44 protein-coding genes, 1 tRNA gene and 3 pseudogenes (1 of these 48 running past the window's edge) are annotated in these 57,671 nt (G+C 53.2%); 27 read left to right on the forward strand and 21 right to left on the reverse strand.

Annotated elements, in window-relative coordinates; translation table 11 throughout:
* From MELB17_RS07930 to rdgC, 10 genes and pseudogenes are all read left to right on the forward strand, one after another.
* Positions 1 to 443 (forward strand): annotated as a pseudogene (locus tag MELB17_RS07930) (DUF349 domain-containing protein); the annotation flags it as partial.
* Positions 444 to 632: 189 nt separating this feature from the next.
* Positions 633 to 2,813: a carboxy terminal-processing peptidase gene (locus MELB17_RS07935; RefSeq protein ID WP_007349664.1), complete on the forward strand. Its 2,181-nt coding sequence runs from the start codon at positions 633 to 635 to the stop codon at positions 2,811 to 2,813.
* Between the two features lie 121 nt (positions 2,814 to 2,934).
* The gene (locus MELB17_RS07940; RefSeq protein ID WP_007349665.1) at positions 2,935 to 4,275 is read left to right on the forward strand and encodes a TRZ/ATZ family hydrolase; all 1,341 of its coding nucleotides are present in this window, start codon (positions 2,935 to 2,937) and stop codon (positions 4,273 to 4,275) included.
* A 61-nt stretch (positions 4,276 to 4,336) separates the two neighbouring features.
* Positions 4,337 to 5,101, forward strand: coding sequence for a bifunctional 2-polyprenyl-6-hydroxyphenol methylase/3-demethylubiquinol 3-O-methyltransferase UbiG (gene ubiG, locus MELB17_RS07945; RefSeq protein WP_007349666.1), 765 nt, complete (start codon positions 4,337 to 4,339; stop codon positions 5,099 to 5,101).
* A complete protein-coding gene (locus MELB17_RS07950) occupies positions 5,091 to 5,756 on the forward strand; it encodes an HAD-IA family hydrolase (RefSeq protein ID WP_007349667.1) in 666 nt (221 codons plus the stop codon). The genes ubiG and MELB17_RS07950 overlap by 11 nt, the downstream gene beginning before the upstream one ends.
* Before the next feature lie 80 nt (positions 5,757 to 5,836).
* Positions 5,837 to 6,586, forward strand: a complete 750-nt coding sequence (locus tag MELB17_RS07955) for a YciK family oxidoreductase (RefSeq protein ID WP_007349668.1) — start codon at positions 5,837 to 5,839, stop codon at positions 6,584 to 6,586.
* Positions 6,586 to 6,819, forward strand: a complete 234-nt coding sequence (locus MELB17_RS07960) for a glutaredoxin family protein (RefSeq protein ID WP_007349669.1) — start codon at positions 6,586 to 6,588, stop codon at positions 6,817 to 6,819. Before MELB17_RS07955 ends, MELB17_RS07960 begins: the two co-directional genes overlap by 1 nt.
* 12 nt (positions 6,820 to 6,831) lie before the next feature.
* Positions 6,832 to 7,611, forward strand: a complete 780-nt coding sequence (gene yaaA / locus MELB17_RS07965; RefSeq protein ID WP_007349670.1) for a peroxide stress protein YaaA — start codon at positions 6,832 to 6,834, stop codon at positions 7,609 to 7,611.
* A gap of 103 nt (positions 7,612 to 7,714) precedes the next feature.
* Entirely contained in the window at positions 7,715 to 7,915 is a 201-nt protein-coding gene (locus MELB17_RS07970) for a DUF2788 domain-containing protein (RefSeq protein ID WP_007349671.1), read from the forward strand.
* Positions 7,916 to 8,013: 98 nt separating this feature from the next.
* Complete coding sequence (gene rdgC / locus MELB17_RS07975) at positions 8,014 to 8,967, forward strand: recombination-associated protein RdgC (RefSeq protein ID WP_007349672.1); 954 nt, start codon at positions 8,014 to 8,016, stop codon at positions 8,965 to 8,967.
* A 28-nt stretch (positions 8,968 to 8,995) separates the two neighbouring features.
* Here rdgC and MELB17_RS07980 read toward each other — a convergent pair whose 3' ends face one another.
* Positions 8,996 to 11,740: a GNAT family N-acetyltransferase gene (locus tag MELB17_RS07980; RefSeq protein ID WP_007349673.1), complete on the reverse strand. Its 2,745-nt coding sequence runs from the start codon at positions 11,738 to 11,740 to the stop codon at positions 8,996 to 8,998.
* Between the two features lie 184 nt (positions 11,741 to 11,924).
* On the opposite strand from MELB17_RS07980, the gene MELB17_RS07985 reads away from it, so the two are divergent.
* Entirely contained in the window at positions 11,925 to 12,851 is a 927-nt protein-coding gene (locus tag MELB17_RS07985; RefSeq protein ID WP_007349674.1) for a histone deacetylase family protein, read from the forward strand.
* Positions 12,852 to 12,914: 63 nt separating this feature from the next.
* On the opposite strand, the gene MELB17_RS07990 is transcribed toward MELB17_RS07985, so the two are convergent.
* Positions 12,915 to 13,832: a flagellar protein MotY gene (locus MELB17_RS07990; RefSeq protein ID WP_007349675.1), complete on the reverse strand. Its 918-nt coding sequence runs from the start codon at positions 13,830 to 13,832 to the stop codon at positions 12,915 to 12,917.
* A 267-nt stretch (positions 13,833 to 14,099) separates the two neighbouring features.
* Between MELB17_RS07990 and pyrC the strand changes: the two genes are divergently transcribed.
* Together pyrC and rnt are read left to right on the forward strand one after the other, a co-directional pair.
* Positions 14,100 to 15,131 (forward strand): dihydroorotase, encoded by a 1,032-nt coding sequence (gene pyrC, locus MELB17_RS07995; protein ID WP_007349676.1) that lies wholly within the window; start codon positions 14,100 to 14,102, stop codon positions 15,129 to 15,131.
* 47 nt (positions 15,132 to 15,178) lie between these two features.
* Positions 15,179 to 15,823, forward strand: coding sequence for a ribonuclease T (gene rnt / locus MELB17_RS08000; protein ID WP_007349677.1), 645 nt, complete (start codon positions 15,179 to 15,181; stop codon positions 15,821 to 15,823).
* A 98-nt stretch (positions 15,824 to 15,921) separates the two neighbouring features.
* On the opposite strand, the gene MELB17_RS08005 is transcribed toward rnt, so the two are convergent.
* Positions 15,922 to 17,907, reverse strand: a complete 1,986-nt coding sequence (locus MELB17_RS08005) for an SDR family oxidoreductase (protein ID WP_007349678.1) — start codon at positions 17,905 to 17,907, stop codon at positions 15,922 to 15,924.
* 173 nt (positions 17,908 to 18,080) lie between these two features.
* On the opposite strand from MELB17_RS08005, the gene MELB17_RS08010 reads away from it, so the two are divergent.
* Entirely contained in the window at positions 18,081 to 18,380 is a 300-nt protein-coding gene (locus MELB17_RS08010) for a hypothetical protein (RefSeq protein ID WP_007349679.1), read from the forward strand.
* Position 18,381: 1 nt separating this feature from the next.
* Positions 18,382 to 21,330 carry an insulinase family protein gene (locus MELB17_RS08015; RefSeq protein ID WP_007349680.1) on the forward strand — a complete coding sequence of 983 codons (2,949 nt, stop codon included), beginning with the start codon at positions 18,382 to 18,384 and terminating at the stop codon, positions 21,328 to 21,330.
* Between the two features lie 29 nt (positions 21,331 to 21,359).
* Here MELB17_RS08015 and MELB17_RS08020 read toward each other — a convergent pair whose 3' ends face one another.
* Entirely contained in the window at positions 21,360 to 22,001 is a 642-nt protein-coding gene (locus MELB17_RS08020) for a TIGR04282 family arsenosugar biosynthesis glycosyltransferase (protein WP_007349681.1), read from the reverse strand.
* On the reverse strand, positions 21,991 to 22,704 hold the full coding sequence (locus tag MELB17_RS08025; protein WP_050774914.1) for a TIGR04283 family arsenosugar biosynthesis glycosyltransferase: 714 nt from the start codon (positions 22,702 to 22,704) through the stop codon (positions 21,991 to 21,993). Before MELB17_RS08025 ends, MELB17_RS08020 begins: the two co-directional genes overlap by 11 nt.
* Before the next feature lie 98 nt (positions 22,705 to 22,802).
* Between MELB17_RS08025 and MELB17_RS08030 the strand changes: the two genes are divergently transcribed.
* The 3 genes from MELB17_RS08030 to MELB17_RS08040 all read left to right on the forward strand — a co-directional run bounded on the left by MELB17_RS08030 (position 22,803) and on the right by MELB17_RS08040 (position 23,669).
* Positions 22,803 to 22,879, forward strand: a tRNA-Arg gene (locus MELB17_RS08030).
* A 303-nt stretch (positions 22,880 to 23,182) separates the two neighbouring features.
* Positions 23,183 to 23,437 carry a hypothetical protein gene (locus MELB17_RS08035; protein ID WP_007349683.1) on the forward strand — a complete coding sequence of 85 codons (255 nt, stop codon included), beginning with the start codon at positions 23,183 to 23,185 and terminating at the stop codon, positions 23,435 to 23,437.
* A 25-nt stretch (positions 23,438 to 23,462) separates the two neighbouring features.
* Positions 23,463 to 23,669 carry a hypothetical protein gene (locus MELB17_RS08040; protein ID WP_227498839.1) on the forward strand — a complete coding sequence of 69 codons (207 nt, stop codon included), beginning with the start codon at positions 23,463 to 23,465 and terminating at the stop codon, positions 23,667 to 23,669.
* Between the two features lie 175 nt (positions 23,670 to 23,844).
* Here the strand turns inward: MELB17_RS08040 and brxL are convergent, their stop codons facing one another.
* From brxL to MELB17_RS23200, 11 genes are all read right to left on the reverse strand, one after another.
* On the reverse strand, positions 23,845 to 25,920 hold the full coding sequence (brxL, locus tag MELB17_RS08045) for a BREX system Lon protease-like protein BrxL (protein ID WP_007349685.1): 2,076 nt from the start codon (positions 25,918 to 25,920) through the stop codon (positions 23,845 to 23,847).
* A 65-nt stretch (positions 25,921 to 25,985) separates the two neighbouring features.
* Positions 25,986 to 28,484 (reverse strand): BREX-1 system phosphatase PglZ type A, encoded by a 2,499-nt coding sequence (gene pglZ, locus MELB17_RS08050; RefSeq protein WP_007349686.1) that lies wholly within the window; start codon positions 28,482 to 28,484, stop codon positions 25,986 to 25,988.
* Positions 28,481 to 29,116: a retron system putative HNH endonuclease gene (locus MELB17_RS08055; protein WP_007349687.1), complete on the reverse strand. Its 636-nt coding sequence runs from the start codon at positions 29,114 to 29,116 to the stop codon at positions 28,481 to 28,483. Before MELB17_RS08055 ends, pglZ begins: the two co-directional genes overlap by 4 nt.
* The gene (locus tag MELB17_RS08060; RefSeq protein ID WP_007349688.1) at positions 29,113 to 30,393 is read right to left on the reverse strand and encodes an AAA family ATPase; all 1,281 of its coding nucleotides are present in this window, start codon (positions 30,391 to 30,393) and stop codon (positions 29,113 to 29,115) included. The genes MELB17_RS08055 and MELB17_RS08060 overlap by 4 nt, the downstream gene beginning before the upstream one ends.
* A 10-nt stretch (positions 30,394 to 30,403) precedes the next feature.
* Positions 30,404 to 33,919, reverse strand: a complete 3,516-nt coding sequence (gene pglX / locus MELB17_RS08065) for a BREX-1 system adenine-specific DNA-methyltransferase PglX (protein WP_007349689.1) — start codon at positions 33,917 to 33,919, stop codon at positions 30,404 to 30,406.
* Positions 33,920 to 34,010: 91 nt separating this feature from the next.
* Positions 34,011 to 35,363, reverse strand: coding sequence for an ATP-binding protein (locus MELB17_RS08070; RefSeq protein WP_157133264.1), 1,353 nt, complete (start codon positions 35,361 to 35,363; stop codon positions 34,011 to 34,013).
* A 54-nt stretch (positions 35,364 to 35,417) separates the two neighbouring features.
* A complete protein-coding gene (gene brxC, locus MELB17_RS08075) occupies positions 35,418 to 39,002 on the reverse strand; it encodes a BREX system P-loop protein BrxC (RefSeq protein WP_007349691.1) in 3,585 nt (1,194 codons plus the stop codon).
* Between the two features lie 41 nt (positions 39,003 to 39,043).
* Positions 39,044 to 39,634 carry a DUF1788 domain-containing protein gene (locus tag MELB17_RS08080; RefSeq protein ID WP_036184133.1) on the reverse strand — a complete coding sequence of 197 codons (591 nt, stop codon included), beginning with the start codon at positions 39,632 to 39,634 and terminating at the stop codon, positions 39,044 to 39,046.
* Between the two features lie 17 nt (positions 39,635 to 39,651).
* Entirely contained in the window at positions 39,652 to 40,269 is a 618-nt protein-coding gene (locus MELB17_RS08085; protein ID WP_007349693.1) for a DUF1819 family protein, read from the reverse strand.
* Between the two features lie 193 nt (positions 40,270 to 40,462).
* Positions 40,463 to 43,291 (reverse strand): DEAD/DEAH box helicase, encoded by a 2,829-nt coding sequence (locus MELB17_RS08090; RefSeq protein WP_007349694.1) that lies wholly within the window; start codon positions 43,289 to 43,291, stop codon positions 40,463 to 40,465.
* Positions 43,288 to 44,949 (reverse strand): tetratricopeptide repeat protein, encoded by a 1,662-nt coding sequence (locus tag MELB17_RS23200; RefSeq protein WP_007349695.1) that lies wholly within the window; start codon positions 44,947 to 44,949, stop codon positions 43,288 to 43,290. The genes MELB17_RS08090 and MELB17_RS23200 overlap by 4 nt, the downstream gene beginning before the upstream one ends.
* Positions 44,950 to 45,361: 412 nt before the next feature.
* Between MELB17_RS23200 and MELB17_RS26090 the strand changes: the two genes are divergently transcribed.
* Both MELB17_RS26090 and MELB17_RS08105 read left to right on the forward strand, forming a co-directional pair.
* Positions 45,362 to 45,490: a FitA-like ribbon-helix-helix domain-containing protein gene (locus MELB17_RS26090; protein WP_007349696.1), complete on the forward strand. Its 129-nt coding sequence runs from the start codon at positions 45,362 to 45,364 to the stop codon at positions 45,488 to 45,490.
* A pseudogene (locus MELB17_RS08105) lies at positions 45,487 to 45,741 on the forward strand (PIN domain-containing protein); the annotation flags it as partial. The gene MELB17_RS26090 and the pseudogene MELB17_RS08105, both read left to right, overlap by 4 nt.
* 69 nt (positions 45,742 to 45,810) lie before the next feature.
* Here MELB17_RS08105 and MELB17_RS23655 read toward each other — a convergent pair.
* The 4 genes and pseudogenes from MELB17_RS23655 to MELB17_RS08120 form a co-directional block, all read right to left on the reverse strand.
* Positions 45,811 to 46,113 (reverse strand): annotated as a pseudogene (locus MELB17_RS23655) (YqaJ viral recombinase family protein); the annotation flags it as partial.
* A 487-nt stretch (positions 46,114 to 46,600) separates the two neighbouring features.
* Positions 46,601 to 47,896 carry a TRAP transporter large permease gene (locus tag MELB17_RS08110; protein WP_007349699.1) on the reverse strand — a complete coding sequence of 432 codons (1,296 nt, stop codon included), beginning with the start codon at positions 47,894 to 47,896 and terminating at the stop codon, positions 46,601 to 46,603.
* Positions 47,897 to 47,898: 2 nt separating this feature from the next.
* On the reverse strand, positions 47,899 to 48,435 hold the full coding sequence (locus tag MELB17_RS08115; RefSeq protein WP_007349700.1) for a TRAP transporter small permease: 537 nt from the start codon (positions 48,433 to 48,435) through the stop codon (positions 47,899 to 47,901).
* 93 nt (positions 48,436 to 48,528) lie between these two features.
* Positions 48,529 to 49,509: a TRAP transporter substrate-binding protein gene (locus MELB17_RS08120; RefSeq protein WP_007349701.1), complete on the reverse strand. Its 981-nt coding sequence runs from the start codon at positions 49,507 to 49,509 to the stop codon at positions 48,529 to 48,531.
* A gap of 288 nt (positions 49,510 to 49,797) precedes the next feature.
* Here MELB17_RS08120 and MELB17_RS08125 point away from each other — a divergent pair, with 288 nt between their 5' ends.
* On the forward strand, positions 49,798 to 50,565 hold the full coding sequence (locus MELB17_RS08125; RefSeq protein WP_036184146.1) for an SDR family NAD(P)-dependent oxidoreductase: 768 nt from the start codon (positions 49,798 to 49,800) through the stop codon (positions 50,563 to 50,565).
* On the opposite strand, the gene MELB17_RS08130 is transcribed toward MELB17_RS08125, so the two are convergent.
* The gene (locus tag MELB17_RS08130; protein WP_007349703.1) at positions 50,546 to 51,460 is read right to left on the reverse strand and encodes a LysR family transcriptional regulator; all 915 of its coding nucleotides are present in this window, start codon (positions 51,458 to 51,460) and stop codon (positions 50,546 to 50,548) included. The two genes, MELB17_RS08125 and MELB17_RS08130, sit on opposite strands and share 20 nt — an antisense overlap.
* Before the next feature lie 149 nt (positions 51,461 to 51,609).
* Here MELB17_RS08130 and MELB17_RS08135 point away from each other — a divergent pair, with 149 nt between their 5' ends.
* The 6 genes from MELB17_RS08135 to MELB17_RS08160 form a co-directional block, all read left to right on the forward strand.
* Positions 51,610 to 52,815, forward strand: a complete 1,206-nt coding sequence (locus MELB17_RS08135; protein WP_007349704.1) for a CaiB/BaiF CoA transferase family protein — start codon at positions 51,610 to 51,612, stop codon at positions 52,813 to 52,815.
* A 10-nt stretch (positions 52,816 to 52,825) separates the two neighbouring features.
* On the forward strand, positions 52,826 to 53,767 hold the full coding sequence (locus tag MELB17_RS08140; protein WP_007349705.1) for a hydroxymethylglutaryl-CoA lyase: 942 nt from the start codon (positions 52,826 to 52,828) through the stop codon (positions 53,765 to 53,767).
* A gap of 125 nt (positions 53,768 to 53,892) precedes the next feature.
* Positions 53,893 to 54,819, forward strand: a complete 927-nt coding sequence (locus tag MELB17_RS08145; RefSeq protein WP_007349706.1) for a LysR family transcriptional regulator — start codon at positions 53,893 to 53,895, stop codon at positions 54,817 to 54,819.
* A 125-nt stretch (positions 54,820 to 54,944) separates the two neighbouring features.
* Complete coding sequence (dctP, locus tag MELB17_RS08150; protein WP_007349707.1) at positions 54,945 to 55,979, forward strand: TRAP transporter substrate-binding protein DctP; 1,035 nt, start codon at positions 54,945 to 54,947, stop codon at positions 55,977 to 55,979.
* A gap of 80 nt (positions 55,980 to 56,059) precedes the next feature.
* Entirely contained in the window at positions 56,060 to 56,551 is a 492-nt protein-coding gene (locus MELB17_RS08155) for a TRAP transporter small permease (protein WP_007349708.1), read from the forward strand.
* A protein-coding gene (locus tag MELB17_RS08160) for a TRAP transporter large permease (protein ID WP_007349709.1) crosses the window boundary here: on the forward strand, positions 56,548 to 57,671 show its 5' portion. The gene runs 154 nt beyond the window's last position; only the first 1,124 of its 1,278 coding nucleotides appear in the window; the start codon lies at positions 56,548 to 56,550; its stop codon lies beyond the right edge, outside the window. The genes MELB17_RS08155 and MELB17_RS08160 overlap by 4 nt, the downstream gene beginning before the upstream one ends.

The raw sequence follows: 57,671 nt of genomic DNA on the forward strand, positions 1-57,671 counted from the left end.
AGGCGCTGTCTACCAGCACTCGCGACCGCTACAACGATGTGCGCCAGCGCTTGCACACGGCCAAACAGCGGCAGGAACTGGTCGCTCGCCTGCAACAATGGACCGGATGCATTCAAGCCCGCGGCCAAGCTCCTATCGATAGAACCGACGTTCCCTTGGAATGGACAAAATTTAATCAGCTCGATCAGCCTATCGATTTTCAGGAACTGGCTATTCGTACCGAAATACTCGCCGATCAGCCATCACCCGCAGCAGACCAGCGTAAGCGCTTGGAGATTCAAGTGCAGCGCCTGGCGCAAAGCATTGGTGCTGCCGAACAATCGGCCAGTCCACTCACCGATGCCGAAAAGCTGGTGGCATTATGGTGCCTGGCTCCGGCTTCCACCGCGGCCTCCAAAGAACTGGAGCAACGCATGGTGAATGCGCTTGAAAGCTTGGTTTAAGGCTCCTGCGCCAGCAGACATAATCATCCGCATACACCTTTGCGCCGTAATAGTGATGAATAGATTGTCACCTGGCGCAACGGTACATCTATAGCCAGGCGTGTAGCGCTTGCCTACAATCATTAAACGGGTCGCTGGTTGAACACCTTAACCGCGACCACCAGCATTTAACTCGGTTAGGTAGGTTCTATGTCCATTGTGGAAAGACTGTGCTCACAGCGCGTAGCCCGCAGCAAGCCCGTAAAAGCGTTGGCGCTCGCGATTTCGCTTTCCGTGTCTTTCGGGGCCGTCGCCAGCAGCGAGTCGCTCCAAAGCTATCAGCCAGTTGCGCCCACCATTGATCAAGCACGGGCTAACATACTGATTGCAAGGCAACTGCAGTTCACCCATTTTCGCGACTTGCGGGTTAGCGATGATTTGTCTGGCGACATCTTCGACACTTATCTGAAATATCTGGACGGCCAGAAGGTCTACCTGACCCAAGACGATCTGGACGGTTTCGTCGATATTCGAGATCACTTGGGTTCAGCCCTGCGCACCGGTAAGTTGCAGCCGGGATTCGATATTTACAATCTGGTGCAAAAACGGATCATCGAGCGTCTGCATTTTGCTCTGAACCTGCTGGACCAAAGCGTTGGCACCTTAGACTTCGGCAGTAACGACAGCATTTTGCTAGACCGTTCTGACAGCGACTGGGTCGCTAACAGTGCCCGGCTAGACGAACTTTGGACCAAACGCATAAAAAACGCCGTGCTGGCTCAACGCCTGAACGGTAGCGACGACGACGCCATAACAGACACTTTGCGGCAGCGTTACGAAGCCCAGCTCAAACGTGCTTACCAAGCCCGCAGCGAAGATGCGTTTCAGGCCTACATGAACGCCTTCGCCGGCATGTGGGACCCACACACATCGTATTTTTCACCACGCACCTCTGAAAACTTCAACATTAATATGAGCCTTTCGCTGGAAGGCATAGGTGCCGTGCTGCAAGGAGACAACGAATACACCAAGGTGGTGCGATTGGTTCCTGGCGGCCCGGCATTTCAGCAAGGCCAGTTACAACCCGCAGACCGGATTGTATCGGTCACCCAAGAAGGCGAAACGCCAGTCAACGTGATCGGCTGGCGTCTGGATGAAGTGGTCGATCTAATCCGCGGGCCGCGTGACTCCGTGGTCACACTGGAAGTCATTCCGTCTGGCGCGGCCGATGAAACCATTACCAAAGCCATCGCTATCAAGCGCGATCAGGTCAAGCTGGAAGAACAGAGCGCCAGCAAAAAAGTGATAGAGCTCGATCGCAACGGTGAAACCTATAAGGTCGGCGCCATTACCATTCCTACCTTTTACGCCGACTTCCAGGCCATGCAGGCCGGCGATCGCAACTACAAAAGCACCACCCGCGATGTGCGCAGTCTGCTGGAGGAGCTTGAGGCTGAAGGTGTTGAAGGATTAGTCATTGATCTGCGAAACAACGGCGGTGGTGCCCTGCACGAAGCCAACGATCTGGTGGGATTGTTTATAGACAGCGGCCCAACCGTGCAAATTCGCAACGCTAATAACGACGTGCAGATTCTGAACGATGAAGACCCAGAGGTTGCCTTCAAAGGGCCGATGGTGGTGCTGGTAAACCGAATGAGCGCATCCGCGTCTGAAATCTTTGCAGGTGCTATTCAGGATTATGGCCGCGGCCTGGTAGTGGGCTCCCAAACCTTCGGCAAAGGCACTGTACAAGCAGTTCGGCCGCTGAATCACGGCCAGCTGAAAATCACTCAGTCCAAATTCTACCGGGTTTCCGGCGGCTCAACCCAGCATAAAGGCGTTATGCCCGACATCGAAATTCCGTCGCGCATCGATAATAGCCTTATTGGGGAAGATGCGCTGGACCGCGCCCTGCCCTGGGACCAAATTGATGCTGTTGATCACACCCAGTATTTTGACTTCAGCAATATAATTGACGAGCTGCGCCTGCGCCACGATAAGCGCTTTGAAGCCAGCCCCGAGTTTAGCTTGCTACAACAGGAAATCGACTTTCTGAAGCAGCAACGCCAGCAGAACTCCGTCAGCCTGAATATGGACGAACGCCAGCAACAGCATAAACAAATCGAACGCACCCGGCTGACCATTGCCAACGCCCGCCGTGAACTGCTCGGCGAAACGCCATTCGACACAATGGAAGAACTGGACGACTGGCAGGACCTGCAGGCCGCCGACCTGAACTCCAATGATGAAGAAACGGATTTTGTTATCCGCGAAGGCGGCGAAATTATGGCGGACATGCTTGAGCTGGACCGTCGAACGGCCGCGCTGCCGGCGATGGGCTCGCCCCTGACGGCCAAAGCACAAACTGCACGGGCGTCAACCGAGCTCTGACCAGGTTCAAACCGAACGTATGCGCCTTGGCGGCTGCGATGGAATTCAACACCGCTGCCGCCAAGGCGCAAATACTATTGCCGGTGCACGGTTAACTGCGCCCCGCCCGAAAGGCTGATTCATGACGGCAGAGACCATTATCGCAGCGGATACCCGTATCAACGCCCGCTGGGTGATTCCCATCGAACCTGCAGATCAGGTTTGGCATCACCACGCGGTGATTGTGCAAGGCAGTCATATTGTTGCCGTATTGCCCCAAGCCGAGGCCGACACTCATTACCGCACTCGCGAAACCCTGAATTTGCCACATCATGTGCTGATGCCAGGGCTAATCAATTTGCACGGCCATGCCGCCATGTCGCTTTTCCGCGGCGTAGCTGACGATATACCGCTAATGACTTGGCTGAACGACCACATCTGGCCATTGGAGGGCGAATTTGTGTGCGAACAGTTTGTTGCCGATGGCACCCAGTTGGCCATGGCTGAAATGCTGCGCACCGGCACCACCACATTTTCGGATATGTATTTTTTCCCGGAAATTGCCGCCCAATGCTCCGCTGATGTTGGCATGCGTGCACAAATTTGCTTTCCGCTGTTAGACTTTCCCACCTGCTGGGGCAGTGGCCCGGAAGAATACCTGCGCAAGGGCGAGCAGTTGATCAACGCCTGGCAGGGCGATGAATTCATTATGCCCGCCATAGGCCCCCATGCGCCCTACACCGCTAATGATGACACTCTGGCTCGCGCCGTGGCTCTGCAAACAAAGACCGGCGTAAAATTACAGATCCATCTGCACGAAACCGCGCTAGAAGTGCAGAACGCCGAACAGCACTCAGGCCAGCGCCCAGTCAGCCGAATGGCGCAGCTGGGCGTGCTGGGGCCAAACACCCAGTGCGTGCACATGACCCAAGTTGATGACAGCGACCTTGAACACTTGTTGCACAGCGGCGCCCACGTTGTTCACTGCCCGGAATCCAATATGAAACTGGCCAGCGGCCAATGCCCCGTGCAGCGCCTGAGCAAGGCCGGTGTTAATGTCGCCATAGGCACCGACGGCGCTGCCAGCAATAACGACCTTGACCTGTTCAGCGAGCTGCGTAGCGCAGCGATGATGGCCAAACATCTGGCCGGTGACCCTGCCGCGCTTTCTGCCCACCAGGCACTGCGTATGGCCACCTTGCAGGGCGCAAAAGCCCTGGGCCGGGAACAGGATCTGGGCTCACTGGAAGCCGGCAAGTGCGCCGATATCATTGCCGTTGATCTTAGCGACCCGTTTTTACAGCCAGTGTACAACCCTGCTTCGCACCTGGTTTACAGCCTGCACGGTCGCGCTGTCAGCCACAGCTGGATCAACGGAGTGCCCCAGATACAAAATGGCGAACTAACACGCATTGATGTGCCCGACCTCATGCTGCGTGTGGCAGACTGGGCCGAACGCATTGGCCGTTATCAGGCCGGCTAAAAAAGCCAGCACGGCCAGCTGTATGTAACCGTATTTAAATCGCATCACCAGGCAGGCAAACATGACGACTCCTAACCCAGGCCGTAATTCAGATCACTCTTCAGATTCCAACTTGAACCACAATGTGGATCGTAACGAAATCGCCAAATTTGAGGCCCTGGCCAGCCGCTGGTGGGATCCCGGCAGCGAATTCAAACCCCTGCACGACATCAACCCGCTGCGCCTGAACTACATCGACGAACGCGTGTCTCTGCCTGGTAAAAAAGTCATCGACATTGGCTGCGGCGGCGGCTTGCTATCAGAAGGCATGGCCCGCCGTGGCGCCCACGTGACCGGTATCGATATGGGCGAAGCACCGCTAAGCGTGGCGCGCCTGCACGGGCTGGAAAGTGGTGTTCAAGTCGACTATCAGAAAATTACCGTGGAAGAAATGGCCCGAGACCCACAGCACGCAGGCCAATACGACGTTGTTACCTGTCTCGAAATGCTTGAGCACGTGCCAGATCCGGGCTCGGTCATTCGCGCTTGCGCCAGCCTGCTAAAACCCGGCGGCCATCTGTTTGTGTCCACCATCAACCGCAACCCGAAATCGTTTCTATTTGCCATTATTGGGGCCGAATACGTGTTGAGCCTGCTGCCAAAAGGCACCCACGAATGGAAAAAGTTCATTCGCCCGTCAGAAATGTCAGACCACCTGCGCAATGCCGGCCTGGATATTCGTGAACTGACCGGAATGACTTACAACCTGTTGACCAAAGTGTATAAGCTTGGCCGCAATGTCGATGTCAATTATATGATGCATGCAAAGGATAGCCGTGAAGCCTGAACTGAATCCTTCAGCGGTGCTGTTTGACCTGGACGGCACTTTGATTGACACCGCGCCGGACTTTGTCCGTGTTCTAAACCGCATGCGCACTGCCTATGGCCTTGACCAGTTGCCAGTGCCGTACATTCGCTGCATGGTGTCAAACGGCGCCCGTGGCATGGTTCGTGTAGGATTTGGGCTAGAGCCGAACGATCACGGCTACCAACAGAAACACACCGAATTTCTAGACCTTTACGAACAGGGCATGACCATAGACACCTGCCTGTTCGAAGGTATGGACAGCTTGCTGCGCAATTTGGAGCAGCGGGCTATTCCCTGGGGCATAGTGACCAACAAACCGGTGCGTTTCGCTGCGCCCGTGGTGGCCGCCCTGGGGCTGGCGGAACGCTGTGGCACCTTAATTTGCCCAGACCACGTCAGCCAGCGCAAGCCTCACCCGGAACCCATGTTTCTGGCCTGCAAAGAAGTCAATGTAGAGCCGCAAACGGCTATTTACGTAGGCGATCACCAGCGCGACATAGACGCCGGTATGAACGCCGGCATGACCACCATCGCCGTGCGTTACGGTTATATCGAAAAGCCTGAAGAGGCGGATCTATGGGGTTCTCACTATACCGTCGATAGCGTCAGCGAACTCGCAAAGCTGTTACAATAGTTCCCATTACTTACCGATACCGGCGGGCCAGTAACCTGTCGGATTTTGTTGTGCACTTTTGCCCTAAATGGAGACAGGTCATGCAGAATTACCAGGCCCCCGCCGACTTACTGAAAGATCGCATTATTATGGTCACCGGCGCCGGCAGTGGTATTGGCCGCACAGCGGCTATTGCCTACGCCGCCCACGGCGCAACGGTGATACTGGTCGGCCGCACCGTGTCTAAACTGGAATCTGTGTACGACGAAATTGAAAACGCCGGTTATCCAAAGCCCGCCATCGTTCCCATGAACTTTGATGGCGCCGCCATGAAAGACTACGAAGAACTGGCAATGACCCTGGAAGACAATTTCGGCAAACTTGATGGCCTGCTGCACAACGCCGCTATTTTGGGCGATCGTAGTCCGGTGGAACTGTCTGACCCGGAAAAGTGGGCCAAGGTGATGCAAGTCAACAGCATGGCGCCGTTCCTGCTAAGCCGTGCGATGATACCGTTGCTGCGCAAATCCGGTGATGCATCGATGATCTTTACCTCGTCTAGCGTAGGGCGTTCCGCGCGGGCTTACTGGGGTGCCTATGCAGTATCGAAATTTGCGGTAGAAGGGTTGAGCCAGCTACTGGCCGATGAGCTCGATGACGAGCGGAATAACATTCGCGTTAACACCCTGAACCCGGGTGCTACCCGCACCAACATGCGAGCCCACGCGTACCCGGCGGAAAACCCCCAGCAAAACCGGGCACCGGAAGAATTAATGCCCATCTACCTGTACCTGATGGGCCGTGACAGCGCAGGAATTAACGGCCAGCAGCTAGACGCTCAGCCAAAATAATGGAGCTGTTGTTCTACACCACAGACCAGTGCCACTTGTGTGAGCTTGCAGAGGCGCTATTGGCCAACACCCCCACGCCACAGCCAATACCCGTGAACGTGGTGGATATTGCCCAATCAGAGCAATTGGTTGCCCGCTACGGCACTCGCATACCAGTTTTACGCCGCAGCGACACCGGCAATGAACTGAGCTGGCCATTTACCCAAAACCAGCTTCTTAGCTTTTTACAATGAGGTTTGCCTGACATGCTGATGGTTATTTCCCCTGCGAAAACTCTGGATTATCAAAGCCCGCTGGCAACCGAAGACCACACCCAGCCCGACTTTCTAGAGCCCGCACGGGCGCTGATTGACCAGCTAAAAGAACTTGAACCGCACCAGGTCAGCAACCTAATGGGCATTAGCGACAAGCTGGGGCAGCTGAACGCCAAACGCTTCAGCGACTGGAGCACACCGTTCACGCCCAGCAATGCCCGCCAGGCCATTCTTGCGTTCAAGGGCGATGTTTACACCGGGCTGGATGCCGAAAGCTTTAGTAACAGCGAATTTCAGTTCGCGCAGAAGCACCTGCGCATGCTGTCCGGCCTTTACGGGGTGCTCAAACCGCTCGATCTGATGCAGCCTTACCGCCTGGAAATGGGCACAAAATTTGAAAACCAGCGCGGTAAAGACCTGTATGCGTTCTGGGGCGATACCATCACTCAAGAGGTCAATCGCCTGCTAAATGACGACGACGGCGTACTGGTTAATCTGGCGTCTAACGAATATTTCAAAGCAGTGCACAAAAAAGACCTTGAAGGACGGCTGATCACCCCCAATTTTAAAGATCAGAAAAACGGCCAATATAAAATCATCAGTTTTTATGCCAAAAAGGCCCGCGGACTGATGTGCCGCTACGCCATACAAAATGGCATTACCAAAGCCGAAGACCTGAAAAAGTTCGACCTTGATGGTTACTACTTCAGCCCCGAGCAGTCTGATGCCAACAACTGGATCTTCCTGCGCGAGGAGCAAACCAAGGCCTAACGTTACGCCTTGGTAGGTAAAGCGTGAATACTCCTTGCTTGGCGTATTTCCAGCCGGAGCACAATTTTCTATCGCTGATTTTAAACTTCTAAGGAGTCTGTTTATGAACGAAGCAGTATTCTCACAAATCTCCATGGCCGTTCTGCTGACTGGTCTTGTAATCTGGATGGGTTTTATTGTCTGGGATCTGGCCAAAAAATCCAAAGCGGGGAAATTCGGCACCTTTATGATGTTTACTATCATGGGTGCGGGCGTACTGGGTTTTGTCATCAAAACCGTGCTGGTTGAAGTCATCCAGATATAACAGCGCTATCTACTACAGTTGAACCTTTTACAGTTCAGCGTCTGCTTTTTATTTTCTACCCGTGCACGATCTGTTTTTGACTCAAGGATGCTTCCAGTATGTGGTTTCGCAATGCCCGTGTTTTTCGTTTTACCAAACCCTTCGATATCACCACGGATGAACTGGAAGAAAAGCTCCAGGCAGACACGTTCAAGCCCTGCGGGCCTCAAGAAACCACACGCCAAGGTTGGGTAGCGCCACTAGGCAAACACGGCGAGACACTGGTGCACAGCGCCAACGGCTATCATCTGATTGCACTGCGCCGGGAAGACAAGATTTTGCCCAGCTCCGTGATTAAGGAACTGATGGAAGAGCGCGCCGAAGCCATTGAGATCGATCAGGGCCGCAAAGTACGCCGCAAGGAAAAAGACGAGCTGAAAGAGCAGGTCATGCTGGAAATGCTGCCCCAGGCGTTTTCCAAAAACCGTCGCAGTTTTGCCTATCTGGCACCGAAAGATGGCGTGATGGTGGTGGATGCAGGCTCGGCCAAACAGGCCGAAGAAATCGCATCGGCGCTGCGCAAAAGCATCGGCTCATTGCCCGTGCGGCCACCCGCCGTGGAACAGGCGCCCATCTTCACCTTTACTGGCTGGCTGGACGAATCCATTGATTTACCGGCACAAATTGAGCTGGGCGATGAATGCGAACTAAAAGACCCAGCGGAAGACGGCGGCGTTGTGCGCTGCAAAGGTATGAACTTGCAGGCGGATGAAATTCAAAACCACCTTCAGGCCGGCATGCAAGTCACTAAGCTGGCTATTACCTGGGACGACAACGTGTCCTTCGTGCTCGACGAAGAGCTGGGCATTCGCCGCCTGAAGTTCGGCGAAACCCTTCAGGAACAGCTGGAAAACGTTGACGCTGACGACGCCCTGGCAAAATTCGACGCCAGTTTTAGTTTGATGACCCTGGAACTCGCAAAGCTGATTCCAGGGCTGCTCGAAGCCCTGGGCGGCGAAGATCGTTCGGCTTTAATCGATGGTGAAAACCGCCCTGCCCCGGTCAGCGAGTAACCCCACAGCGGACGGCGTGATTTGAAGATCAGTGGCCGCCCTTGTTTAACCTTTCTCTCTGCCAGTCTTTTTCAGGTTCGTTCAATACCAGGCTCAGGTCCATCACTTCCTCATCCTGATTGAACTTGATGTGGAAGCCCAGATGCTCGGCCAGGTTCAGCATGGGCCGGTTGTCTGGCAGTACATCCCCCACCATTTCCGCAGTGCCACGGGCCCGGCAGTAGTCGATCATTTTCCCCATCAGGGTCTTGCCCAAACCTTCGCCCTTCATTTTGTCGTGCACCATCACCGCAAACTCACAGCGCAAATTATCGGCGTCTGTCCAGGTGCGCACGGTGCCCAGGGTTTCCTCGCCTTCGCCGTCTTCGCGGGGCGCGTTGGCAATGAACACCATCTCGCGGTCGTAATCGATCTGCACCATCTGCGCCACGTCTTCGCGGGAAAAATGCTTGCGATACTGGAAGAACCGATAGCGAATAGATTCTGGTGACTGAAGTTCGTGAAACGCCCGGTGGGCAGGCTCGTCTTCTGCAAGTACCGGCCGAATAATCACACGGCGGCCGGATCTTGGCAGCACTATCCACTCCTCAAACTCCCGCGGATAAGGCTGAATGATCGGTTTACCTGGTTTGTCAGACAGGTTGATTGCCACATTAACGGCCACCGCGCCTTCGTCGTTAAACAACAGCGGCGAAATTTCCAGCCCCTGAATCTCCGGAATGTCGATCACAATTTGCGACAGAGTCACCAGGGTTTCCGACACAGCGCGAATATCGTGCTCCGGTTTCAGACTGTGCTCTTTCAAAAGCTTATACATATAGGTGCGCCGCAAAAGCTCGCGCGCCAGCACCATATTCAACGGCGGAAATGCAATCTGCCGGTCGGTCATGACGTTGATCTGGGCGCCAGCAGCACCGCACACGACCAAGGGCCCGAACAGCGCATCACGGGTGATGCCCACGCTGAACTCAATCCCGCCCACATGCTGATAGGAGAACTGCACCGCAAAACCCAGGAAACCGCTTTCCGGGAAATGCTTGCCGTATTCCTCCAACAGGCTTTGACAGCCCTCAATAATGGCGGCCTCGCTGTTGAGTTTGGGCATGGTGCAGTTGTAGCGTTTCTGATTGGGACTGTAGGACTGAAACGGATGGCAGGCCTGCTCGTGCACCAGCGTAATATCCATGGGCCGGCGTTCTACCGAAAATGCCCCCAGTACCTCATCCACATCGTCACAAAATATCGTGTCTATGGCGCGAATGTTGTAATCACTCAGCACGCCACGCGCTTCTTCATTGGTTAAATAATGACGCCCGGCATGCAACGCGTTTACGATCACCCGGCGGGTCTTGCTGTGGTCTGACAAATGATCGGTAAACGACTCCGGGGTTTCTGTCAGCAGGCGCTGCACCCGCTGATGACGTACGTGCTGCATGAACGCCATCACCGCTTTTTCCGGGTTAAAAAACGACGGCACGCCGGCGCGATAGAACTCCTCGCGGGAATCCATCACCGTGCTCTGGCCCAGCCAGCAGGTAAACACGTTCAGCCGTGTGCCCTTTATGCCCTGGATCACCGAGTTGGCAATCTCGCGGCTGTCGCCGGTCAGGCTTGGCGCGTACATCACTAACACGTTCGCAAGCTCCGGTTCTTTCGACAGAATCTTCAGTACTTTGGCGTAAAGTTCCGGCGACGCGTTGTATCCCAAGTCAATAGGATTGCGACGCGTCCAATACGGTGGCAACAGCTCTGCCAGCGCCTCAATGGCCGATTCCGATAACGTGGCGAGCTCTCCACCCAGATACGCCAAACGGTCTACTGCCAGCACGCCTGGCCCAACACCGTTGGCTATCATAACCAGCGATTCGCGGCGCAGGGGCTTCATGCGCGTCAGTGTTTCCAGGGCATCAAACATCTGTCCCAGGCCGTCTACCCGCAGCACACCGGCGCGTTTGAGCATGGCCTCGTAGATAGGGTCGCTGTGTTTGATGCCGGCCGGCAGTTCGTGAACGAACCATTCTGATTCCGGCACCCGGCCAGACTTCAAGGCAATAACCGGTTTTGTGCGCGACGCCACCCGCACCGATGACATGAAACGGCGCGGGTTCGGCACGTTCTCAAGGTGCAGTAAAATGGCGCGAGTGCGCGTGTCTTGGGCCAGGTAATCAATAAGATCGTCATGGTCGATGTCCATGCCATCGCCCAGAGTCAAAAAATACGAAAAGCCGACACCGCGGGCAAAGGCCCAATCCAGCACCGCGCTGGCAATGGTGCCCGACTGGCCAACAAACGCCACCCGGCCCGGAATAGCCCCCATGTGGGCGTAGGTGGCGTTCAACTTACGTGCCGGCACCATCAGCCCGATGGTGTTGGGCCCTAGCACCCGAATTCCGCTTTCACGAGCGGCGTCCCGTACCGAATACATCAATGGCCGGCCGGTTTTGCTGTGGCTGCGCGACATACCACCGGTCATCACAATGGCGGTACGCGCACCGGCCTTGCCCAAGCGCCGAATCATTTTCGGTACGGTTTTCGGCGGCGTACAAATAATCGCCAGTTCTGGTACGAACGGCATGTCGGCAACGCTTTTAGCGCAGGCCACGCCGTGCACGTTGTCGTAATCGCTCGGGTTCAGAACCAGCAGCTTGCCAGGGTAATCGCCGCCCAGCAGGTTGCGCAGAACCATACCGCCCAGGTTGTCAGCCCGTTCAGAAGCACCCACCACCACTATAGACTCAGGATTAAACAGGCTTTCCAGGTATCGAGTGCTCAAGCGCAGGCTCCTTAGTAATCGGGATCACAAGAATCAGTGTATCTTAGGCGCTGTTTAATTGATGTAAAACGTCAATTGGCGCAATTTTGACCAGGATTAAGGTTAGACCAAAGAAAAACCTCAACCGATTTTTTCCTGATATGATAAAAAAAATACAATAAACCAGCGGGGCAGCCAACGTATTATGACCACGGCCTTTTTTTCCCACGACGACTGCAACAAACACAACATGGGCCCAGAGCACCCAGAACGCCCTGAGCGCATGGCCGCCATTCAGAGTTACCTGGCAGACACCGCGCTCAACCAGGATCTTGACTACGTTCGCCCGGATGAAATTACCCGCGATCAACTGCTGATTGTTCACCCGGAAAGCTATCTAAAGCAGCTCGACATGATGCAGCCAACCCGTGGCCGCGTGTTCACTGACCCAGACACCGCGATGATGCCCGATACCCTGCGCGCTGCGCGCCTGGCGGCCGGCGCCAACATTCAGGCGGTTGATATGGTGATGAGCAGCCAGGTCACCAATGCGTTCGTGTGCGCCCGCCCACCTGGCCATCACGCCGAACGCAGTAAATCCATGGGTTTCTGTTTTTACAACAACGTGGCCCTGGCAGCCATGCGTGCACTGAGCTTCCATCGCCTGGAACGGGTTGCGATTATTGATTTTGATGTTCACCAGGGCAACGGCACCGTAGACATTGTCGGCGGTGATGAACGCATTCTTATGTGTTCAAGTTTCCAGCACCCGTTTTACCCGCACACTCATGTGCACCGCCAGGCTGAAAACATCATTAATATTCCACTGCCGGCGGATTGCTCAGCACTGGATTATCGCCACGCCGTGGAAGCTGGCTGGCTGAAACGCCTACAGAACTTCAAACCACAGCTGGTGCTGATTTCTGCCGGATTTGATGCCCACAAGCTGGACCCGATGGGCGAGTTCAATTTGGAAACCGAGGATTTTCGCTGGTTGACCGAAATGCTGGTCAGCGTTGCCAAAGACCACGCCAACGACCGGATTATCTCGTCGCTGGAAGGTGGGTATCATCTAAAGGCCCTGGCGGAAAGCGTAGCCACCCATCTGGAGGTGCTGCACGCCGTAAAATGAATCAGAGCAAGCCTTGCGCGCCGCTGTTAACCGCCGCCATTAGCCTGCTTAATTAACCGGCCATCAACCAGCACCAGGCTCAGATATGGCGGTGGCCTGCTGCCATTGTGTGCTATCGCCCTCACGCTCCATGCGAATAACAACGCGCCGGTTTTGCGCCGGGTTTCCGGAAGCCGCGAATTGGTCACCGTGGGCGCGCACTGTAATTCTGCTTTCCTCAACACCCTGGCTTTTCAGGTAGCCCGCCACCGCATCGGCGCGATCTTGCGCCAGCTTCCGGTTGTCAATCCGGCTTCCCCTTCTGTCGGTATGACCGTCCACCAATACCTTAGTCACCGTTGAATCGGCCAGTACATAGACCACAACCTTATCCAGGCTGCGCCTGTCAGCGTCGCTCAATGCCACACTGGCCGAAGAAAACAGAATCTGCGAACCCTGTAACTGATCCAAATTGGCCGGCAACAGACCACCCGCACAGGCGCGATAACCTTGAAAGGGCGAAGCGAAGTTGATGTTCGACACGTGCACCCGTACCGGTTGAGTATTGAACCAGGACTGCCGGGTAAGCGTCGGCGAGAGGCCGTCCAGCAAGCCATACGCAACCTGCATACTCTGGCCAGCGCTTAATACGACCGCACTGCGACCTTCCGGAACCGTAACCAGGCCCAGTGGTCGCGGCGCAACGCCAGGGCGCCAGCTTGGCGCCTCGGCCACCAACATTCCCCTGCCGGGGCGCATCAGCGGCGTGTCGGCTTCCAGCGAAAACAACAGGCTCTCACCCGCGCGGTGGCGAAAAGTTGCGCGGCCGTAGCCGGGCACCTCGTGTACCAGCGCACACTCAAAGACCGATTCTGTCAAATACCACTGGCTGTTTTCGATACCCGCGCCAAAGCTTGTTGCCAGCGCAGGCGCGCTCAGTAAAGGGCAAACCATCAAGGCTGCCGGCAAACAACGGGTTAACAATTGCGTTCGCAACGTCATCGATTACTACCTTTAGGGGTCTTCGTGGCCACACGGGTTGGCCGTTCAACGCTCGGTTACCTTAAGTATCGGCCAGTCGCTTTGCATCTTTAGGTCACCGTCCATTTTTATAATGTGGCCGTTACCATCGCGACCCGTTCAGTAAAACAAATCGCACAACCTTCTGTTATACTTCAGCGAATTTTTCGGCGCCGCCGCGTATCTTTTGCGCATTGCATCTTTCACGTTTTTAAAACGCATCGGTTTTTTAATGAGTGGCTCGCAATCATGACCCAGCAACTAACGATTACCCGCCCCGACGACTGGCATCTGCACGTTCGTGACGGCGCCATATTGAATGACGTGGTACCCGCGACCGCTGCGGTATTTGGCCGCGCCATTATCATGCCCAATCTGGTACCGCCGGTGACCACTGCCGACCAGGCATTGGCCTACCGCGAGCGTATTCGCAACGCGGCCGGCAACAGCCATTTTGAACCGCTGATGACCCTGTATCTGACCGAAACCACTACGCCAGAATGCGTGCGACAAGCCAGGGCCCATGGCGTAGTCGCTGCCAAGCTTTACCCGGCCGGAGCGACCACCAACTCAGATTCCGGTGTAACCGATGTAGCCAACATCTTTCCGGCACTTCAGGCCATGGCCGATTGCGGCATGCTGCTGCTGGTGCACGGCGAAGTGACCGATGCCGACATCGATATTTTTGATCGTGAAAAAGTATTTCTAGAGCGAGTTCTGGCGCCTACACTGGCGGCGTTTCCAACCTTGAAAGTGGTTTTAGAGCACATCACTACCGCAGATTCCGTCGACTTCGTGCGCCAACACCCGGGCGACAATCTGGCCGCCACCATCACACCCCAGCATCTGATGTACAATCGCAACCACATGCTGGTTGGTGGTATTAGGCCTCATTTGTACTGCCTGCCTATTCTTAAGCGCAATCGCCATCAACAGGCGCTGCGTGAAGCAGTGGCCAGCGGCGACAAACGGTTTTTCCTGGGTACCGATTCTGCGCCCCACACCAAAGACCGCAAAGAAACGGCGTGCGGCTGCGCCGGTTGCTACTCAGCGTTTGGTGCTATCAGCCTGTACGCACAAGTGTTTGAAGAGTTGGGCGTGCTGGACAAACTCGAAGCTTTCGCCAGTTTCAACGGTGCCGATTTCTATGGCCTGCCGCGTAACACAGACACCATAACCCTGGTACGCGAGCCCTGGACCATGCCTGATGAGCTGCCGCTAGCCGGTGGCAGCATCGTGCCATTGAGCGCCGGTGAAACCATTTACTGGCGCCTGGCGTAATCCTTCATTACATTACCTTTTCACATAGCGCCATCGTTGGAGTTTGAGTGACCGAAGAAAACAGCCAAACGCACCCCATGTCCCGTCGCTTTCGCGGGTTTCTTCCTGTTGTCGTAGATGTTGAAACGGCCGGATTCAACCCCGCCAAAGACGCCTTGCTGGAAATAGCAGCGGTGATGGTCACCATGGACGAAAACGGCTTTCTGCACCGTGGCGAAACTTACCTGCAGCAGATAGACCCGTTTGAAGGCGCCAATTTCGAGCAGTCATCGCTGGACTTTACCGGCATAGATCCGTGGGACCCAGAGCGTGAAGCGGTGCCGGAGCGCGAAGGCCTGAGTGAGATATTCAGCCCAATACGCAAAGCGATGAAAGCCTTCGACTGCAAGCGTGCAGTTCTTGTAGGGCACAACGCTACGTTCGACCACAACTTTGTGTTCGCCGCCAGCGAGCGCGCAGACATCAAGCGAAATCCGTTTCATCCGTTTTCAACGTTTGATACCGCCACCCTGGCCGGCCTGGCTTATGGCCACACAGTGCTGGCCCAGGCCTGCAAACTGGCTCGTATTCCATTTGACAGCAAAGAGGCCCACTCTGCGGCTTACGACGCGGAAAAAACCGCCGACCTTTTCTGCAGTATCGTGAATCGCTGGCAGGAACTTGGGGGCTTTCCACCCCCGCCTTTCGAATAGTATTGTTGCAGAATTGAAAAGTTGCAGAATGAAAAAAAGCGGCGGTGCCAATGCACCGCCGCTTTTTTATTACCAGTGAATTCACCCTGCAGTGTTTGCTACCAGTGAATGCCTCGCATAATAGCTGCAAATGCCACCTGATCGGTGGATGCACCCTTTTCAGCGCTTACCTCTTTGCCTTTTTTAGGCATCGAATCCGGGAACATCTTGTAGCCGGTATTCATTAGAATTTCACTCGCCTTGGGTGCCACCGCGTTTAGTACCTGAGCAAACACGCCCATCCGCGTCGCAATGCGCTTGGGCCGGTAAACAATCGCATTCACCACCATGTCCGCTGCCTCTTCCGGGCTCAATGTGGGCACAGAATCGTAGATTTTAGTGGGCGCTATCATCGGCGTTTTCACCAACGGCATGTTGATGGTGGTAAAACAAACGTGCCGGTCTGACCACTCCGCCGCGGCGCAACGGCTGAACGAATCCAGTGCCGCTTTAGAAGCGACATAGGCCGAAAAGCGCGGCGCGTTGGTCAGCACACCAATAGACGAAATATTGATGATGTGGCCGCGGCGACGTTCTAACATGGCCGGCGCAAAGCCCATGATCAAACGCAACGAACCAAAATAGTTCAGCTGCATGGTGCGTTCAAAATCGTGAAAACGATCAAAGGACTTGTCCAGTGAGCGGCGTATGGAACGGCCGGCATTGTTTATCAGCACATCCACTGCACCGTGATTCTCGCTGACGGTTTGAATAAACCGGTCACAAGCGTCCATATCCGCAAAGTCACACTGATACGCATGTACGTCGGCACCTCGCGCGTTTAATTGCGCGCTGACTTGGTCCAACGTTTCCTGGGTACGTGCTCCAATCACCAGAATCGCACCCGCGTCCGCCAACTTTTCCGCTGTCGCCAAGCCAATACCGGAGGTGGCGCCGGTTACCACGCACACTTTACCTTCCACGGTGCCGCGCAGAGTGCGGTCTGTGAACAGATCGGGGTCCAGATTGCGCTCCCAGTAATCCCAGATCACCGGTGCATAGTCTGGCAGGCGGGGCACTTCTATACCGGTGCCTTGCAACACGCGTTCGGTTTCGCGAGCATCAAAGCGGGTGGGATAATTGATAAAAGACAGCACCGACGCAGGAATACCCAGATCGTCCAGCAAAGCGCGACCCATGCGCTTCACCGGCGGCAAATTTTTCAGGCTCTGGCGAATAAAGGGCGGTACAAATCCGAACATGCGCGAATCAATACGCATGCCCATCTTGGGTGCGTGGCCCGCCTCACAGAATATATTGAGTATTTCACCCACCTTGTACGGGTCAGAATCCACCAGATGGAAACACTTGCCGTCTTCGTCTGGCAGGTGGGCGATATGGTCTAACGCATCAGCCACAAAATTCACCGGCACAATATTCAGGCGGCCCCCTTCAAGACCGATGGTGGGCACCCATTGGGGCAGTGCGCCGCGAATCTTCTGAATCATCTTGAAGAAGTAATAAGGCCCGTCGACCTTGTCCATCTCACCGGTAGCGGAGTCACCAATCACCATACCCGGGCGGTAAATGCGGAACGGCAACTTGCACTCGTCGCGCACCACCCGCTCAGACTCGTGCTTGGTGCTGAAATAAGGGTGGTCGAGCTTACCAGCCTCGGCAAACATGTCTTCACGGAAGGTGCCTTTAAACAGACCTGCTACCGCGATGGACGACACGTGATGAAAAATCCCGGCGCCGAGCGCCTCGGCTGCGGCCACGGCAGCGCGAGTGCCATCAATGTTGGCGGCTTGCTGTGACTCTTCACTGGCAGACATATCGTAAATGGCCGCCAGGTGAAAAAAGTGATCAATCTTTCCACTCAGTTGCTTTAATGTTTTTTTATCAAGGCCAAGGCCCGGGGCGGTCAAATCGCCTACTACCGCCTTGATCTGTTTTTCATCAGCGCCCAGCTTCTCCCGCAAATCCGCCAGCTTTTGCACCGACTGTTCACGCACCAGTACATGAACGATAGCGCCGCGCGCCAGCAACCTGGCTATCAAAAACCGACCGATAAACCCGGTGCCGCCTGTTACAAAATAATTCATGCATTATCCGCCCTAATTGTTACGTTATTGTAAAATAAGTTATAGCAGTGTTTGCGTATAAAGGTCTAAGGCATTGATGTTTTAGCAACCCATGACCATCAATGCGATAATCGGGAACTTTCGACGCACACCCGCGTCTGCTATCCATCGTATCTGTTGTTTGGAATAACGTCATGTCCCAGAAAAATCCCAACGCCGAGCGCTACATTGCCATCGCTCGCGCCTGCCTGAAAGCCATCAACGACACCGCCGCCAAAGCGGGCGACCGGGAGCAGAAAATCCAGGCCGTTTACGAAGCCATAGACACCGCTTTTCAAGCCGAATTCAAAAGCCAGCGCCAAGCTGTTGCGGTTATGGCAACAGTACTGGAACGCATTGCCTCTGGCGAGCTCAGCGCAGAAAAAGCCGCCGAATTGGCGAGAAAAACCTTAAATCAACAACCACAGACCCATGGCAAAACAAGGATGCACTGAAATGACGCCTGACCTGACGCAGCCAACAAGCCGAAACCGATTCTGGCCAGCAGCCCTGACCTTCTTATGTCTGTTATTCGCCAGTTCATTCAGCCTTGCCGCCCAGGAACCGACAAAAAGCCCCAACGACGCCAATCTGTACCGTTATTTACAATTAGATAACGGCCTGCGAGTTCTACTGGTGTCGGACAAAAGTGCAGACAAAGCCGCTGCGTCTTTGAATGTAGCCGTTGGCAGCGGTGACGACCCCGCCGATCGTGAGGGCCTGTCTCACTTCCTGGAACACATGCTGTTTCTGGGCACCGAGAAATATCCTGAACCCGGCGAGTACCAGCAGTTCATCGCCAGCCACGGCGGCAGCCACAACGCCTTCACCGCGTTTCAGGACACCAACTACTTCTTTGACGTGCAGGCCGAATTTCTAGAGCCGGCTCTGGACCGCTTCGCCCAGCAATTCTCCGCCCCCCTGTTCACCGCCGAATTGGTAGACCGCGAACGCAACGCGGTGCATTCGGAATACAGCTCCAAGCTCAAAGAAGACGGCAGGCGCTTTTTTTCAGTTCGCAAAGCGGTTACGCCTGTCGAACACGCCTTCCACCAGTTTGCCGTGGGTAACCTGACCACACTGGAAAACAGCGAACAACGGCCGTTGCGTGAAGACCTGGTCAAATTTTGGCAGCAACATTACTCTGCCAACTTAATGAACCTGGCAGTTTACGGGCCGCAATCGCTGGATCGCCTGGAACAACTTGTGCGCGGCCGCTTTGACGCCATCGAAGACCGCAAACTGACGCAGAAGCGCCACAGCGCGCCTTTGGTTGATCGTAAGCAACTGCCCACAAAAGTGACCGTGGCGTCGCTGAAAGACATACGCAACATGTCCCTGGTATTCCCTATTGCCTCACAGCAGGATCAATACCGCACCAAACCAGCCCGCTATGTGACCAATCTGTTGGGCCATGAGGGCCCTGGCAGCCTGTTTGACGTGCTGAAACGCGCGGGACTGGCCGAAAGCCTGTCGGCGGGCCTGGGCATGGACACCGGCGATGGCGCCACACTGGAAATCTCCATGGCCCTCACCAAACAGGGCCTGGAGCAGCAAGACACCATTCTTCCGCTGGTGTTCGCCTACATCGATAAAGTGCGCGACAACGGCATCAGCGAGCAACGTTTTGAAGAAATGCGCAAGCTGGCCGACATTGATTTCCGCTTTAACGAAAAAAGCGACCCCATACACCAGGTAATGCGCCTGGCCGGGCAACTGCAACACTATCCGGCAGCCGACATACTGCGCGCGCCCTGGTTGCTGGAAAGCTACGCGCCCGACCAGTACCGCGAAATTCTTGAGCAACTCACCACCGACAACCTTCTGCTGTTTGTGCTGCAACCCGAGCCCGATCTGGGCCAAGCTCGCGCTACGCAGTGGTATAACGCTCAGTGGCAACAGGAACCCTTAAGTGCTCAACAATTGAACCAACCCGCCAACGTCGCTCTTGCCAGCCAGCTTGCGCTGCCGCAAGCCAACCCCTTCATACCGGAAAACCTTGCCATGCTCAGTGGCAACACCATGACCCAGCCCGAACAACTGCTGAGTGCTAGTGCCAATAACAGTGCCGATGATGGCGTCAATAATGGTGGCGGAATTGAACTATGGTACGCCCGGGATACCCGTTTCGGCACCCCCAAAGCCAGCGTATACCTGAGCCTGCGCACGCCTCTGGCACTGGAGTCCGCCCGCAACGCTGTACTGCTGCGATTGCTGACAGACGCCCTGAATACCAACTTGAATGCCTGGGCCTACTCCGCGCGCCTGGCCGGGCTGGACTACAGCATTTACCCCCACCTGCGTGGGTTAACACTGAGAGTGGGTGGCTACAGCGACCAAGCCAACACGCTGCTGCGCCAGATTTTACAACAGGTAGCCAACCCGGAACTGACCCAGCAACGCTTTGACATCGCGCGCCAGAACCTTGTGGACAGCTTGGTGAATGAATCCCGTAATCCTCCCAGTGAACAGATTGCAGACTATATTCAAACCGCACTTCTGGAGGGCGTCTGGCGGACCGAAGACAAGCTAAAAGCCGCTCAAGAAGTCACCCTGAATGACCTTCAAGCCTTCCAGCAACAGCTAATGACAGGTTTGGACCCTGTCATGCTGGTTCACGGCAACCTCAGCGCCGCGTCTGCACTGAACATGGCCCAACAGGCACGGGCTCTGATCATGGCCGACAGCCAGTACACGAACGTAGAACGCAGCCGCATACGCCAGATTCCCGCAGGCGAAACACGCGTGAATCTAGACATAAGCCACCCGGATGCCGGCTACACCTTGTACCTGCAAGGTCCGAATACCAGCCTAGCAGAGCGCGCGCAGTATCGGCTACTTACTCAGATTATCCGCAGCCCGTTCTACGAGAACATTCGCACCCAGCGCCAACTGGGCTACATCGTTTACGCAACATCATTCGAAATGCTGGAAACCCCGGCGCTCGCGCTAGTCGTGCAATCTCCAGACACCAACCCGCAGGCTATTAATGCCGCTGTGGACGAGTTTATGGCAAGCTTCGCCAGTGCCCTGGCAAGTATTGGAAGCAAAGAGTTGGAGCAGGAAAAGCAGGCCGTTATCAGCGGCATACTGGAGCAAGACCGCCAACTGGGCGATATCTCCGGGCGTTTCTGGCAGGAAATTGACCGCGGCAACAGCAACTTTGACTCCCGCGAGCAACTGGCCAAGGCGATTGAAAATGTCAGCCTTGCGCAATTGCAAAGCACTTTCCGCACCGCATTGGAACAACGTGAGCGGGCGTTACTGGTCACTTCGGAAGGCCAGATTACAGACGTAAGTGCAAACAAAGCCCCAGAAGCAAGCCAGACCGCGCCAGCAAATCGCGACAACGCAGACGAACAAATGCAAAAACTCAGAGCCCAGCCGCCAGTCACAGAGGGATAACGGCTCTTGAAACAACAGAGGCAGCGATTTCAGCCAACAAACTCACGCTGAAATCGCTGCCAGTCTTCAGCTTCATCCACATCCCAGCGCATGGGTAACAAGCCAACGCTCAGCCCCGCACTTTCCAGTTTCTCACAGGTTTGCCGCAAAACATGCTCGCTACCCCAGCGAATGCCATCCAACATGCCAGGCACCACCTTACGCGCGCCAATCAACACATAGCCCCCGTCTTCCGACGGCCCCAACACCACATCAACGTGAGTCAGCTTTTCAGCGGCCAGAAGAACATGATCGGCATCCACTGACGGGCAATCGCTGCCTACAATCATAGCAACTGTGTGGCTACGCAAAGCACAGCTCAAAGCCGCGGCCATGCGATCACCAAGATTGCCGTCGCTCTGGAAACGTTGCTGCACGCAGTGCTGTTGCAATGCTTCCAACACTTGAGCGGCTTCTGCCGGGGGCGTACGATCACAGTCCCACCAAAGCTGCAGCGGAAAAGCCGTCGCCAGCAAATTATCCAGCACCGCCAGAGTTAACTCGCAATGCGCTGCCAGAGCCCCCTGCTCGCCCAGTGCGGGTATTAAACGCGTTTTTACCTTGCCGGCTTCAGGCCATTTGGCAAACTGCATGACCAGCGTTTGGTCAGAGTTGTTTTCATTATTGGGCATTACGAACATCCGATGGGTAGGCTTGGGCCAAAGACTCAGCAGACTCGCCGCGCCAATAGCGCCAGCGCAGCTGCCACATCAGCAAAATTGTTGCCCAGGCGCCTCGTTGTTGCCAGCGCCGGCTGTCTGTCGTTACCGGGCTTGCTATACAGAAAGGGCGCGACACGTCACGCAAACGCCGCGACAACTCAACATCTTCCATTAACGGTTGAGGTGCAAAGCCCCCCAAAACTTCAAAGGTATCGCGGCGTACAAACATCGCCTGATCACCGGTACAAATACCGGTCAACCGCGAACGCTTATTCATAAACCAAGAAATCACACGAAACAGCGGCCGCGAGCCACTCAAGCAAACGTCGAATCGACCCCACACGTTCGGCGTTGCCAAAAATGCCTGCAATTGCTGCACGGCATCTACAGGCAACTGCGTGTCGGCATGCAGAAACAACAACACGTTACCCTGGGCAACCGCAGCGCCGGCGTTCATCTGCGCCGACCGCCCCAATTCCGCACCCACCAGCTGATTACACATAGGGCGGGCCAAGTCTTGAGTACCATCATTGCTGCCGCCATCGGCCACAATCACCTCGTGGCCTGCAGCCCGCAACGGCCGAAGCGACTGCAACAAAGCCCCAATCACAACGGCCTCATTCCACACCGGCACAATCACACTCAGCCTTACATCCGTTTTCAAATCCGTCATTAAAGTATTAATTGCGCCGCTTCCAAGAATAAACAACCCGCGCAAGGCCTTGAGCCACACGCCTCAGCCCGTTATCATACCGCCCTTCTTGGCATTATGCCTTCGTAGCTCATCTGGATAGAGCGTCCCCCTCCTAAGGGGAAGGTAGCAGGTTCGAGTCCTGCCGAGGGCACCACTCTACTATATAAATCATATAGTTACTGGCCATAATATACGCTACCCACCATCATACCCCCCATTCTAGAAATGCTCAAAAAACAACCAGAATGTATAAATCTGCCATCTGAATTCTTTTTCGCACCTATCTAACTCGTATTCGCTCAGATAAATCGCTTAACTCACTGTTCTATCGAGCTATTCGAGCACAAACACGTGCTGAATACCATCGACTTGCTGCTCAGACGAAATAGCGTAATGTGGAAATAGGCCTCAACCACTGAGACCAATTTCAAATCAGCAAATGAGCAGGAACATAATTATGAAATTTTTGATCGAACAGATTAACGGGTTACTTCAACAGGCCAATACGCTGGCCGAAACCTTGGACAACTTCAAGGCAAGCAAAGCCAGCGTGACGATCGAATGCACAGATGGCAAAGAGCTGGTCATCAATGACAGCCTCCATGACTATGGTGACGGCACCATTGGCGAAGGCTCCAGCGCACACGTAACTCCTCCACGCTCACGATTGATTGATCAACTCGGCGCGATAAAAACTAACGTGTGGTTCTAAGACCCAGGAGCAAATGATGGATTTCATGACTCAAGTACAACAGCTCGCCTGCGCCCTCACCCTCGAATTTGGCAGTGAAGAAATGCACTTCAACGTTCAGATGCGCCGTGGGGACGATTGGATTACTCTGGATATGTACCGAAACTCAGAAGAGCCGCACAGGCTGCATACGACACTCGACCTTCAAACCGGCGCCCATATTCTGCTCGACCCAGCAACGACCATCCACTGAACGATCAGATTGTCCATTCTCGACGACTAAGCGCGTGCTGCTGTCGAGAATGGACCGATTCATATTCACACCTTCGCATTTCTAAAGTGCACCAATTCGTCAGGCTTAATTAATTCATATCCCTCCACTCACAACATGGCTCGGGGGTTAATTCGAATAGGCCCTAAAAAAAACGTTACTGATTCCCACCGTACCGGATAAAAGTTGCCTCAAACGCCTTTGACGATCGATATTTTTGCAGACGATTAGCAAACGCAAATACGTCGTTCATCTCGTAGTGTTGGAAAATGTCCAATCCCCTATCAAGAGATATCTTCCATCCGGTGTCAGTAACGATGTGGCGGGCGTGGATTGTGCCAGTTTCATCGAATTCCCAGGTAAAGTTGATTCCGACGGTATCAGCAGAACTCCGCATCTTCTCAAAACTTTCGTCTTGTAATTCACCTTTGAATTCGTCGCGGCTGGTGACCAGATGAACCGATATTTCGTCTTCTTCGGCCTTGGTTTTGACGATCAGCTCCAACAATTCCATCAGATTTCGGATCTGATAAAACAGTCGAATGTACGGGTCTGTAATGGTGATTTTCGTGGCATCTTTCAGATAAGGGCCGAACAGAAGCTCATACGACACACCTTTTTGGTTCTCTTGAAAGGTAATGTGCTTCTCTTCCAGAATGACCTGGGGGGCACTGGCGACAGGCTGCGACTTAACTGCGGCAAAACCCTCTGGGGCCGCTAGGTCAACATCTTTGACATCATCCTCATCATTGATCTTTTTGTGATAATAGGCCGGGTATTCTTCCTCTTCCAGCGTTGTCACCTGCTGATTTTCACCACCGGCGCTTTGATAAGAAAAGTTAACCGTGGCGTAGGTTGAGTCCACGCGCATCAATTGATCTTTTACGCGCTTGCGGCCTTCCATTGAAAAACGCAGTATTTCCTCAACCTCCTCCTCAGTCTCCCCACCATGGGGAAAAAGGATCTTCATCAGGCCAGAAAAGGTCTTGTTGATACCATCCCGGTCACGGGTTGAAATATCTGACGAGAGAGTGAAACGATCCTGATAGCGATCAGAAAAATCATAGCTGCGCAGGGAGCGAAGTACCTCAGCAAGATAGTCCACAACAAAGCCAAAACCGGTCGAGAACATATCATTGCGCAGATTGTCCATTTCCCAGCCAGGTAAAAAGCAATGAAGGCGATCCAGAATGGCTTGGCCGTCGCTGTTTCTATAGGTTTCTGGCAAATCCATGAACAGATGCTCGTGTTTGAGCATGTACGGGACATTGTGTGAGGTGTTACCAATGAAGACCATGGACGCCTCTGCACCCTGCGGGCCAGTACCGCGGTTAAAGGATTTGTTGGCCATGTAATTCTTCAGCGTATCAATGAGCTTTATATCAGGTTTTTTGCCACTGCCAGCAAACTCATCCATAGCAACCACATCCCAATAACCAACCAGCCCAATTTTGCCCGTGGTATTATTGATGAACAGTTTTGCCAGGGTAGCTTCTCCCCCGGAAACCAGAGTTCCGTGGGGTGAAAACTCAGAGTACACATGGGATTTACCAGTTCCCTTCGGGCCCAACTCAATCAAATTGTAATTCCTTTCACAGAAAGGAATAAGACGCACCAATTGAATCAGCTTGCTACGGCGACCAAACGCTTCGGGATTCAGCCCGATGCTTTGCATCAGTACATCAATCCACTCACTGGTAGTGAACTGCTTGCGCCCTTCCAGGTAAGCATCGTAATCAAGACTCGAAAGCTGGATCGGTTTTAAGGATAAGAGAACCCACGGGGTGGATTGGCCATCCTCGCTGAAATCATACTCAATATCACAAATGCACCAAACACCACCCACCAATAGCTTTGGGTGCTTCTTGATCGTGCCCGAATCAACCAGTACCTTTTTGATACCAAGGTTTTCGAACTCAGCCTCATACACATCTCGGCTGTCATTTAGCGACACAGTCACCTTATCGATAACCTTGTAACGCCCTTTCTCTTTGATATTGGAGCGAATCAGGCCGGCCTCGTTGCGATGAACATAGTGCTTGGCCAGAATTTCCTTAACCGTACTTATCCCGGTTTCAATGGTCGCTTCGTCATCCGTGGCACAGTATTGCCCAAGCAAGTACTCCAACACGTATGAGGGAACAATGGCGTTGCCCTTAACCGCCTTCACCAGATCCTTGCGGACAACCACGCCAGGAAAATGTTGGTTAATCTTCGCATCCAGTGAGCTCACAATGTTTCCTCTGGTGTTTCGTTATTTAGAACGGCAGAGTAAAAATCACCCATCTGCCTGTTCCCTCAGAAATCAAAATCGCTGGTAAAGGACCGCCGCATCATATAATTGAGCGACTTGTACTCCTTGTAATGAGACGTACCGGCATGCTGCTCGTCAAGTCGCAAGGACACTTCCTGGCCATTCGCTTCATCCGCCTTGCGGGACAGCAAAAAGCGCACCTGCAGCTCACGCTCACGGGGGTTCTCTGATGTCAAATCAAACACCAGCTCGTGGCTGTCGGAAATCAGCTCGCCAGCCTCGGTGTAGATGCCAGCACGCAGCAAGCGCGGTTGAATTTTTTCCGTTACCGGCCCGGACTGATACAAGGTGACAGCAAGTTGGCCAGAGGTAATCACCGAGCTGGCTCCGCGCAGGATATCCACCTCAACGGCGCTGACATCGCTCTGGCGTTTCTTATTCACCTTCAGCACCGGTATCACCACCTCCTGTAACGAAGCACCGCCATGAACAAAGCGACTGCCGGAGCCCTTCAGGCGCAACCGGTTGATGGATTTGGGAACCTGCACCTCCATGTCGCCGTCCAGACCAAGCTGCTCAGACGAGAAGTGATGGAAAGCCGGAGACGGTGCCAGGCCCTTCCCCAATACAAAGCGGCGGTCGCGGTAGAGAATAGTGTCGCCGTTGGCGGGCACACTGAGGAAATCGCTCTCGTCCAACTCACGATTCTGATAGATAAAGCCGTGGTCGGCGGTTACCAGCAGGTTGTTGGCATTGGCTGCCGTCAGCTTTTTGATCAGGCGAATCAGGTCGTCCAGGGTCTGCTCCGCCGCCTCGAAGGCCTGCCCTTCTGAGTGCATTTTATCGCCGGTGTGGTCGATACGATTGTGATAGATGTACAACACATCGTTGCCTTTCAGCACATCCCGGCTGTCGTCACGGTTAAGCTGCATAAACTCCTCAGCTCGTATCGCCTTACCACGCCCTTCCAGGGCTGCCTGCAGGATTTTGGTGCGATTCGCGGTGCCCTGAGAACTCTGGCCATCCACCAGCGTTGTGCCGGTATCGTTATCCGCAATCGCCAAGGTTTTATTGGGCAGCAGAGCGGCCATACCGAGTTGGGTGTAACTGGGCAACATGGAGAGCGCAGGCTCAAGCTCGGCGCTGTAGCGGTCTTCCTGGCGGATAAGGCTCAGCAGCTCGTCACCGATCTCATAACGCATGGCGTCGGAAATAATCACACACACCCGTTTGTCCTTGCGCAGGAACGGGCGCACCCAATGCTCAAAAAAGGTGTTTTGCTGAACGACCGGATACGCTTCCCAGCGGGCACTCGAATCCACGTGTATCTGGAATGCGTCCCCAAGCTTCAGCAAATAACTGTTGGAGTACAGATTCTCCACCTGCTCACTCAACGCCCCCATCAGTGATGGCTGGCCAGACAGTCGCACATGATAGGTAAACTTGCGGTAGAGCTGGTCGAGCTGAAACCAGGCGCGGCTGTATCGCTGCACGCCATCGGCCAGGCTGTCCATGGTGAGATTGGCCTCGCCCAGCATCTGAATAAAGCGGGCACCAAACTCGATGGCCTCATAAAGATCCCGGAACTCCTCGTACCAATGCCCTTGACGACGCTGCCGGACCCAGAGGGCCACATCACCACTGGTTACCGTACGCTCAACCACGGCTCGCACCAGGTCACTGATAATCTTCTGGTCGATCAGGCGAAAGTAATCCAATTCAATCAGGTTCCGGAAATCCCGCTTTCCCAGATCCTGCTCAATGCCAAGCACATCGGCACACTCGGCGGATAAGACTTCGAACCCTGACTCGAACTGACGGCTGTCCTTCCAGCGCTTAAGAAACACCAGAGCATCGCCGGTCATTTTGAACTCGCCATCGGTACTCATGGCATAGCAGGATTTAAATAACGCGATAACGAAATCCCGCAGGCCTGGCTCAGTGAATTCATAGCCATAAAAGCGCGTGAGTTGCTCCCAGAGGAAAGTGTCCAACCCGCAGCGTTCAACCAGCCGCATCCCGTCAACCCTGTCATCAGCCAACTGCTGAAGCAAAGTCTCCACCACCGAGTCCATACGGGGTTCGCTGCCCGCACACACGGCCAGCATTTTCAGCCGCAACTGTCCGGCGGTATCATCGGGTTTCAGCCACTTTTTCAGGGCGTCTTTGCGTTTCTCGGCTTGGAAGAATTCTGCGTGAGCCTGCGCAATCTCGGAAAACTCCAGGCCCAACTCCAACTCAGACAGCCAGATAGCCACCTGATCGGTCCGGAACTCACCATGAGCCAACTGCACGTCCAGCAACCAATTATCCAGTTCCGCTGGCTGCGGCCCTTCTTTATACAGCAGGAACTTCTGCGTCGGCGCTTCGCGCAGAACACGGTATTTCAGCCCGTACTGATTGTTGGCGATTTCCAGCTTCTCCACATCCGGAAGTGACACCGACTCAAAATCACTGCGCAGCTCGTGCTTGGTGTCGTACCAGAACACAATGCGGTGGCGGTCGAACAGTTTTGTCAGAGCTTGGGAGATTCGATTGCTCATGCGATGACAAAGTCTCCAAATAGAGTCTTGATCGTAGTCCAGAACTCGCCTAAACGGTCCTCTGGCCCCGTGCTTAAATAACCATCAACAAACTGGCTCAACTGATCCATAGTCAAGCTCTCTTCCAAAAACGGCTCGATAGCGCTGGCGCGCAGATCATTCAGCTTTGGAATATCCAGGCCAAGCCTGGCAATGGTTTCTCTCGCGGCGGCATCATGCGCCTCGGCGGGCGTAATAAAACCGTCGCCCGCAAATATAAATCGACCTTCACAGTCTGGATTTAAAGGCGAAACCAATAACTCAGGGTCATACCAGTCACCCTTCAAATTGCCGCAATGGCGGGGTTTTCCCTTCTTGATCTGGTTCTGACAGGAGCAGAGAAGATTGCTGTAGTCCAGCGGATCAACCGCCGGGTCGCGTTGGGGCTGGAGATGCTCGATGTGAGAGTCACTCGCCGTTAACCGTCGCTCACAGTAGCAGCACAGAAAACCTTGCTCTTGCATCAATGAGGTTTTGACAGACGCCTTGGTTTCGCCACTCAAATCGTTGTAAGTTGGCTGCCATTCGTCATTAGCCAGCGCCTTCCATTCAGCAAATGGCACCGGTTCTTCGTTTTTGATCACATATTTCATCTGCCAATCAGCTCCTTGCGCCTGATCAGCACCTTCGCTTTGACCAATTCAGGATCTTCACCGATCTCTTGTTCCAGCGTTGTAATGGAGCTCTTGGCGGCTTCAAGATGACCCTCGCTAATCTGTGTATAGATGCCCCGAATGTCACTTTCCACCTGGTTGGGCCGAGTTGTTTGAAGCCCCATCAAATCCTCAAGCACGCGGTCAACAGTCTTTCCGTAAGATTCCACGGGGCGGACGGCGTCCAGCTTGCCCTCATCGGTCATACTGAGCAGGAACAGGTTCTCAGGACGCACATGGGTAATCACATGCGGTGAATGAGTGGATATCAGAAACTGACAGTTTTGAAACACCTCCATAAGCCTCGGCACCACTAACCGCTGCCACTTGGGATGCAGGTGCAAGTCAATCTCGTCGATCATAACGATGCCATCCCCTTGGAGCGGATCTGCTCTTCGCGGGTTAGCGATGGCCAGGCGCCGAGCCAAATCACCGACCATCGCCATCAGACACTTTTCACCGTCTGAGAGCTGATTCACGGTCAGTCGCCGACCTTTCTTGAGGACTTCCATTCGCAGCGGGTTGCGCCTAACGGTCAACTCCGTGAAATCCGGCATAAAGATTTCCAAAGCCCGCCTTACAGCTGCAAGCTGAGGGTCTGGAAACTGGAAATCGTCAGGCTTTATGAGATCATCCCTGTATTTACGATGTTCGTTCTCAAGGTCTTCTCTTTCTCGAAACCATTCAAAGAACGTGCGGAAGTTTGCGCCGCTGGTCAGCGACTCCTCATAGGCCGACAGCAGTTCGAATTGGTGCTTTTCGCGGATACGCAAAGGAATGTCGAGTACAGCGCGGTTAACAGGGTAATAAGCAAACAGCGGGATATTAACGTCACCCACATTTTCGGTTATTGCCCCTTGTATCCGTTTCGCGGCTTCAGAGGCAGAAATCAACACGGAAGCCAGATCTTTTTTACTGTACCCCTTGCGAACCTTGGCCAGGTTCCACCCAAAGTAGGAGCCCTGTTCACAGAGCTGAACTTTCAGATTGGCTGAAGACTCGCCATTCTTGATGTCATCTTCAGCAATTGGCCTACCCGAGGCGCCAGAGTGCTTAATTCGATTGGCCAGCCAGGAAAGCAAAATGGCCGACGCATCCAGAATGCTCGATTTACCCGCGCCATTCATTCCGACAAAGACGTTTAACTTTTCGCTCAGGTCGAGCGATAGATCCTGTGCACCGCGGAATCGTTGCAAAGTGAGGTTGTTGATATGCATCCTTGTGCTCCTAGCCGGACAGGCCGGTTATTTTCTTCAGGGCGTCGCCAAACTTCGGGTAATTCACTTTTACACCGTCATCCAGATCGATTTCTACCTGCCTGGTAGCCAGCGGGTAAAGCACGTCACGCTCGTAGTCACCCAGCTCAACAATGATCTTGCTGATTTTTTCGATGTCTTTTATCGCTTTTGTCTTTTCCGCCGAAGAGGCACTGGCGCTGATGCTGACCGCTTCCAGATGGTCCCGGCGGGACGTCAGTTTGGTGCGGAACTCGCGCAGGTAATCGTTGAGCACCACGCTGACTGTATCCGGGCGGTAGCGGTGCATATAAATCAACGCATTGAACGAGCCCTTGGGGGATGAGAACAGCCAGTAAATGGGACGTTTCTTGTAGCGCCGCACATGGTCGTTGTAGAAATCTTTCAGGAAGTACTTGCGAATATCCTTGCCCAGCGCCTGCTCTACGAAGCGGAGGTTCTCTTCGTAGTGCTCCTCGCCGAAGGTGATTCGAAGAAACTCGCGGAAGCGTTCGGAAATGTCGTCGTTGAACCAGTCGCCGTCGAGCATAGGAATCACATTGTCGTCATCAGCAGGGAAACTCGGCTCCGGGATCTGCTTCAGATAGTCCTCGATGGTATCGCCCTGGTTGGCCAGGATTAGCCCCGGTTTGTCTAGCGCGTAGCGACCGAACATGCAGCCCACGGCGTAGGACAGAAACTCGGCCACGGTATCGGCACGCAGACGGGTCTCTCGGTCTGCAACCGAGGCCTTGCCGCCGTAGCGATAGGCGGGGTTGCAAGTGAGAGTGATCTCTTCCAGCGGCACTTCGGGGGTCAGTTCATCTTGCAGACCGTAGGCGTCGATGAAGATGCGGTTGTTCTCTTCCTCCAACCGCTGCATGTCGCCTGTCTTGCCCTGCCAGTGAGTGTGCAGGGCGGTGTAGGTTAGCTCCAGCGTCTCGGCGCGGTAGTCGGGTTGGAGCAGCGGGAGTGTGGTGAAATCCCAAGATGTTTCATAGGCATCCCAGTCTGATTTGGCCAATGCAATGAGGTTTGAAGTGTTCGTGGGTAAAAGGTTATCGGATACAAATTTATATGGCAACTTTTCGATGTCGCCGCTAACAATACTTAATGTTGGCGACAGAATCTCAGTAAAAACTGAAACAAGTTTCGAATTCATATATGCGATAGATCTATGTTCATCTTTCAGAGTTGGAAATCCTTTTAAGCCAACAGAGCTGAAAACAAAACCAACATCATCGTAGCGAACACTAATTTTGAAAGATGTAATTTTGGACCAGGTTATCCCACTTAAAAAATACTTGTCACGTGATGGAAGATGGTTTCCCAGCTCAAGCAACTCATGATAGGACTTTCTTCCAAGTTTAATAACTTTCTCGTTGTTGCCATACCAGCGTCTAAACTCACCTCCCTTATCTAAAGGAAAATATCTCTTTTCTGAATTGAGCGCTGCGGTGAGTGTAGAATAATTAAACCCAATTAAGGTTTCATCCACTTCATGCCAAAATCGAACGTATGTTTCGTCATCACCAGTAGAGGTTCCCTGTTTAGGTGCGATTATTTCTTTGAGCGCTTTGTTGTCGTAGAAAATGTCACGAACTTCATCACTTACCCAGTATGCAATCGGGCTCGCTGGAATTTTCTCAAAATCTTCCGCTGAAGCGCGATAAAGCCAGCCATCGTTCGCAGCGACAGAGTTGCGCTCATTATGTGGCGGAAATACAAGCGGCTTGCCCTCACCATCAAGGTCTTCGTAGTCGACGAAACAGAATGCTCCCTTGTCTGACACCATTCCTCGCGACTTCCAAACGGTTCCAGCTGTACCGAACGCAATACCCATCACCATATTTCCCATGTGGATCATGGCGTTAATTGAAGAATTTTCTGCCAACTTCACACGAAGTTTTTCATAGGAAGACAAGAACATCCAAGACTGCATTGTGACCATCGCACTATAGCCAAGGCGTGGCACAAGGTTGAACCCACGTTCAATAAACATCGCAAACAGGTCAGATTTGCTATCAGGACAACATTCCTTGGCGAAGTCCTGAAGCTTCCCATTCATCCCTTTGCCGCCCATATACGGCGGGTTGGCTACCACCACATGATACTTCGGTGAGAGGGCCTCGGCCATGCGCAGCACGGCCACCACGCGCGCCTGCACGTCGTTCAACAGCAGATCACCGGAAAAATCACGCGCTTCAACCAACCGCAGCGTCTCTGCCGGATCGCTCAGCTTCGGCACGATCAGCGAGCCGAAGTTCTTGGCCTGCTCGAACTGGTCCAGCGTATCGCGCAGCTCGTTCGTGAATAAGTCATGCCCGATCACATCCATATATTCATTGAGTTCACCTTCATCAAAGTGAACGTTTTCCAGCACGCAGATATGAGGCTGTATCGGATTGCGGAAAAAACGCCGCTGCTTAGCCCGCGCCTTCATAATCAGCGCAAATGCTGCCAGCTCCCCGGCGCGCTCGTCGATCTCGATACCAAATAGATTGTTAGTCAGGATCTTAGTCGGGATATCAGTGGGCTCGTATCCTTCCTCTTCGTAGATGGCATAAAGCAAATCGAAGGCGTAGGTCAGCATATGGCCCGAGCCGCAGGATGGATCGCAGATCTTGATCTCTTCCGGTTTATTTATGCGCAGGAAGTCGGTTTCCGGTTGATCGCTACCATCCGCCGCAGGCGCTGGCTTAATGTAATAATCCATCTGCTCGACCAGCCTGGAATTCGGCCGGTTGAGCATCCAGAGACGGCCCAGAGAGTTTTCCACCAGATAACGCACAATCCAGTGTGGCGTAAAAAGCTGGGTAGCCGCGGGGATGTTTTCGGCCGTAATCTTAGTGTTCTTCTTCAGCCCTTCAAAAACCTTATCTTTCCTCTCAGATATATAGAACTGGTACAGCCAGCCGATCACCTCCACATCCTGACAGGCGTCTGGCGTCATGGCCTCACGGGTGTGGGCGAGAATAGAGTTGCCCGAAAGTAGGTCACCCGGCATCAATAGTTCGGTGTAGTCGTCGATGCGTTCAAACAGGAACGGCATGGCACCGTGCCAGTAGTTACAGGCGGCAACCACCAGCAGGCGATAGGCTTCACCTTGTGGGTCTTGGCTGGGCGTTTTTCCATCCAGAAAAGCAAAAATTCGTCGCCGGATCGCTTCCGCTACCATCTCTTCATCAATCTGGCCCATCTTAGCGTCAGCCAGAATCTCAGGCTGAAACTGCCCTTCTGCGGGTGAAACGATGCCAAGGCGGTTATAGCGGTTCACATCCATAAAGCGTAGAGCGCAGAATCGGTTGAACCAAATATAGGCAACCCGTTCTATGACTTGCTCCTTGCCCTGCTCCGCAACCGCTTCTTCCAGCTTTTTAATGACCTGTGGGCGCTCCCGCCGGGCGGGGTTTTCTTCCGCCAGCACCAGTTTGAGTTTGGCGCTGACCTGTTCAATCAGGCTGCGACGGGCGAACTGGGCGAACTTTTTGAGTTTTGCGGTTTCCATTAATGCTTACCTTGGCTCTGATTCATTGTAATGGAGGGGCTTATTTACGCTGGCGCATAAAAGGCGCATATATATACGCTGAGCGCATAAATTAACGCGGGCGCTCGTAAATGGCCCCTTTGCGCTCGCCAGCCTGCTTAATCAAGCCCTTTTTCTTCAGCCTCGCTAATAGCTTGTAAGCCTGATCTGGGCTGATATGACACAGTTCAATCACATCCGCTCGCTTTATGCTGCCGTGGGTGTCGATAAAGTTCAGCACCATTTGTTCCTGCTGTATGGGGTCAAACCCCGCCTGGCGCACATAAGCCGCTTTTTGGCCTGCGCCCTGATACACCTTCGCGCTCAGGGTATAGGTGCGGCCCTTGCCAGTGCTGTGGGCTTCCACCATGCCGGCTTCCACCAGCTTCTCCAAGGTGCCCCGAACCACAGTTTCTGGCTTTTGTACGGATCTGACCAAATCCGTTGTCCTCAACCGCCGCTCATTACGCAACCGCGACAGAATTATCAAACTGTCGATGGGCATGGCGGTGCCGGTTTGTTCCTCGCGTTGAACGATCATGCGTAGAAATTCGGCGTCTGCGTCCGCTGCGCTCATGCGCACGGCGACAGTGTAAGCAGATGACATAGAGTAATCCGGGGCGGTGCGCCCATAACGGAGCATGCCCTCAAAGATCCGGTCAATGCCCCGGCCGGTGCGTTCAGCCAGGCCAATACGTTTAATGATGTCGGCTAATAACGGATTGCGGGAACGGGGGTCGGCTACCAGCAGGTTGTCCAAGTTAACGCCTTCTACAAAGCCGCCGGGGTTGCTGATGCTCAGGCCATCGTCATCCAGCCTGACGTGTACTGCACCCAGAGCGCTATAATCGCGATGCACAAGAGCGTTTACAAAGGCCTCGCGGAAAGCTCGCCGATCAAAATTGGGAATGGGCACGCGGAACAAGCCAATCTGAATCTCTTCTTCTTCCACCCGAGCCCGGAACAACAGCTCGACCTCCTCAAAGGTCTCCAGCAGTGGCTTGCGGTAGAACTCGTTGACTAGAACATCGGTGCCACGCAGCACCTGAAAAGCCACCTCATGAGACGGCAGGTGTTGCCGCAGCTGCCTCTCATTGCCCAGCAGCAGCAAACCCGCCACTGTCGGGTGACGCTTGCCGTTTATCGTCACAGTCAGCCCCAGAGCACCATCCAGATCTTCATCCGCCAGCGGCAGCAAGCTTTGGTCGCCGCCGTATTTCTTGATGGCATTGCGGATGCGAATGCGCTGAATTGGGTCCAGGTCTTCAACCGCCAGGTTTTCCAGCGGCAGCGCGGAGGGGTCGGTGACACCAATGCTGGATTGGCGCTGCACAAATTCGTGGGGATAGAAAGGCACTGCCTCTGGGCTGCCGTCCATTTTCAGGCGGCGCCTTTGTGGCAGGCGAACCCGCTCTGCGTCGTTCATAGCCATCCCTTTGGCTTGCATGCTCTAATTCTGTGCACTCTAAATCCGCACATTCTAAATTTGCACCTTGCGGCCTTGCTGAATTTCTTGCAGCAAGGTTTCGCGTAGGGACGCTAGGTAGCGGTCTACATCATTTTCATCGGCCAGCCAGGCTTTGTCGTAGGCAACGTGAAGGTTGCGCGAATGAACGTACTCGGCGGGCGGTTCCTTAACCTGGTGTGGCTTGTCGGCACCCTTTAAGCCAGGAGCTTGCTTTGGGTCTGTCGGGGGTGCAGATTTTTGATTGGCCAGGTCCACCATTCTGGCCAAGACCTTCTGATAGCCCTCTTCTTCAAAAAAGCGTAGGCGGTCATTAATGACAGCGATGATCTGTTGCCCGTCGATGTGCTCGCTCAGATCCTGGAACGGCTTGTTCAGTTCCGCCTTACGGGGCTCCGGCAGCAACTGGTATTCATCCATGCTCTGCATGCGTTCTTGCATGGTGTTCAGGGATGCGGCCGCTCTGGAACGAGTTTGGTTAACCTTTTCATCAATGCGCTCTTTCAGGCTGTCCAGTTGCCCCTTGAGCTGTTGGATGCGGCCGCCTTTGTAGCACTTGGGATCGTTGAGAATCGAGCGAATTTGCTCGATCTCATCTCCGGGCACGTAAATGAAATTGGGTTCCTGGCTCTGTAGCAGTGACCGCGCCTGGTTGTAGATGTCTTTCTGTGACCCGCTCATGAATTTTCGAATGGGGTCTATGGCGTCCTCTTTCAGATCCAGCAGCTGGTCTTCCTGCTTACTTAATTCGGTCAGGTGCCAGGTGTAAGGTTTGCCAGCAACGTCCTTCAATGTTTCCAAAGCAGGCTTTAAGGCACTGAGAAACGGGTACTGGCCAGCCTGGGCTGCCAGTGGATTAAGCTGATGGAACATGTCCTGGAAGGCTTCGCCAGTTTCCTTGCCCAAGGCTTTGGCTTCGCCGCTTCGGGGCGGGCCGTCGAAAAAGTCCTCGTAGAACGCCTTGAGGGCCCGCACCTGGGACGCTGTAAACTCTATTTGCGGTTCCAGAACCAGGTTGTTGTGCCCGTGGGTATTGCGTAACGCGCGTTCGAGTTCAGCGTCTTCCAGGATGTTACCGTCGAGACGAACCTCTACCTTTCCGCGTGCACACAGGTTGGCCAACGTGCAGAGAATAGCGGCGTAGTACCAGCCATATGGCTTGCGCTCAAATTTTTCCAGCAGGCCCTTCAAGGTGGTGCGAACACCGCCACGATTGTTGCTCTGAATAAAGGCCAGCACTTCCTGTTCGGACTCCGCCAGGGCGGTCGCATCATTACCAAACAAACCGTCTTCTGCCCGCTTCAGGCAGTTGCTTATATCGTTTTCCGAGTAGGAAACACCTCGCAGCATGCGGAGGTTGGGGTAAGCGCGGGCAATCAGCTCATGAAAACCCCGAATAATGCGGGTTTGAGGGTCTTCGTTGGGCACCTCTACATCCGCGCCGCCAATCAGGAGCTTGGACTTGCTGAGGAGAGACTGAACTTGCTGTTTTATCCGGGCTTCACGTTCACGATTCTGGAAGCCTTTGTCGTTCAGAATCCGTTTAACAGACTCCTGTTGGGTCACCGAGATGTTCTGTTTGATGTATTTTTCTGTGCGTTTGAGCATTAGCAGATCACGCACCAAACGCTCATCAGAGGGCATCAGAACGAAGAGTTCATCGGCTTTGTAGGTTGAAGCGGTGCGGAGCATTTGCTCGTTGTCGGTATGCTCGTGAAATGGGCTCACGATATTAATACCCAGTTCGTATTCGCGCCCGTGCAGCCGGTCATCCAGCTTGCGCGAATAGGTATAGTCCTGCCCTTGGTTCTGGGAAGGTCCTGCATCGTAGCGAATTTTACGCTGCTTGATGACGTAGTCGAAGATGATCTTCTCAAGCTCATCTGCAACGTCGGATGACTCGACTTCCACATTCTTGATTTCCTGTTCGACGTCTTTCTCTTCGTCAGTCAGGTACTCGTACTGGTCGCCGTTGCGCTGTATGTAGGTTTGCTGTTCCAGCAGGCTGAGTGCCTCTTCGATTTTCTTCCGAAGTGTCGGCAGATCCTGATCGAATGCGTCCAACATGAGCACACAGAGGTTACGAACGGTTGGTTTGAACTCTTTGACGTATTTCACCAAAAACAAAGCTTTCAGCAATCGAATCGCGAACGGGCCGTCCAGGTGGTTTTCGGCCTGGATGATTGCGCGTTGTATTTGTGACTTCAGTGCAGACCGGATGCCTTCGAACATAAGGTCGAAAGTCGCTAACTGACCTATCTGGTGATCACCGATGTGGATGGCGACTTGCTGAAATACGCCCAGCATGGAGCGTTCACCCACCGAGCTGTGTTTGCCTTCAAACGCACTGTGCTGCGACAAATTCTGAATCGCCGACTGGAAGAGTGCGAATTGATAGGGAATAAACGGGTAGCTGTGGATGAAGTGGTCCCGATCGCGAAAATTACGGTAGGTGGCTGAACCGTCCGCAAAGTCGAAAAGGGTTTTGAAGTTGTTGGACTGCGAGCGGTAAACATCCGATAGCTGATTAACACCCTCCTCGGTCTTTGTCAGCAGGCGTTTCTGAATCACTTCGGCCACGTCTGCGCTGGACAGCTTCATGCGGTTGTTAAAGCGCGCCTGAATTTTTGAGAAGTCATTCCCCTGCTGCTTGCCCAGCTCACCGACGACGTTCTTCATCTCTTCCTGAGCAGTGACCACAATCCAGGCGCGGCCCCGGCACTTGGTGGCCAAACTTTCCGCGATGGTCTGCAGGTTGGTCATCAGCTTGATGTTGTCGGCAATGTACTGGCCTACTTCGTCGACAAAGAAGTTCAGACGAAATTCTTTATGCCCGCCTTCAGCCGCTTGCTTCTCGATATACGCGTTAACGTTGTCCGCAAAATCTTCAATCGAGACACGGTAATCGCTCCGATATTTATCAAGGATACCCATTGCCGACTGTTGGTCGGTTCCGGTCACCGCAGCGTAAGCCTTAGCAATATTCGCCCCCTCCAAAAGCGCCTGCTCACGACCTCTCTGCCAAGGCCGCCCGGCCACGTTTTCATATTCGGCTTTGAACTGCTGGTAAAAGTCGCGGCTGTCCAGGTCACGCTCGAATTGGGCGATGTGCCCTTGTTTGCCGTAATAACCACGCATTTCGTCAAAGACTTTAACGAATACCGCCAGCAGCGCATCGATTTGGGTTTTGCTGATAACGTCGGCTTTCTGATCAATATTGAACAAAATACTCTTTGAGGGAATGGCGACTGCCCTCTTCAAACCAGCTCGGAGAATTTCGTTGTCGATGCATTTTGGAAGGAAACGTTCCAGGGTTGAAGCACCATCCATCTCTTGACTTTCGAGCACCCGGTTCTCAAGTAACAGGGCCAGCATTTTAAGTAGATGCGACTTACCCGACCCAAAGAAGCCGGAAACCCAAACACCGTTCGCACCTTCGTAGTTGTTGTAGGCATCCAGAAAATCTTCAAGGCGCTTTTCAACTTCGTTCGTCAGCACGTATTCGTCAATTTCGAGGCGAAGGCTGGCCTCGTCGTCGGCTTTGATGACACCTTCGATCGGGCGGTCAACGGGTTTTAAAAAGATGCTCTTCAGTGTCATTGCACTTCCCTTAATAAAGGCGCCTCGATTTTTACGTCCGATCAGGCTTCGTAATGAAAGATGTTGAACGCGCGGTAGTACTTGTCGTCGTGAAGCCTGCCAAACAAGTCCAGTGAGGAACCCGTTTCCAGCGAATGGGTATAGGTCCCCGGGAAAAACATCACCGTTGGCTTGTCTTTCGCCGTACTTTGTAAGTTATTGAGCACATTGTGAGAACGGATAAAAGGAAAGACCTCCCCTACACCCGATAGAAACAGCACGTCGAACTCTACCGCGTGTAACTTCTTCGCGATCGCCGGCACAAGGTGCGCATCGGGATCCAGAACTCCTTGAAGCAGATCCGTCAGTTCGCCTTTTGAAACCGTCGGTTCAAGATCAATGACCTGGCTCCACAACTCTCTTTCTTTCAAAAGCTCTACGGCGAGATCGTATAGATTGATGCTGAGAACCTTGATTCCTTTCTGCTCCAGGCGGTTGACCAATTGGCTTTGCAAGCGCTCCATTTCAACCGCTTCTTCGATTCTGAAAGGGCAGATAAAAAATGGCACTTCATTGCCGAGCCCTTGTTTATTCAGGAACCGCTGCCCTGAAATAACGCTATAAAGATGCTGAAACCGGTCTTGCATCGGCATTCTGGCAATGTCTTTACTCACAGTGACATCCCTTTGATATCGGATTCAAAAACGGGAAAGTAAAGAAATTCATCAGGATGGTTCTGACGAATGAGCCCTACCAACCTGGGGCTGAGAATGACTCTATTGATCGTTTTCCCTTTGGTCACCAGCTCGGCCTCCCGGAGCATCCTGAAGGTTACCTGGCGTAACTTATCCCTTGTAGACGGGCTCGCTTGATCAAGCTCATCGTGCCACTCTGATTTTTTATTGAAAAAAGCATCAAAGTCTTCATAGGTCAGATCGATTTTCATCGACAGGAAACGCTCCCTTATAACCTCCATAGCGAAATCGGCGACGAACTGGTAAAGCCTGCAAACCGCCAGCCATAAAATATGCGCTTGGTCATGAGGGCTGCCCTCAGTCAAGAAATCCAACTCTTCTTCGCTAAGCGTTTTCAAACGAGCAACGGTTTCACGGCATACCCGCTTGGCGGTGCTTTCTGTTCTTGTCTGGAGAAGGTTACGCTTTACACCTTCTACCCGCACAGACTCCCAATCGCCAAGCTCATGAAAAAGCCCGGCCAGAAGAACCGATTCACGATGATAAAGGCTGCCAGAGGTAAAAGAGATTCGATACCTGTTGTTACTTGCCATTCGATTTGCGCGCTCTCGTGTACTCAATTCAACAGATGGTCAATATTTGAGCGGATCCACTCCTAATTTTACACAAAATGGCCCGAATTTCCGACAAACCCCAATGTAACGATGCGAGTAGCAAACCTCAAATCACTTCCGGACTTACTAATGTCAGGAACTATGTTGGTATGGCCACTATCACATTGCGCGATCACCCTAACCAGGCACCTGAAACCCACTGATTATTTTCTGGATGCAAATTCAGATTACTCACCTCTTTCAGCCTGTTATCCGCTGCGAGTTCCGCTTGCTTGAACATCACCTGATTCTCGCTGGAAACAGAATTCAGCGTTCCCGTAAAACCTTTCGTTTTCAACCAACTCCCGAAGGCTTCAGGGTTTGTTTGTACTTCACCATTGGGCTTTACAAGATAGGCCGTATATTCCTGCCTCATTCGGTTGCCCTGATCGTTTTGCCAGCGAAGGAGGCTGGTCAGCAGAGCTCCTTGCCCAAGGGATTGATTCTTTATCACGGCACTCAAACCCATAAAATCGTAGCTTTTCGCTTTTTTGAGTAGAAATTGCATTAGAAACGAGTCTAAATCCAGCATGTGAGTGTTCGGTCGATTTACAACCAACTCCCGGTCGAGGGTGACCTCGTAACGACTGCGACTAATTCCCAGCTCCTGCTGTGCAGATTCTGATAGCCGGATATGAAAGAGTCTTCCTTCGTGGGTGGTTTCAACAATCTCAATATCCAGCATCTGGAACATCCCCAGAACAAACGCCACACCGTGCTCATGATCAATGCGCAGGCTGCTGTCAGTCTCATTGGGATTAAAACCTGCCGCATGCTCGAAAAGCTCTCGCTGCTTCTCTGTTGCGGATTTTGCGCGATCCAGGGCATCTGATATGCGCTCCTGAGTTCGCGTAATTCCCTCCATAGTCGCTTGTTCCAGAATCTGGTTTACATCGAGCAAATCCGCCAGCTCACCCAAAATATCGTCACGCAGCTGTTCGTTGTATTCGTCACTCACCCCTGCCAGGTCGTCAACGACTCGTTCAATTCGGGTGTACATCAGTTCCATTACCTGCTCATCAGCCGTGTCTGGAGAATGGAGATTAAACACAACGACACGCTTTTTCTGCCCATATCGATACAATCGGCCGATTCTTTGTACCAGCCGCATGGGGTTCCAGGGCAAGTCGTAATTCACCATGATGTGACACTTCCGCTGAAGATTGATACCTTCACCGCCAGCTTCCGTGGAAACTAAGAAGTTTGCGCCTTCTTCGAACCGCGCAATGGCATCCCTGCGCTGAGCGTGAGGCATTGAGCCGTTAATCAACTCTACTGAGCCCTCGCCGAACCGTTTTTCCAAAATCTCGCGAATATAGGCCTGAGTCGCACGATATTCAGTAAAGATCAGAACTTTTTCTTTAGAATTGGGCGTAAGAATCTTGGCGATCAGCTGGTCGGCGAAGCCCTGCAATTTCCTGTCGTCATCACGCAGTGCCCCCGCCTCGGAAATCAGCTCATCGAGATGCTCCAGCTCACCTTCAAAGAACTCCCGTGCATCGGAGTGAAGCTGCTCTTCCCATTCGCCGAAAAAGCGCTGGTCCTGTGACTCAAGTTCTTCCAATTTGAACCCTTTAACCAGTTCGCCTTCAAGTCTGGCTTTTCGATTGATCAACGCTTGATGAATGGCCGCTACACTCGAAGCCGCCAGCTTGCGGTACACAGTCATTACAAAGCCAATGGCGTTCCCCCTGACTCCAAGGGCTGCGCCTGCTGCATAGCCTTTGCGCAGGTAGTCCTGAAGCTTCCGGTCAAACTCCTTTGCCGCTTCGGACACATGCACTGGAACAGAGCTGGTTGTTTTCCCTCTGAACAGAAAATTGCCTTCTGCATCCGTCACATCCGCTTTGTTATTCCGAAAAACCATTTCGCCGATGATTTCCGGATTCAACGCGAGCGTGGCGATATCCTCTTTGCGTTCCGGGTGCAGCAGTTCCAACAGTGCCTGAAATTTATCTTGCATACCTTGATGAGGAGTCGCACTCAACAAGATCAAGGCGTCCGTATGGCCTCGCAAATTTGCGGCCAACTGAAATCGTTGAGACGCCTCCAGCTTCATTCCGTACTGCCGGCGACTCAACCGGTGGGCCTCGTCAAAAACAATTATGTCCCATTTGCCAGCCTGCTGAATTCGTTCTAAATTTTCCGGAATCTTCAATCGATCGATTGAGGCAATGACAAAATCAAACATCTTCCAATGGCGAGGCTCATTGATTGTAAAATCCTCACCGAAAATCTGGAACTCGCCCATCTTGAATTTGTAATTCAGTTCTTCCTGCCACTGTTTTGTCAGACCTGCTGGCGTGACTAACAGAACTCGTTTCAGTTGGCCTCGTTGTTTCAGAGCAGCCAGAAGCATACCGGTTTCGATTGTTTTACCGAGACCAACATCGTCGGCGATCAGCCAATTTAAATGGCCAGATGCGAGTATGTGGTGTACCAGATGTATCTGATGTGGGAGTGGATCTATCTCTAAATGGGAGAGCGAGCCTGTGTTCTCGTTCCAGATCTCCAAGGCGTGGGCCAAAGACTTAAGTCGAAAGCGCTCTGCGCTGTCATCGGGGCCTGTATCACCCAAAATAAAGCGGTGCCTCGCCCCCTTTATCTGGCGCAGATTTTCATAGGGTAACCAAACCTGCTGGCCCAGCTGGTAGAAGTCGACCAGTGCCTGGTCACAGTCACCAATGGTTCGCACTCGTTGAATAACACCTTCACCAAGCGACGTTCTGACTCGCGAATTTGGGAGATCCTGAACCTCCATCTGCAGCTTGAATCCGCTTCGTAGCTTACTCAGAGATTCCGCGGAAACTTGCCCGGTCTTCTGCCATTTTACGCTGACAATGACGTCATCACCCCTGTCCACTGAGCTAACGACGCGGCCCAAAATACTCTCTTCCGCAGAAGACACTTTTTTAACCCAGCAGTTTTTGACCGGTAACAGACGCCTCTTGGCTTTACTCACTTGCTTTCCTTTTCGTCGTCAAACGCTTCCTTCGGCAGAACTTTAAACATATTGCTAACTCCGTGGATCTCAAACCCACTATCTGCCCCAAGTTCTCTCAGCTCTACCCTCATTTTCGATATTGAACTGATAAGCTCTGAATTATCGGCACCCCACTCTTCCTCCACTGGCAAACTAAACATGAAATTAATATCGCTAGGAAGAGTTCGTTTAGTTGCGATGATTCTATAATGTAAATACTTGAGAAAGGCTTTGAAGTGCTTTCTCAAACGGTTGTGGGAATACCACTCGTCGTATAGTTCATCGATGAAAGCTTCTATTTCAGCTTCGTCTGGGATGTTCGGAAAGCACCGAACTAGTCGAAGTGCATCAACCCAACTAAAGTTCTTGTACACCGCATCAGCCTGCATAAGCGGCGCATTCGATTTCATACGGAAGCACGTCCACAGATGCTCGCTACTGAACCAAATCGACCGAACATGCCGCGCTAGCAAAATTTCCTCTGGGACCGCTCCCCTCTCAATTTGATCTTCGATCGCTATACGCGCGGCACCCCATCCACTTTCCACAAAGATCGCCTCAAGCAACGGCAGATGTTCACGATCCCACTCAACTCGACTCAGAACTTCAATAGCGACTTGGCGAGCCCTCGCGGCACGCGTGATACCTTTCTGAGCGAGTTCTTCATCTTCATTATCGCGGCTTGCATCTTCTTCAAAGTCGTCGAGATCTTCCCAGCCAAAATCTTCCGAAATAGAATCGTCATCTAATAGACTGCTTTCCACGAAATCAAATTCGGGGCCGGCTTCATTCAGGTCGTCATCAAAATCATCGTCTACGTCGATAACATCAAGGTCATCGACATCTAGCTCAGGGAGTTCAAATTCTTCGTCGGCTTCTTCAGACTCGTATTCGATTGGGAGCGCCAATTGCCTGGCTTCGGTCTGGATAAAAAATGCTGTGACCTGTGGGTCTAACGGGGGCTCAGGAGCATCATTTGTAAGGGCATATTCTGGGTGCTCAATGGCATCGCTTGAGCTTTCTGCTTCAATAACAGTATTTGACTCTATTTCCTCCGACACGAATAGCTCATCTGCGCAAGCTGGTTTTTCTTCAAACGCAATTGGTTGTTCGGGTTCTGCCCTCCTCCAGAGCTTTTTGACTACCGTAATCCGAGGCTCATTACCTTTACTGGCTGTTGGTTCAGTCCGCTTTGACCCATTTCCGTTGAGATGCAGTGTCCGAGAGCTATTTTCTTTAGGCCTCTCGTCTGCCGCATCAGTAGCTTCCAATTCATCCAGAATAGAGAACTCGTCGTTTGACGGCTCTTCTGCCCTCTCCTCCAGGTATCCTGCATCAGCTTCGGTGAAAGCCTCCGGTGCATAGTCATTGTTATAAACAGGATTCGAGCTTGATTGAGCGAGGGATCGCCGCAAATAGACCACGGCTTTTTCAGGTTGACGATTTAAAAGGTAAACACGGCCTAAGGCACTTAGAAGTGAAGAATCATTCGGAGAATAGGAAACCGCTTCCTCTAGTACATCTATTGCGGCTTGCCGCAACCCTTGGGTTACAAGCTTATTGACTTGAGAAAGTAGGGATGACGAAGCTCCTGGCAGATTGGAGCCTAGTTCTTTTTTTTTGTTGATCCCTACCATCAGGCATTCCTTTTATTTTCGCAAAACTCCAATAGCAGCCCGAACACAGAAGTCGCCAAGCTAGCTTGAATTTGCTATTGCCCCGCATAAAGTCCCGAAATTTCACGCATAAATCGACGCGCTTTGACGACAAAACATAAGCCGAATCTGTACTTTCATTTCGCTCAATACTGCTTGATCTAACGACAGATGCCAAGCATCAAAATTCTGGCAACTAATACAGAGAAAGAACACTTAGGAAAAACGGATATTAACTAAAAAGTGGCGATCATGATCGCCTGCGATGACCAGCACATCATCCTCAAAAGCCATCACCAGCCTAACACTCCTATAGCAGTAACCATTGCCGATTGAATGCACACAGGACGCAATCGCGCTCACCCGACGCAGTGGGAGATAATGAGCTATGGGCATGACGACCATCAGGAGAATTCCTGACGCCGTACACAACGCGTTGAGAGCACAGGCCAAGCGGCACAACCGCAGTGCCGAGGCTGAGGTGCGCGACAAAACACCGGCCGAACCGATGAGGTTTGAGTGATCGTTCTGGATACCAGCGTTATTTCCGAGGCGATGAAACCCGAACCGAACCCTGCTGTCCGAGCGTGGCTCAATGAGCAATCGGCCGAAACGCGATACATGTCGACTGTCTCGCTGGCAGAGCTATTCTTTGGCGTCGCTGCCCTGCCCAACGGGAAACGCAAGGATATGCTGAGCGAGGCACTGAATGGTCTTATGGAACTGTTCAAGGGGCGGGTCTTGTCCTTTGACGCTGGCGCCGCTCGCAAGGCCGTGACCGCTAGATTGATGCCTCACAGCCGGCCACGGGTGAGCAACGATAACCCGTACTCAGAGTCGTTGTTTGCGTTCCAGGATCTGCACTTCGTCGTCGGCGGCTACGGAGTAATCGAGGTTTGCCAGCATCCAGTGCTTATCCGGATGGGAATGCTGCAGTACTGCATTCACCCGGCGCACTTTGCGGCCTGTCTGCTGGCTGTATTGCTCAGCTACGATGGGCTCCAGAACATGGCCCCAGTAGACCGGAGAGCTGGGGTCGTCGGAATCCGGCTTTGGCAAGATTGCATCCCGCCCGGTTTTGACCATCCACGGCTCAAGCTGGGATTGATAAGGGTTCATGCCAATGGCTGCGGAAGCATCGCAAGAGCACTGGGCTCAAACGGGGCTTTATGACGTTTTGATTTTGGTAAGGGGTGTTAAATCATAAGTGACATGGCCTGCTCTAGTGCACGGTTTTTTAACAGCAGCGCCGGTTCCGAACCAGGCCAATACGCTGATCGAAAATATGCAGCGTCAGCTATCTTGTTGGGTTCCTAGAAAAGCAGCGAGCTGAGTGCTGAGCTCGGAAACCTGACCACCCTGATCGAACCAGCTCCGAACTTGAAGGAAAGTACCCCACACCTGAGCGAGCTCCCATGACTGGTTCCGCTATATCGGCAGCGATTCTGGTTGAGAATCTTTCGTGCTCTAAATCTTGGGCCTGAGCCTCCAGTGCCCATCTCAGCAATTCCCGATTTCGTAACCCTGGCGAGTGATGTCGTGATGGCCGGCAGTGAGAACAGGCCCATCTGCACGCCCTGCCCCTCAGGGCCACTCCAGCAGGGGCCTCTCCAACAACAGGGAACGGCGTTGATTAATACCCCATTACGCCTGGCAGCCAGGTGGCTAGGCCCGGCACGGCGATCAGAAGCAAGATGGTGGCAATAATTGGCAGCAAGAAAGGCATTATGGCGCTGACCACTTGGCCGTAGCGTAGCCTCGTAATGCTCACCATTAAGAACAGCACCGTGCCAAACGGCGGGGTGATCACCCCCACCGAGAGCGTAATCACCATGACAATGCCAAAGTGCACGGGGTCTAGCCCAGCGCTTAGCGCAGCCGGCACTACAATCGGGGTAAAAATCAGGATGCTTTCGATCACCGACATAAAGCAGCCAATCAGCAGGAAGAACAGCGCAAAACAAAGCAGTAGCACCACCGTGGGCATATCGATGCTGGCCACCTGACCCGCCAATGCCTGAGGGATGCCCATGCGCACCAGTATCCATCCATAGAAGCTGGAAACGGCAATGATCAGCAGGATAACCGCGCTAAACTTCAAGGTGCGGTTAAAGGCCGTAAACAGATCCCGCCACTTCAAGTCGCGGTAGATCAGTCCGCCCAAAATCGCCGCGTAAAGCGAGGCAATCGCCCCCGCCTCAGTGGGCGTGAAGAAGCCGCCCCAAATACCACCGACGATTATCGCAGGCATCATCAACGGCAAAATAGCGCGCTTACCGGTGCGCGCTACTTCGCAAGCATCGAACGGGATGGGCTTGGGCATCACTACCTTGCCAGTTGCGCCTAGCAATACGGTCATACTCATCAGCAGCAGCGCCATCAAGATACCCGGCAGCAGGCCCGCCATAAACAATCCGCCGATGCTTACATTTGCTAGCCAGCCGTAGACAACCAGTGCAATGCTGGGCGGCAGAATTGGCCCGATAACACTGGATGCTGCAGTAATACCAGTAGAGTAACCTAGCTCATAGCCACGCTCTTTCATCGCCTTGATTTCAATGCTGCCAAGCCCAGCGGCGTCGGCCACGGCAGTGCCCGACATGGTCGCAAATATAGAGCTGGCCACCACGTTAGCGTGACCAAGGCCACCTTTGGTAAAGCCGACAAGCGCCGTTGCAAAGTCGAAAATCCGCGTGGTGGTGGAGCCAATATTCATAATATTGGCTGCCAGGATAAACAGCGGAATGGCCAGCAGTGTAAAGTTATTGAGCGTTTGCACCATTTTTAGTGACAATAGCTCAACGGGCAAACCGCCGGTACCTGTAGCCACTAAAGCGATGAACGAGGTCACCCCAATGGCAACAACAACGGGCAAGCCAATCGCCATGAGTACTAAAAGCCCACCGACAAAAATCAACAGTTCGACCATGGCTAATCCACCTCTTCTTCATGGTGTGCTTCTAGCCACGCTACCGGGCCGCGCAGGGTTTGCCACACGGCTATCAGAGCCATGCCCGCAAAGCTAAAAAAAACACCGTAGTAGAGGTAACTGAAACTAATGCCCAGAGAGACAGTTGTATTATTGGAACTCACGTCCGACATAATCCATGCACCCCAGGCAGCGAGGGCAAAAAAGCCGCAAGAGATCAGCGCGGTGAGTCGGTATTGGACGTTTTTAGCCAGTCCAGAGAGCCTATGGCTAAACAAATCAACGACGAGGTGCTCGCTGCGCACCCATGCGGATATCGACCCAAAGCCAATCGCGTAGATGATCAACATAGGCGCCATTTCTTCGGTCCAGGGCAGGCCCAGGGCTAGCAGGTCACGGGCAATAACGGCCGCCACAATCAGTAGTAGCATAGCTGCCATTAACGCTACGCCGACTCCATCACATAGGCGGGTTATCCAGCGCAGCGTATAAAAAGCAATTCGATCTGGCCCATTACTGGGCGCTACAGCGTCATCCACAGGAGAATTCCTCAGACTAGACCTAACGTTTTTGTCTCTTACGAAAATACAACGACGGCCCGATAGGCCGACGTTGTTCATTCCAAGCGTGTATTACTCGTTTTTGTCACCAAGTGCATCTTCGCGTACGCCGTCTGCCATCTCGGCCATTACACGATCAATCGCCGGTAACGCAGCTTTACGGAAAGACGTAACTTCCGGCCTTATAACGGTCATACCTTCATCCTGCAGCGCTTTCAGGTAGAACTCGTCAAGTTCACTTTCGCGATTAGAACCGTATTGGCGTGCCACGTCGACCGCTTTTTCAATCAGTGCTTGATCTTTCGCTTCCAGCCCATCCCACCAGCGCGCACTCGCTACCCAGCTCCATGGGAACTGGACGTGGCTGGTCATAATGATGTAATCCTGCACTTCCCACAGGCGGCGGGTGTAGGGCGAAGAAAGCGAGTTTTCATGACCGTCAACCTGGCCCGTTTGCATGGCGAGATAAATCTCTGGCGCGGGTACGCTCACCACCTGGGCGCCCATCTCTTTCCAGACTTCCATCCACACTGGCAGCGCAGGCAGGCGCAAACGGAAGCCCTCAAGGTCATCTGGTGAATTGATAGCCTTGTTGGCCGTCATATGCCGCGGACCACGGTGCTGGGTGCCGAAGAATTTAAGGCCCCCTTGGCTTTCCGCTTGCTTGATCATCGCTTGGCCGGAGGGACTTACCATATAGGCGTCCACTTCATCCCAGGTGGTGAAAACAAAGGGGACCGAGATGGCATCATACTCGGGCGCATACTGCTGACGCCAGTTACCGCCGGTCAGTGAGAGCTGGGTCTGGCCAAGGTTGAGCAATTCCAGGATAGCGTTCTCACCGCCCAGTGAACCCGCTAAAAAAGGACGCACCTCAAAGCGGCCTGGGGCCTGCTCTTCTAAATATTCGGCGAAGCGTTCCACAGCGGCACTTTCCGAGCCGCCCTCACTCATGGTGTTGTTGACTTGAATTTCGATCGGGGCTGCTAGGGCGAAGGGTGCCGCCGTTAGCATCCCAAGGGTAGCCAGCGTGGCAAACAGTTGTTTCCGCATAGGATCAATCTCTAAAGTTGTTATTGGGTGTGATTCTTCTCAGATGTTCTTATCGTGTCGCTCTGGTGGGACTCATTTGATATTGAAGCAAACAGTCAAGTGTCTCAAGTCCACGCTTATGAAGGGTGACTTCGTTAAAGACGATGGCTAGAAATGCCACTAGTGGGCTATTTTGACGAAGTTCATGCTGTCATACGACCAGAGATGAATGCCTATCGGCAGCTGTTGACTAACTCAATGGACAATTACGCTGCTTTCCAATCACAATTTATGTCGGGAACTTTCACCATGAACGAATCTACCCCTGTCGCCTTTATTACCGGCGCCACTTCCGGCATTGGACATGCCTGTGCCCATCGTTTCGCCCGGGCAGGCTGGGCGCTGGTGCTGACTGGCCGCCGCCAAGAGCGTTTAGATGCTCTTCAAGCAACGCTGGAAAAACTTGTACCTGTGCACACTGCCCAGTTGGATGTGAGCGACCCACACGATGTGGCTAAGGTGGTGGCAGAGCTGCCTGAGCCCTTTCAGCGTGTGCATGCGTTGATTAATAACGCAGGGCTTGCTCTTGGCAAAGGCCCCGCGCAAACCGCTGATTTAGATGACTGGTACCGCATGATCGATACCAATATCAAAGGGCTGATCACTGTCACTCGACATCTTCTTCCCAAACTGATCGCCGCAGGCCCAGGTGCAACAGTGATCAACCTGGGCTCTATCGCGGCCCATACACCTTACCCCGGCGGCCACGTTTACGGCGCCACCAAAGCATTTGTGAAACAGTTTAGCTACAACCTGCGCTGCGATGTCGGCCCCAAAGGAGTACGGGTCACCGACCTAGCGCCCGGCATGACGGCCAGTGAATTTACCCTAGTCCGTATGAAAGGTGACAGAAACATCGCCGATAGTTATTACGAAGGCACCCAGCCGTTACAGCCTGAAGATATTGCCGAGCAAGCTCTGCATGTGGCCTCGCTGCCTCCTCATGTCAATATCACGCTTTTAGAAGTTATGCCGCTTTGTCAACAGTGGTCAGCGCCTACGATACTCCGGGATTAACCTGCTTTTTCTTCTGAGTAAGGTGGTCCACTAAGTGTCGGGCAGTGACATGCAGCGAGCTATACCGGCGCATGCCAATTACCAATTCGCGCTGCGCCCAAGGGTCACTAAGCGGGATGCTTTTGAGCTGCAAATCGCCCAGATCACGGTAGATGGTTCGCTCAGGCAGTACACCAACGCCCATGCCGTGGTGAATCATGCGGCAAATGGCGTCGAAGCTACGTACCTGAATACGCATTCTCAGTGTTTTTGATGCCAAATTAGCCTGTTCATTCAACAGCGTTTGCAACGAAGCATCCTGCTGCAAGCCAATAAAATCGAAAGCCAGCGCTTCATTAAAGGCGATGCTTTCACGTCCAGCCAAAGGATGATCAATGGGTGTCATTAACATTAATCGATCTTGCCGGTACGAAAGCTGCTGGAGGTCAGGCGCCGCCACATGCTCGGCGAAAATACCGATATCAGTAAGTCCTTCGCGCACAGCGGTAATGATTTCGCTGCTTACCCGCTCTTCTAGATCAATTTTAATTTCGGGGTAGAGGCGGGAAAAGGCGCTGAGATCCTGTGGGAGAAACGCAATGATCGCCGACGTATTGGAGTGAATCCGCACATGGCCACGCACGCCTTCGCCATATTCGCTTAGTTCGGCCTGCAGTCGCTCAACGTTATCCAGAATACGCCGTGCATGGTGCAAACACGCTTGGCCTGCAGGGGTCAGTTCGACGCCTCTGGGGCGGCGATAAAATAGCGTAGTGCCCACCAGTGCTTCCAGGTCGCTTATCCGCTTGCTTACCGCAGCGAGTGCCAGATGTTCCCGCTCGGCAGCAGCTGTCAGGCGGCCTTCATCCGCCACGGCGATAAACAGTTGCAGAGTGACAAAATCGAAGCGACGCATAGAACAAACTCCAGGGAGGCAATCTGCATATGCTAGCGCACACCTTCGTCAGTCACGAACCCTTTGTTGCCGATTGCCGGATTGTCGGCCATGAACGGCTAACCCATACTGATGATTAACAATGACACCAATGAGTAGAGGAAAGCTTTATGAATGCTTCCGAAGAGCGCAAGCTTCCGTTACAGGGCTTAAAAGTGCTTGAGCTTGGCCAACTGATTGCGGGGCCTTTCGCGACCAAACTGTTGGGTGAATTCGGTGCCGACGTGATTAAAATCGAGCCGCCAGGAACCGGCGACCCGCTTCGCAAGTGGCGGATGCTAGAAGAGGGCACCTCGCTATGGTGGCACGTGCAAACCCGCAATAAGCGCTCGGTGGCACTGGATTTGCGTAGTAAAGAGGGGCAAGGCCTAGCACGTAAGCTCGCCGCCGAGGCAGACGTGGTGGTGGAAAACTTCCGTCCAGGCACCCTAGACAACTGGGGGCTGGGCTGGGAAGCGCTTTCGGCACTCAATCCACGACTAATTATGGTACATATTTCCGGCTTCGGGCAAACGGGGCCTTACCGCGACAAGCCCGGTTTTGGCGTGATTGGCGAAGCTATGGGTGGGCTACGTTACCTCACCGGCCAGCCGGGGGAGCCTTCGATGCGCGTGGGCGTGAGTATCGGTGATTCGCTTTCAGCCCTCTACGCGGTAATCGGTACCCTGTTGGCGCTTCAGGAGCGCAACCAAAGTGGCCTGGGCCAAGAGATTGATGTCGCGCTGTATGAGTCGGTGTTCGCGATGATGGAAAGCCTGCTGCCGGAGTTCGATGCCAGTGGCCATGTTCGCGAGCCCAGCGGCAGCGCTCTACCCGGTATTACTCCTTCAAACGCCTACCGCTGCCAGGGTGGCGATTACGTGCTGATTGCCGGCAACGGCGACAGTATCTTCAAGCGCTTGATGGGCGTGATTGGCCGAGAAGACCTAGCCAGTGATGAGTCGTTGACTCATAACGATGGGAGGAGTGAGCAAGCCGAGATGATCGATGCGGCGATTCAGGCTTGGGCCGAAGAGCGCTCACGGGATGCCATTCTTCAAGCCTTGGATGACGCCCGCGTGCCTGCAGGCTACCCCTATACTGCGGAAGATATCGCCCACGACCCCCACTATTTGGCCCGGGAGATGATTCAAACCTTTACTCGCCCCAACGGCAAACCGCTGAAAGTACCAGGTGTTCTTCCTAAGCTTAGCGCTACCCCCGGACGACTCGGGGACGGCGGACCCTCTCTTGGTCAACATACCGACGACGTGTTGGATGAGATGGGGATTGATCAACAAACTCGCGCCAAACTGCGCCAAGCAGGAATTATATAAGGAGAGCACCATGAGTCAACCATTGCCCTGCCCTTTAAAGGTAGAAATTAATGAGGTTGCCCCCCGGGATGGCCTGCAGATTGAGGCGCGCTTTGTACCCACAGAAGAGAAAATTCGCTGGATCGATGCGCTGTCAGCCACTGGCCTGCGGCGTATCGAAGCGACTTCTTTTACTTCACCAAAAGCGATTCCCACCCTCAGGGACGCCGCTGACGTTATGACCGCCATTCAACGCCGGGAAGGGGTCGACATGACGGTTCTGGTGCCAAACATGAAAGGCACCGAGCGGGCGCTCGCCTGCCAAGTCGACGAAATTAATCTAGTAATGTCAGCTAGCAAAAGCCACGGCCTAGTCAATTTGCACATGACACCGGAGCAGTCTCTTGAACAGTTCGCGACTATTTTGAATGTCAGCAAAAACAGCGGCGTGTTTATCAACGCTTCGCTCTCCACGACCTTTGGTTGCCCGTTTGAAGGCGAGGTACCCGAGGCGCGGGTATTGGAACTGATTGCAAAACTGATCGCCTTGGGCATTCAGGGCGTAACGCTATGCGATACCACCGGCATGGCCAACCCTGCCCAGGTAAAGCGTCTCTGTGAAGTAGTACTTAGGCGCTGGCCAGAAACACCTTTTACACTGCACTTTCACAACACTCGCGGCATGGGCCTGGCGAACGCGCTGGCGGCCTGGCAGGCTGGCATTAAACGCTTCGACGCTTCATTAGGTGGAATGGGCGGCTGCCCCTTCGCCCCGGGTGCCACCGGCAATGTATGCACCGAAGACCTTGTGCATATGTTTGAAACCATGGGCGTAGACACCGGCGTCGATTTAGATGCATTACTTGCGGTGGCCTCCACCCTCCCCGACCTCATTGGCCACGACGTGCCAGGGCAGGTGGTGAAAGCAGGAAAATCGACTCGCCGTTATTCAATGCCAGCAGCCCATGTCTGAGCGCTAGTCCTGAGTAGACCTATCCAAAAGCATGCATTTTCAGCCAGCTCAGCTCGCATCTGGCGGTTAGAGCAGAGCTAATTGGCCTCAAAAAGTCGGAATAACACTCAAAACAGGCACTTTTTATGCTCAGCCAGCGTGCGTTAACCTACCTAAACGAAGTCATTCGCCGCGGGTCCCTAAGGCGCGCTGCGGCCCATCTGAATGTCGATGCTTCTGCCGTTAGCCGTCAATTAAAAGCGCTTGAAGAAGAGCTAAATACCCGACTATGTGAGCGGCACGGGCGTGGAATGCGGGCGACCGCAGCAGGTCAACTACTTGTTCATCATTTTCATGCCCAGCGGGCTTCAGAAGAAGCCGTACTTTCTCAACTCATGGCACTTCAAAACTTAGTAAAAGGGGAAGTTCGCATTGCCGTGGGGGAAGGATTTATTGCTGATCTGATCGCCGCACCTTTGGGCACGTTCATGTCAGCGTTTACAGGTATTAATGTAGAAATTCGCATGGCCGGCGTTAACGAAGCAATGTCACTACTCAAAGATCGTGAAGTCGATATAGCGCTACTTTACGCACCGCCGGTAGATCCGCAGTTTTTCTGCCATGTGGAAACGCGCCAGCCACTCGATGTCATTGTTCCTCCTAATCATTCGTTAATTGAGCTGAATCGACCCGTAACGCTGAATGATCTAAAAGGTTGGCCTCTTGCGTTAATGGATAATCCTTTCGGTATGCGGCAAATGGTCAACATGGCAGCTCACCAGGAGCGTGTTCACCTTGAAGCTCGCCTTCATACGAATTCTGTATCCGTTTTAAAAAATTTCGTCCGTTCAGGAATCGGAGTTACGTTTATGCCGGAGCTCACAGTAATGGATGAAATAAAGCGCGGAGAAATTTTCACCCTACCTATGCAGTATCCCGTTATGAACGACGCCCACGCGCAAATTGTGAGCCTAAAGGGCCAAGAATTAACGATAGCGTCGGCTGCCTGTATCGATCATTTACAAAAAGGTATGCGGTTTTTCTCGGCTGACGCACCTCGACTGTTGCAATAAAGTCCACGCTTCAGGTATTGCATAGTCAACACTTCAACACCTAATCTTCTAACAGGCACCCCGATAAATTTGTGGGTTCGCACGTAGTACCTCGTAACTAATGACAGTAAAACAGGAAAATTACTATGATGACGCAAAACTTTTCACCCAAGCGACTCATCTCGGCTTGCCTAGTGGGTTCCGCCTTAATAGCCGGAAACGCCCTTGCAGCAACCACGATTAACCTGAGCTACAACGGAGCCCCTGACCTAGAAAAGAACGCCGTGCACGTTTTTGCCACTAATCTAAAAGAGTTGGTTGAAGAAAAAACCAACGACCAGCTTCAGTTAGCCCTGTATCCCAACAGTATGCTGGGAGAAGAGCAGGAGCGCATGGAGCAGACTATGAGCACACCGTCGCTCAACGTAGCATCCTTTGCTGGAGTTTCACCTCTCGTCGATGAAATATTCGTCAGTGCTATTCCATTCCTGTTCGACGATTTTGCTGCGGCACGCAGGTTCTTTGATGACGGCCAGTATTGGCAAGGCGTCGGCGATGTTTTACAGGAGCGCGCCGGTATCGATATGTTGGCGGTCGTGGAAGAGGGAGGGTTTTTGGCGTTCACCAACAACAAAAAACCCATCAGCCGCCCTGAAGACTTTCAAGGTCTCCGCTTCCGCGCGATGGACCCGAGTCAGGTAGCACTCTATGAGGCATTTGGTGCGTCCGGCACACCCATTCCCTGGACCGAAACTTATATGGCCCTGCGGACGGGTGTAGCTGACGGCCAAATGAACCCGCCGATGTACATTGCCCTGGGCAGCCTTCATGAAGTGCAAAAGTACCTGACCCTTGCAAATATTCAATACTCCAACCAATTTCTTGTTGGTAATAGCGAGATGATTGCAAATTGGGACGAGGAGATTCGCAGTGCCTTTATGGAAGCCGTCGCCGAGGCTAACCAAAATGCCAGAGAGCATAACGAGGATCAGGTTGAAAAGCGTATCGCTTTCCTGGAGGAGCAAGGCATGGAAGTTATTCGCCCTTCTGAAGAAGACCTGACTGCTTTCCGCAACATTGGCCAGCCCGCCTATCTTAAATGGCTAACAGAGCGTGACATTGAGCAACGCTGGATTGATATGGCGCTGAAAGATGCAGGCATGAGCGGTCTGCTCGACTAACAACGGCGAATACCTTTGCCGCGGCAGAGGGCTGGTGCCTCGCCAGCCCTCTATTTTTTTGTGCTTAATGGAAAGCTGCAATGCTCAATAAGCTTCGATTCCGCCTACTGGCTATAAGCTGTCCGTCCACCCTAACCCTGGCGGGGGCTTTATTATCTCTCAATGTTGCGGCCATTTTGTTTGGCGTTTTTGCACGCTACATAGCGGGTGGCGCCCCTATATGGACAGATGAGCTCTCTCGCTTCTTGATCATAGCCACCGTTATGATCGCGGCTGGTGCCGTCTGGTCGGAAGGAGGCCACATGCGCGTCGGTCTCCTGGAAAAACTGCTTCCCGCTCCATTTGCTCGTTTGCTGAATCTGTATCAATGGCTGCTTACTCTGCTAATAGCCGTGGGAGCAGCATGGGTAAGCTACCGCTATGCGTTATCGGTCAGCATGTTTACCACGTCCGGGCTTGGCATTAGCCGCACAGTGCCACTGCTTTCGTTACCCTTTGGCTTTTTATTACTGGCTTGGCATGTGCTGCTCTACGGACCTGCCCCCCTCAAGTCCATAGAGGACCAGATATGATTCTCAGCATGCTGGTCGTTTTTCTTATCCACGTTTTACTGGGTCTTCCTTTATTCATCGCATTGATTACAACAGCGATAGTAGGTTTTTTGTTTGTTGACCCCTCGATGATTCCACGGATGATGCCTCAGCAATTTTTTAGCGGTATTAATGTTTTTTCGCTGATGGCTATTCCGTTATTCATCTTCGCCGGTAATCTGATGAACGTCAGTGGGTTAACGGAACGTTTGATGGGGCTGGCACGCCTGATGGTTGGGCACTTACGGGGAGGCATGGGCCACGTCAACGTCGTTTCGAGTGTTTTCTTTGCGGGCATTAATGGCTCAGCGGTGGCCGACACGTCGGCACTCGGTTCGCTTTTGGTACCCGCTATGGAGAAAGAAGGATACTCAAGGGCCTTTTCGGCAGGCCTGACAGCGGGCAGCTCGTTGATCGGCCCGATCATTCCGCCCAGTATATTTATGATTCTCTACGCCTCACTGACGAACACCTCAGTTGGAGATCTTTTTCTGGCGGGCGTTATACCGGGCCTCCTGCTAGGTGTTGCATTCATGGGAATGAACGCTTGGTATGCCTGGCGCCATCGATTGCCAAAAAATGGCAAGTTGCCATCGCTCGGCCAGCTTGGAGTAGCGTTTTTAGCGGCCCTGCCCGCGCTTATCGCGCCCTTCATTATCGTTGCAGGCATTGTGTTTGGTTTTGTTACCCCTACGGAATCGGGAGCGTTGACAGCTCTCTATGTCGCCTTATGCGGTGTCTTTCTTGGTGGGTTACGTTTGAAAGAGTGCTGGAAAGCTATCGTTGATACGGCACGCCTAACCTCTGCGATTTTTCTGATTATGGCGGCTTCCGCTACGATTAGCTGGCTACTCTCGTATGCTCAAGTTCCAGCGCAATTCGTGTCACTGCTTTCTCCCTATGTGGACAACGGCGTCGTCATTTTATTAATGCTCAGCGTTATCACCTTCTTCACGGGGATGTTTATGGAGGAGGTGTCGGCATTGATGTTACTAACGCCAGTCTTTGCGCCAGTGGCTATGATGGCAGGAATTGATCCCGTCCATCTCGGTGTCATCATCACTCTGAATATTACGATTGCCTTAATAACACCACCGTTGGG

Origin of the sequence: Marinobacter sp. ELB17 (assembly GCF_000169375.1) — a bacterium.
In the GTDB taxonomy this organism is placed as follows: domain Bacteria; phylum Pseudomonadota; class Gammaproteobacteria; order Pseudomonadales; family Oleiphilaceae; genus Marinobacter.

Excerpts from the sequence above, each read along its gene's own strand:
- MELB17_RS08005 (WP_007349678.1), bottom strand. The coding sequence starts at position 17,907 with ATGAATTATTTTGTAACAGGCGGCACCGGGTTTATCGGTCGGTTTTTG.
- MELB17_RS07990 (WP_007349675.1), bottom strand. The coding sequence starts at position 13,832 with ATGACGTTGCGAACGCAATTGTTAACCCGTTGTTTGCCGGCAGCCTTG.
- brxC (WP_007349691.1), bottom strand. The coding sequence starts at position 39,002 with ATGACACTGAAGAGCATCTTTTTAAAACCCGTTGACCGCCCGATCGAA.
- MELB17_RS08130 (WP_007349703.1), bottom strand. The coding sequence starts at position 51,460 with ATGCGTCGCTTCGATTTTGTCACTCTGCAACTGTTTATCGCCGTGGCG.
- MELB17_RS08080 (WP_036184133.1), bottom strand. The coding sequence starts at position 39,634 with ATGCCGATGCAAGACCGGTTTCAGCATCTTTATAGCGTTATTTCAGGG.
- MELB17_RS08110 (WP_007349699.1), bottom strand. The coding sequence starts at position 47,896 with ATGGTCGAACTGTTGATTTTTGTCGGTGGGCTTTTAGTACTCATGGCG.
- pyrC (WP_007349676.1), top strand. The coding sequence starts at position 14,100 with ATGACCCAGCAACTAACGATTACCCGCCCCGACGACTGGCATCTGCAC.
- pglZ (WP_007349686.1), bottom strand. The coding sequence starts at position 28,484 with ATGAGCAATCGAATCTCCCAAGCTCTGACAAAACTGTTCGACCGCCAC.
- MELB17_RS08145 (WP_007349706.1), top strand. The coding sequence starts at position 53,893 with ATGCTCAGCCAGCGTGCGTTAACCTACCTAAACGAAGTCATTCGCCGC.
- MELB17_RS07985 (WP_007349674.1), top strand. The coding sequence starts at position 11,925 with ATGACCACGGCCTTTTTTTCCCACGACGACTGCAACAAACACAACATG.
- MELB17_RS23200 (WP_007349695.1), bottom strand. The coding sequence starts at position 44,949 with ATGGTAGGGATCAACAAAAAAAAAGAACTAGGCTCCAATCTGCCAGGA.
- MELB17_RS26090 (WP_007349696.1), top strand. The coding sequence starts at position 45,362 with ATGACGACCATCAGGAGAATTCCTGACGCCGTACACAACGCGTTGAGA.
- MELB17_RS08135 (WP_007349704.1), top strand. The coding sequence starts at position 51,610 with ATGAATGCTTCCGAAGAGCGCAAGCTTCCGTTACAGGGCTTAAAAGTG.
- MELB17_RS07955 (WP_007349668.1), top strand. The coding sequence starts at position 5,837 with ATGCAGAATTACCAGGCCCCCGCCGACTTACTGAAAGATCGCATTATT.
- MELB17_RS08140 (WP_007349705.1), top strand. The coding sequence starts at position 52,826 with ATGAGTCAACCATTGCCCTGCCCTTTAAAGGTAGAAATTAATGAGGTT.
- MELB17_RS08070 (WP_157133264.1), bottom strand. The coding sequence starts at position 35,363 with ATGAACGACGCAGAGCGGGTTCGCCTGCCACAAAGGCGCCGCCTGAAA.
- MELB17_RS08155 (WP_007349708.1), top strand. The coding sequence starts at position 56,060 with ATGCTCAATAAGCTTCGATTCCGCCTACTGGCTATAAGCTGTCCGTCC.
- MELB17_RS08040 (WP_227498839.1), top strand. The coding sequence starts at position 23,463 with ATGACTCAAGTACAACAGCTCGCCTGCGCCCTCACCCTCGAATTTGGC.
- yaaA (WP_007349670.1), top strand. The coding sequence starts at position 6,832 with ATGCTGATGGTTATTTCCCCTGCGAAAACTCTGGATTATCAAAGCCCG.
- MELB17_RS07970 (WP_007349671.1), top strand. The coding sequence starts at position 7,715 with ATGAACGAAGCAGTATTCTCACAAATCTCCATGGCCGTTCTGCTGACT.
- MELB17_RS08020 (WP_007349681.1), bottom strand. The coding sequence starts at position 22,001 with ATGCCCAATAATGAAAACAACTCTGACCAAACGCTGGTCATGCAGTTT.
- dctP (WP_007349707.1), top strand. The coding sequence starts at position 54,945 with ATGATGACGCAAAACTTTTCACCCAAGCGACTCATCTCGGCTTGCCTA.
- ubiG (WP_007349666.1), top strand. The coding sequence starts at position 4,337 with ATGACGACTCCTAACCCAGGCCGTAATTCAGATCACTCTTCAGATTCC.
- MELB17_RS07960 (WP_007349669.1), top strand. The coding sequence starts at position 6,586 with ATGGAGCTGTTGTTCTACACCACAGACCAGTGCCACTTGTGTGAGCTT.
- MELB17_RS08010 (WP_007349679.1), top strand. The coding sequence starts at position 18,081 with ATGTCCCAGAAAAATCCCAACGCCGAGCGCTACATTGCCATCGCTCGC.
- rdgC (WP_007349672.1), top strand. The coding sequence starts at position 8,014 with ATGTGGTTTCGCAATGCCCGTGTTTTTCGTTTTACCAAACCCTTCGAT.
- MELB17_RS08085 (WP_007349693.1), bottom strand. The coding sequence starts at position 40,269 with ATGGCAAGTAACAACAGGTATCGAATCTCTTTTACCTCTGGCAGCCTT.
- MELB17_RS08035 (WP_007349683.1), top strand. The coding sequence starts at position 23,183 with ATGAAATTTTTGATCGAACAGATTAACGGGTTACTTCAACAGGCCAAT.
- MELB17_RS08120 (WP_007349701.1), bottom strand. The coding sequence starts at position 49,509 with ATGCGGAAACAACTGTTTGCCACGCTGGCTACCCTTGGGATGCTAACG.
- MELB17_RS08055 (WP_007349687.1), bottom strand. The coding sequence starts at position 29,116 with ATGAAATATGTGATCAAAAACGAAGAACCGGTGCCATTTGCTGAATGG.
- MELB17_RS08060 (WP_007349688.1), bottom strand. The coding sequence starts at position 30,393 with ATGCATATCAACAACCTCACTTTGCAACGATTCCGCGGTGCACAGGAT.
- MELB17_RS08125 (WP_036184146.1), top strand. The coding sequence starts at position 49,798 with ATGAACGAATCTACCCCTGTCGCCTTTATTACCGGCGCCACTTCCGGC.
- pglX (WP_007349689.1), bottom strand. The coding sequence starts at position 33,919 with ATGGAAACCGCAAAACTCAAAAAGTTCGCCCAGTTCGCCCGTCGCAGC.
- MELB17_RS07940 (WP_007349665.1), top strand. The coding sequence starts at position 2,935 with ATGACGGCAGAGACCATTATCGCAGCGGATACCCGTATCAACGCCCGC.
- MELB17_RS07935 (WP_007349664.1), top strand. The coding sequence starts at position 633 with ATGTCCATTGTGGAAAGACTGTGCTCACAGCGCGTAGCCCGCAGCAAG.
- MELB17_RS08025 (WP_050774914.1), bottom strand. The coding sequence starts at position 22,704 with ATGACGGATTTGAAAACGGATGTAAGGCTGAGTGTGATTGTGCCGGTG.
- MELB17_RS08015 (WP_007349680.1), top strand. The coding sequence starts at position 18,382 with ATGACGCCTGACCTGACGCAGCCAACAAGCCGAAACCGATTCTGGCCA.